Raw genomic sequence first — 57,671 nt, forward strand, 5'->3', positions numbered from 1 at the left:
CTCTTAATGATCTTCTTGATGACTCGTCATCATCAAGCTAGGTCGGCTATGTTACTCTAATTTCAATCAAAGTCAACAGGTTTTGTTAATTATTTTTAAACCCCTTCAAGACTTCCAGATTCTACCGCTTGGGCTAAATCCTTGTTTCTCAACAAGTTTTAATCAACATCACCGCCGATGGATGTGCATTCTACAGCATTCCCAACACGTTGCAATACCTTTTCTAAATAAATATTTTCGCATGTTTATTTTTCAAACTCATAAAAACATAAGAGATTGTTATTTATAATAAATTTATTTTTTAAATTTTATCTATTTTTTAAGATCACATAAATTTAAACCGAAAATTGCATATTTAATAAATACAAGTATTTGTTTTTATTAATATAATTATATTTTTCTTGCTATTGCTTCACTTGATTTGCTGTTTCTTTCTACACTTTATGGTGAATATCCATACATATTGCTATTTTTCAGACCATTTTCATCTTAAAAATAAAAACAGCCATTCTATTTCTAGAATGGCTGTTCCCGATAATCACAATATATTTAGAATTTCATACTAATACGCGCCCAATAATTGCGACCCGTATTGTTAAATTGTTCAGTGCCAACTTGACCATCTACGCCAACACCCAACTTATTTAGGTGTTCGGTATAGGTTTTATTCAGAACATTGTCTATACCAACCGCTAGATCAACATCATTCATCACTTTATAGGTTGCATTCAATGCAAGTGTGCTAAAACCTTTGCTCTCACCAATGTCATAGCCGACAATATTACCTTTATTCAGGTTAATACGATCCTGTTTTGCCACTGCACGCCATAACAAGCCTAAAGAATACTGATCTTGCACATATCTTAAATTGAAACGACCTTCCAAAGGTGCAATCTGAGGAAGTGGATCATTATTATCGGTGATTTCACCCCATGCATACATGGTACTAATATCGGCTTGAATCGCATCTGTAAACTGGTAACCAACGCCCGCTTCTGCACCTGCAATCACAGCATCGACATTTTTAGCCCCCGCACTAAAAGACGAGCCATGACCATGGTCTGTGGCATGGTTGTGATAACTCAGTAGAATAAAGTCATTCACTAAACCTGCATACGCAGAGGTCCATAGACTGAATGCACCATGCTCTTGCTGATAGCCCATATCAAGCTGTAAGGTTTTTTCAGTGTCAAGGTCGTTAAATGTCGGCTTTGACATACCTGTGTTGCCATGTGCTGTACTGAATAATTCCCAATAATCCGGAACGCGCTCTACATAGCCCAGTCCGATATACGATTTGGCATTATGTTCGGAATACTGATTTTCTAAGCGAATAAAGCCACTTGGTAAAGTTTCTTTACGTTCATCATTCAGTTTTAGTGCATCAATTTCGACCTGATCAATACGTGCGCCCGTCACCAATTTATAAGTATCATTTAATTGGTAGCTAAGCTCCCCAAAAGCCCCATAGGAATAAAACTTCATATTGGTACTGAGCGGCATATTCATCATCATGGATTTCATACTGCCAGCATGATGATTTTGCTGAGAATCAACCCCTGTGATGAGGCTTAATTTATCCCATTCACTGGTCATGGCTAAACGTGAATTTAAAGTACGGCGTGTGACTTGCATTTCTGATGGATTTGGCATTTCCATCATCATTCCACCATGGTTCATTTCTACCGTTGGCGGCGTGCGTAAACGAAAGTTGTCCATGACATGGTCGTTATAGCTATAGTTCACCTGCCCTTCGACTTTCTTAATCACCTCTGTCAGGTTTTTCTTTTCAAAACGCAAACCGAGACTTTCGCGTGCAAACTGCGAACCGTCCATGCTACGACCTGCATACTCAGCCTCACCATCGGCTTTTCCACCTGTGAGTTCGATCCACGTGTCATCATTTGGCGTCCATCCAAATGCTAAATCAGTATTCCAACGTTCCCAAGCGGAAGGAACGCTATTGCCCTCACCATCTTGATAACTGTCAGCAACTGAACGATTAGCATTCAAGCGAATATATTTTTTCTCATCACCCACTGCTGCTTCAACATTGTGATCTAGGCGACCAAACGAACCGATTAAAACACTGGCTTGTCCAAGATAGTTTTTATCTTGAGATAATTGTGGTTTTTGTCGCTCGAAAATGACCGTTGCAGCGGAACCCGTATTGGCATATTGAACCGTTTGAGGGCCTTTTATCACGGTAATACGATCATAACTTTCAGGTTGAATATAAGACGTTGGCGCATCCATACGTGCAGGACACGCACCTAAGTTTTCACTGCCGTCCGATAAGATTTTAATCCGTGAACCAAACATGCCACGAAAAGTCACATCCCCATTGGTTCCACCACTTTTAATTGAACTAAAACCAGGAATACTTTGTAAATAATCAGCACCGTCTGTTGCAGGAACAGGTTGTATCGGTTGTTTGGGGTCTGCGTGAATGATCAAACCATTTGCATCATGATTTAGTTGGGCAGTCACCACGATTGGCGCTAACTGAGTGGTATTTTGCGCTTGCTGTGCAGCAACACTGCTTGAAGAATAACAAGCGATACAAATTGCAGCCGATAAAGGCTGTAACAAGAATTTTGGTTGAACCATCTCGATCTCTCTAAAACATAAATAACACTGTGCCTAAGTCATTTTGACCCAAGCGGAATAAAGCGGATTTATGCCCAGAGCGGTGGTGCCCGTCCTTGTGGGATAAGAAATAGTTGCTGTAGAACAAACCAAACATGTGCAAAGGCTTTTTGAAAAGCGATTAAACGTACTTGAATACGATCGAGTATTTGCTTTATGTCAAGTTCAGGTGGCAAGACTAAATTGCCATATACGGTACAGTACTGACATTGATGATTGGCATCATGGTGATCATGAATATGTTGCTGTTTTTGTTCTACTTGATGATGTAAATGTTGCGTATGCTGCATAACAGCAGTATGCACGGCATTTACGGTTTGAGAAGGGAGTAAAAGTGCACGCGTAATGGTTTCACAGACCGGGGCAACTTGATATTGCTTCGGCAACAAAGGCTGTAAAAAAACAGCAATCTGTAAAAAAACTGCGAGACATGCCAGCAGCAAACCACCACGGAAAAGCAAAAATAATCATCCTGCAATTTGTGCGGTGCCAGTATAACAAAACCCAATCGGAATTGGGTTCATACTTAAAGATGATTTTGAGTGAGAAATTATCCGCGCTTGACTGCAACTTTCTCTTTTTGGCGCTGACGGGTCAATTTTTCCACTTTTTCCCGCGCACGCTGACGCTTTAATGGCGATAAATAGTCGACAAATAATTTGCCATTTAAGTGATCCATTTCATGCTGAATACAAACAGCGAGAAGTTCGTCTGCTTCTATTGTAAAGGATTGACCTTCAAGGTTAATTGCCTCTATTTTTACACGTGACGGACGCTCAACTTTGTCGTATATTTGAGGCACTGATAAACAGCCTTCTTCATAGGGCTGGGTTTCTTCAGTCAATGGGGTAATTTTGGGGTTAATGAACACCATGGGCTGATCTTTATGTTCAGATAGATCCATAACAATCAACTGAATATGACGGTCGACTTGGGTAGCGGCTAAACCAATGCCTGGCGCTTCATACATAGTTTCAAACATATCTGCAGCTAACTGACGAATTTCATCAGTAACTTCTTCGACTGGTTGTGCAATGGTACGAAGACGGGGATCGGGGAAACTTAAAATAGGTAATAAGGCCATAAACGTCCTCACTTATGCCATTGATCAAAAAACCAAATGAAGGAATGCTTCATCAAAAAAATGTGTGTAATATCGCTATTATAACGTAAATTACGTACATAATTTTAGGAATTATGATAATGAAAAAGGTTTTGAAGGGCATGCCATCTTTTAGTGCCTTGGGGTTTAAACAGCAATTGTTGGCACTGACCGTCGGTTTGGCGATCAGTGTTGGTTCTATCGCAGTGGTTGAAGCTGCACCTACTCGTAACGTCAATCCACCTGCCCTCAAAGCAGGTGCACCACAGGTCTATGTGGTGAAAAAAGGCGATACCCTATGGGATATTTCAGGAAAGTTTTTAGATAAGCCTTGGCGCTGGCCTGAAATTTGGGCGAGTAACCGTCACGTGAAAAATCCTCACTGGATTTTCCCTGGCGATAAACTTTTACTCTGTAGCTATCAGGGCAAACCACTGATTGGCAAAGATGAAGGTGATGGCTGTGATGGCATTATTCGTCGTTATGCAGGGGGAACGAAGTTACAACCCCAAGTGCGAATTGAATCCTTAAATAATGCTATTCCTGTGATTCCATTAGAAAATATTAAGCAATGGTTAGAACATTCAACCATTGTGGCTCCTGAGTCGGTTGACAATACCCCTTATGTACTGGGTACCGCCGATCAACGCGTATTGGCAGCCAAAGGTCAAACTATCTATGTGCGTGGCAATGGCTTAGAAGTGGGTCAGCAATATGCGGTTTATCGCGAAGGCGACCCGTACACCCTCAACAATGAAAAAGGCAAAAAGTACAATGCTGGGCTTGAGCTGAATCAGGTGGCGACGGGCGTAGCTGTTGCAAGTGAGAATGACATCACAACACTGGAATTAACGGATAGCTTTAATGCCGAAGTGCGTCGTGGTGACCGTGTACTGCCTGTTTATGACCCAATGTTACCCACCCTGTTCTATCCGACCATGGCGGAAGATGTAACTGCTGGTGGTCAGATTATTCGGGTGATGGGCTCTATTGGCACTGCCGCTCAACACAGCGTCGTGACCATAGACCGCGGTAGTTTCGAAGGGGTTCAAGTCGGGCATGTATTTAGCATCAACCAAAAAGGTGAACAGGTTCGAGACCCGAAAACCAAAGAAATGGTGCAATTGCCTGGACAGAAAATTGGCAACTTAATGGTCTTCAAAACTTTTGATCACTTCAGCTATGGTTATGTGCTCGACAGTTCCTTACCAATCAAAATCGGTGCTTACATTCAACCACCTTTAATGGACGATTAATTCGGAGTTCCTATGCTGAAACCATTATCACAAGTGCAAATGGACACCATTACCTTGTGGTATTTGGTTCAGCACTCGCTCAGCAGTTTTTACAAACTAGAACAACACTTTGGTACAGCCCACAATGCGATACAGCCGCACAATTTGCAGAGTTGGTCAAAATTAGGTTTACATAAAAATCATATTCAACGCGCACAACAGTTTTACACAGCGCCTGAACAAAATAAGTTTCAGCACCTCATTCAGGAAATTCAGCAACATAGTGATTTTGTACTGACTTATCACGATCCCGAATATCCACAACAACTACTACCCTATAGTGATAAACCCCCGATTCTGTTTGGACAAGGGCAACTTTCGCTCTTGATGCAACCACAAATTGCCATTGTCGGCAGTCGCAAACCCAGTCCGCATGGCCGACAAATTGCCTATGATTTTTCGTACTATCTGAGTGAAAAAGGTTTTGTCATTAGCAGCGGCTTGGCACAAGGCATAGATGAGGCTGCACATCAAGGCGCTTTATCCCATCAACGTACACTGGCAGTGATGGGTACAGGACTTGATCAAACTTACCCTTCGCAGCATCAGCAACTTCGCCAGCAAATTTTGCAGCAGTCGGGTGCCATCATCAGTGAGTTTTTACCCCATACTCCACCCCTGCAACATCATTTCCCGCGCCGCAATCGAATTGTCAGCGCACTTTCTTTAGGCGTGATTGTTGCTGAAGCCAGTTTAAAAAGTGGTTCGATTATTACCGCTAAACTCGCAGCAGAACAAGGCAAATTGGTGTTTGCGATTCCTGGGCATATTTATAGTGAATTCCATCAAGGTTGCCATCAATTGATTCGTGAGGGTGCAATTCTGGTGGATCATCCTGAACAAGTCTTAGAAGACCTTGCCTTACCGACTCAATGGCAAGCACAGCAGCAATCTCAGGGTGACTCAACCACACAACCAATCCTCGCAAAGCCCGAGATTCCTGAGCATTTAATGTCACTTTATAATCAACTGAACTGGACGGGCTATCCTCTGGATCATTTGGCCATCCATCTGAAGCAAGATACCGCCTCACTGACCGCCCAATTGATGGAACTAGAGCTTTTAGGCTTATGTATGCAACAATCTGGGGTTTATTTGCGTTGTCGTCCTAGTCAATAAGGTTCAGAATAAACCTTTGCTTAAATTAGGACACGAAAATGATTACCACCTCTGTTGCTGAAGCTGCCGATAGTTTAAAACGCGGACAGGTCTTGGCATACCCAACAGAGGCAGTGTGGGGATTAGGCTGTGATCCCTATAACGAAGCTGCATTTAATGAGATTTTAAAGTTAAAACAGCGCCCAATTGAAAAAGGTGTCATCTTATTGGCTGGGCATATTTCCCAAGTCGAACATTTACTGGTAGGACTCACCCCAGACATGCGTGACACCGTCATCGCCTCTTGGAGCCACTGCAACCCGACTGAACGTGCCACCACTTGGTTACTACCTGCGAGTGAGGACATTCCAATCTGGATCAAAGGCAATCATCCCAAGGTCGCGATTCGCGTGACCACTCACCCTTTATGTGTGGCACTTTGCAATGCATTTCATGGTTTTATCGTATCAACCAGCGCTAACCCTGCAGGGCTTGAACCCGCACGTTCGCTACAAGAAGCCAATAAATACTTTAACCATCATTTAAATTATCTAAACGGTGATTTAGGCTTAAGTCAGGAACCGAGTCGTATTTTAGATGCAGAAACAGGGCAAATTATTCGCGCCTAAACTCATCCAATGATGTGTGCTAAAGAAAATTTGGGCAAAAAAAAAGCTCAATCAAATAGGTTGATTGAGCATAAAAAGGATGTGTGTTAATCACATCCAGAGGGTTCGGAAATCTTGCTGAATGGCAGATTTTAAAGTATTGTTAAGAAATACTAAACTGTTCATTCTTGATGTGAATATTATCTAACATTTCAAATCAAAATACAAATCCATTATCCCAGCTTAACTTTTGATTAAATACATGATTAAAATGTTAAATTTTCTCAAAAAGTCAAACTATCCTTCTATTTTTAAAATATTTTTAAATAAATATTCATTTGACAGCATGCAAATTTACACTTATAACTGGTAGTTTAGTCCAAAAAAAATAAATCAATAAAATTTACTGTTTGGTTATTTATTCATCATGCTTATTGACTCTGCTGCTTCAGATTGCGCCTGCCGTGATTTTATTTGTGCCATAATAATCCCCGTAATAATAATGATCCCACCAATGCTATGATGTATCGTCCATGCTTCATGTAACCAGAAATAAGCCAATATCGCTGTAAAAATGGGCATCAGATTCATAAAAATACTGGTTTGATTGGGTCCCAAACGCTGTACAGCAAGCATCCACACCCAAGGGGCAATCAGGGATGCAAATAAGCCCGCATATAAAACACTCGCCGTATTCTGCATATCTAAACGATCGATGCCCAACCATAGTACAAAGGGCAAATGATAAATCAGAGAAAATCCAATTTGTACGTACAAACTAATCATGAGTGGGACTTTCAGTTGCCATTTCTTTAAAAATACCCCGTAAAAAGCATAGAAGAACACGGCAATCACCATCAGTAGATCTCCCCAATGCCCGCCTAAATGCAGCAGAGTCTGTAACTGCCCTTGTGCAATCACATAGAGTAAACCCAGAAATGACACCAAACTCCCCATGATGGCAAAACGATTGGGGACTTCTTTAAGAACAATGATGGAAACAAAAATGGTAAAAATGGGAATAAAAGCATTAATAATCCCCATATTGGTCGCAGTGGTATAATGCGCAGCGCTATACGCCAGACCTTGATAGAGCAACATACCAAAGGCACTGAGTATTGCAAATTGCTTCCAATGTAATGCAACTAACTGACGCTGCTGCCACACTTTAGGCAACATTACTGGTGTGAGGACAATAAAAGCCACCAACCAACGATAAAAACTAATACTCACTGGTGAAATATAATCCGCGACATAACGCGTCACTGCAATATTCAGCGACCAGATAAAAACTGCAATCAAGGGCAGCATCACTGCCAATTTTGCCCATTTTTTTTGCTGCATTTGTCCACTCAGTTACAAGGTCTTAAATGACTATTGTCCTAAAAGTCTGAAATAATAAACATACGGTTTTTCAGACATTCATATGGCAGATTAATCCGCTTGCGATAACACGCCTTCGCCATATCAATATGGGAATCCTTTATGAACAGCTATTCATACTCCGATTTATGTCAATTGATGGAAGTACATGAATATTTTTATGCACAAAATGACGAAATTGCAGCACATTCTTGCATCTGGGGCGATTTTAATTTCAGTTTAAATGGTATTTTGGATTACGAAATTGAAGGGATACACCATTTATCTCCGCCCAATTACGGGCTTTGGATTCCTGCCCATACGGCACATGCCTGCATTGCACGTGAAATTCAACCAACCCATTATATTTGTATCCACCTTCATCCCGAGCTTTGCAAATACTTTCCCAAGACCACCAAAGCCGTAGAAATCAGCCCTTTTCTTCGTCATTTAATTAAAGAAGTTCTACGTCACAAGAGCCTGCCGAGTTCTCTTGAATACGAACATTTACTTCATGTTCTACTCGATCAACTGCGTACAGCACCTGCTTATGAGCACTACCTACCGCAAACACAACATCGCGTGTTAAAGCCAATTTTACAACAATTGGCCAATCCTCAACGCTTTGCCAAAAGCCTGCAACAAGTCTTAAGTGAAATTCAGTTCACCGAAAGACATTTACTGCGTTTAAGCCAACAAGAACTGCAACTCAGTCTCGCAGAATGGCGCAATCGGGCGAAAATTCTGTATGCGATTGATCAACTGCATGCGGGATCTACAGTTAAAAAATTGGCTTATGATTTAGGTTATCAACATAGTTCCAGTTTTATTGAGTTCTTTAAGCGCTATACTGGACAAACACCTGCACAATTACGCGAATAAACAAACAGCCCTATCCTCTTTTTACTTCACTTGCAGGATTCAACTTGAAGTTCACGCGAATTCTCGTTACAACATCAACACCCGATAAAAATCAATGGATCTGTATATGAGCCAGTCTGTTTATGACATTCCTGTAAAAACCATTCAGGGACAAGACATCACCTTGAATCAATATCAAGGCAAAGTACTTTTAATTGTCAATGTCGCATCAAAATGTGGTTTAACTCCGCAATATGAAGGTTTAGAAAAACTGTATCAGCAACAAAAAGATCAGGGTTTAGAAATTTTAGGCTTCCCTGCCAACAACTTCTTGGCGCAAGAACCAGGTAGTGATAGCGAAATTCAAGAATTTTGCTCGGTCAACTATCAGATTGATTTTCCTTTATTTTCAAAAATTTCTGTCGCAGGTGAAGATAAACACCCACTCTATGAGACTTTAATCCATGCCATTCCTGAACGTATTGGTGAAGGACCTTGGTGGAAAGATTTAGTCGATTATGGTCTCACCCCAAATGAACCACCTGAAGTCCTCTGGAATTTTGAGAAGTTCCTGGTCAATAAACAAGGACAAGTCGTAGCACGTTTTGCACCTGACATTACCGCAGATGACCCACGGATTGTGGATGCTATTCAAGCTGAATTGCAAAAATAGCAGGCCATTCGGAACATCGGCAGTCACTGATTGGCTGCTGATGTTCTTATCAATTCTCCTTAATTTCTTCATTATTTTAATATTTATACAACATTAAATTCAAATTAACTCAATCACTTACTGCTTTAATAGACAGATCAAAACAAGATAGAAAGTCGAAGGTAGATAATGAATCGTTTAGTACAAGCTGTTGTTTTCTCTTTATCCACTGCGTTAGTGGCGGCTCCTGCTTTTGCTGCTCCACAAAATGCGCAAGATCACAAACAACATGCAACTCAGAATCACAATGATGCAAATCATCAGGGCATGCATCATGATTCTTCAAGCCATCATGCACAAGATCAACATAAATCAGCAAGCAATAATAAAGCTGGGAATAAACAAATGACTCGCCCATCGGCGACATGGAAACCAGGCAATCCTGTTCCAACGCAATACCGTGGTCAGAGTTACAAAGTTGACCACAGCAAATACAAAAAATTAAATAAGCCAGGCAAAAATGAGCAATGGATCAAAGTGAATGGTGATTATGTTTTAACCAATGTGTTAAATCACAACATTATTAAAATCGTACCAGGAATGTAAGATCCCCAAATATCCAAAGAGTGCGACCAGCACTCTTTTTTATAGCTCCGCCTTTTTGTTGTTGCTTTGCAGCCTTACTTTGGAAAGTGAAGTTGTCGTTTTATAATTTCTTTAAAGCGATACAATGTTAAATTGAGACCATTCAAGATCATGAAAAAACTTCTGCAAGGTGCCTTACTTCCTTTTGGTATTTTTGTTGCTGCAATCAGCTTATTCGGTTGTAATCAGGCGACAGAACAGGATACTCAAACAGCAAATTCCACTGAAGTAGAACAACATAGCTCAGCCAATCACGATGCTGAGACCGAATTAAAAAACGGTAACATGATCTATATGCTGCGTGATGTTGCCGACATGCAATTAAAAGCCGGCGACTACGTACAGCAACTGAAACAAACTCAGACTGACTTAGAGCAGGCTTTGGCTGATAAAAATCAGCAAGCGCTACAAACATCAGTCAATGCTTTGCATCAGCAACTCACAGACTTCAACCGCGCTTTAAGTAGCTTGGACTTGAAAAGTCAGGAAATTGAATCCATTCGACAAAACATCATGTCTACCAACCAACAAGTCCTCGATTTACCTTATTTAAATGGCAAAGTTGAACTCGGATCGATCGATTTACACAAAATTGAACAACAAATGACTTCGGTACAAACTGAAATGCTCAAATTGGCCAAGATGTTACTGTTACAGCCCACATCAAGTGAAAAATCATAGTGAAATAATAATCAGAGGATTCATCTTACACTTTGAATGCGATGAATCCTCCATATCTATTTAAAGATTAAAATCAATCACGATTCGCCCATCAATTTTGCCCTGCTCCATCCGCTCAAAAATATCATTGATATTTTCTAAAGGCTCTACGTGAATATGGGCTTTTACTTTGCCACGTGCTGCAATATCTAAGGCTTCTTTCAGGTCTAAGCGTGTCCCGACAATTGAACCTCGAACGGTAATACCATCCAGAACCATGTCAAAAATAGAGAGATCGAACTTTCCAGGTGGCAAACCATTCAGCACCATGGTTCCACCGCGACGCACAATTGAAACAGCCTGTTCAAACGCTTTGGGCGATACCGCAGTCACCAGTACCCCATGACAGCCCTCACCTGTCGCTTTAAGAACTTCCTCTTTTACATTAACTTTCAGTGCATTTATGCCAACATCTGCACCTAACTGTTTTGCCAACTCTAGCTTAGTATCATCGACATCAATCGCCACCACATTAAAGCCCATGGTTTTGGCATACTGAATAGCCACATGACCCAATCCTCCAATTCCAGAAATGGCAACCCAATCCCCAGTTTTGGCTTCAGTCATTTTTAAACCTTTATAGACCGTAACACCTGCGCATAGAATCGGGGCTATTTCCAGTAGATTCACACCTTCAGGAATCACCCCGACATAATCACCATCTGCCAAACAATATTCAGCAAAACTTCCGTTGACGGAATAACCTGAATTTTGCTGTTTCTTACATAAGGTTTCCCAGCCGGCATAACAATGATCGCAATGACCACAGGCTGAATAAAGCCATGGAACCCCTACAATATCACCAACTTTTAAATGCTCAATCCCTTCACCTAGCTCAATGACTTCCCCCACACCTTCATGTCCTGGAATAAAAGGCAAATGTGGTTGAATAGGCCAGTCCCCATGCATCGCATGTAGATCGGTATGACAAACACCTGTTGCAATCATCTTGACCAGTACTTTTCCTGGACTGATTTTAGGAATTTCTACCTCTTGTATTTGTAGTGGTTGATTGAATGCAGTGACGACTGCGGCTTTCATTGTATTTGCCATTTTCATTCTCCAAGTACTCATGTTTGAGTACAATTCTTATGTAGCAACCTCATTCATAATTAACATAAAAACTGGAAATGAAAGGTAAGCGTTTGGTGTGTTTTTTGATCAAAATTGCAGCTACCCACCTAACTAGCACAAAAACTGCATCGTTAGAAACAATGAATGTAGAGCATTCTTGCGTTTAATGGATGTACATCACTATCAATAGCACTTATGTAAAACTAATTTTAACCCGCTCGCCATTGTTGAAAGGCCATTTGCATCGCCTGTGTTTGCTCGGATGAAACTTGATGTTGATGTAAATAGCTAAAATCACCGCGGTAAACAGCATCCACAATAGTTTTGGCTAAAACTACAATACTTTCTCTACCTTGCAGTCGATAGGCGTGAATCTGTTCAGGAGTTAGAAAAATATCCCAACAAGAAACCACCGAACTCATGTCCACTGCAATTCCCAAATAGTATTGATGATTATCTTGATAAAGTTCCCAAAAGTGAGGTTCTTGTTCTATCAGTTGCATGCTCTTATTCACTAAAAAATACTACATCAACATACAACCACTATTGCACAAAATATATATAACTTTAGATATACCATTACATAGTTAATAAAATTTTGGTGTATAACTTGTAGATTAATATTCATCCAAATAGTATGTGGTTTAATTACGATTAAATTACTTAATTACATGAAAACAAATATTTTTGAGTTTTATGACTCTGCAAATCAGGTTTGGAACAAGTTTTCTGATAATAAAATTAGTCTAGAAGAAGGTGAGCTTCCACTGCCTCCACCACCAGTTCCCACTACATTTGATGAGATCGAAGCGGAAAAAAAGAAAATTGAACTTCAAAAACAAACTTCAGAAAGTCTTTCTCAAAAACTTAAAGCAGCGATTCAAATGCCTAATATCATGGTATTGGCAGGAAGTGGTACTTCTTTAGGCCCTGTAGTTGGAGGACCTTCAATGTGGAATTTATGGGAACTATGTACTACTAATGAAATGGAAGCACTGTCTAACACTACTTTTGTAGAAAATGGATACGACCTACGCCTATCTGACAAAGAATATAAAAATATAGAATTATGCCTTTCTCATTGTGAAGCCCATCTTCAAATTTCCCCTGAGCATAAGAGTATTAAAACAAAAGATTTCGTACTCAAATGTAAAGACATTATCTTAAATGCTTGTAATTTTATAAAAGATGATCAAGTACAATTGGTTAACCATAAGGAATTTATTAGAAAATTATCCAAAAGAAAATCTAAAGATCCACGCATCAAACTATTCACTACAAACTATGATACCTGTTTTGAAGACGCTGCCAGTAAATTAGGTATTACTGTTATTGATGGCTTTTCTTTCTCATTTCCAAGAATTTATGATCCTAAGTTTTTTGACTTAGATATCGTTAAACGCAGTCAAAATATAAACTCTAATAATATCCACTATCTTGAGGGTGTATTTCAGCTTTATAAATTGCATGGCTCTGTAAATTGGAAAAGAGAAAACATATTTTCTATTCAACAAGGAAATGATGTGACTGCTCAAAATAGTTGCATGATTTTTCCTGCAAAAGGTAAATATCAACAATCTTATGTCCAACCGCACTTAGAACTCATTTCTAGATTTACACAAGGTTTACGGGAACCAAATACATGTCTTCTTATCGCTGGATTTGGTTTTAATGATGATCATCTATCAGAACCAATTTTGTCTGCAATTTATTCGAATCCACATTTAAAAGTAATTATTTCTACACCAAGTCTAAAAGCTGATTTTGAGAAAACGTCATTAAATCCTTCGCCTTATTGGGATAAGTTTAAACATGTAGCAGACACCAGAAAAAATGACGAAATAATATTTATAAATTGTGACTTTGGAAAATTATCAGAGTTAATTCCAGACCTAACTGCCTTATCACCAGCAGAAAACCTGTATGAAAGCTTACGTTCAGCATTTGGAGCTACTCATGACTAAGAGCACCATTAACCCTGAACTTTTATTTGGTAAAGTTAATTCCATCAATGCAAATAGTGTGCATTTTGAATATATAAATAATCAACATGAACCGACCTATTTCAGAGGGAATCGCTATGGAAAAGGTGAAGTTGGTGAATTTGTCATCATTGAAAGTCAGGTGAATTTAGTATTAGGTCGTATTATAGAAATAAAAAAAGATGATTTAGCTAAATCAAATTTAGAAATTGTAGGAAAGATTCATCTTTTAGGAACTATCCAAATGGATACTTTAAGAGTATCGGCAGGAGTAGACTACTACCCAAGTATCAATGACTTAATTTATTCAGCACCACATGAATTTATTGCATCAATTCCTGAAAAAATGCAAAAAGATGAAGCTAAAATTGTTTTAGAAATTGGTGCAATTGATCTCGATCAAAGCTGTGGTATTTCTATTACACCTGAAAAACTATTTGGTCGACATCTAGGAATTCTTGGAGCAACTGGTGGAGGAAAAAGTTATACAACAGCTCGTGTTTTAGAGGAGTGCTTAAAACATAATTCCAAAGTTATCCTTCTTGATTCAACAGGAGAATATAGAGATTTTAACTCTAATGACGTCTTCCATATTCATTTAGGGCAACCGTTATATGAAGTAACGAGCTCTAAGGAGTGTTATCTCCCCCCAGAATCTTTTATTGAAACGGATTTTTTAGCTTTATTTGAACCATCTGGCAAAGTTCAAGGTCCAAAATTTAAAGAAGCTATTCGAAGTCTTAAAATCGCAAATTTAAAGCCTGATGTATTTACCAATGGGTTTATTCCTAAAATAAATTCCTTTAAAAAAGATTACTTAGATGCAATAAACGATCCAAATCTTAACCTTAATTCGCCTTTAATATTTTCAACCTTAATATTCAAATTGAACATGAATGTGTATTCCCTGAATTCAGCACATCTTTTAATAGTCCAAAGGATCCAGCTCGTTGGGGTAATTCTGATGGAGCTTCTTATACAAGTTGTTTACCTTTGATAAGTAGGATAACAAGTATAGTTCACTCTCCTCCCTTTAATAACTTATTCATATCTTCAACTACAAAGCTTTCACTCACAGACGTAATTAAACGTTTTGCAGCCTCAAAAGAAACTGATAAAAAATTACTAAGAGTCGACTTAAGTGGCATTTCCTTCGAATATAAAGCACGTGAAATTATTGCAAATTGTATAGGTAGAGCATTACTAAACGAATCAAGAAAAGGAACTTTTTCGAGTAGACCTATCGTTGTATTTTTAGATGAAGCACATAACTTCATAGGTAAAACTATTGGTAATGAAGATACTTTAGCAAAATTAGATGCTTTTGAACTTATTGCTAAAGAAGGTCGTAAATTTGGATTAAATATTTGTTTAGCAACACAAAGGCCCCGTGATATCACCGAAGGAGTTCTCAGCCAACTTGGTACATTAATCGTTCATAGATTAACTAATGATCGAGACCGAGAAATTGTAGAGCGTGCTTGTGGTGAAATTGATAAAGCTGCATCCGACTTCCTTCCAAGCCTACAACCAGGTGAAGCCGTCATTATTGGTAATGACTTCCCTATTCCCTTAACTATTAATATTAAAACACCAACAATTAAACCCAATTCAGAAGGTGCAAATTTCCAAGAAAATTGGGCATAAAAAAAGCCACCTTTCGGTGGCTTTTTTTAATCTCAAACCATCTCTTATTGAGCGCGGTTTTTGATTTTGCGGATGGTTTCCAACTGAGCAGCAGTTTCTGCAAGAGCAGCCAAAGCAGCAGCCGAGTCCAAGTCGCTCTTTTGATTGGCAAGCAATTGTTCAGCGTGTTTACGCGCTTCAAGAATTGCCGCTTCATCTAAGTTTTCTGCACGGACTGCAGTATCTGCAAGAACCGTAACAACATGCGGTTGAACTTCGAGTACACCACCAGATACATAGATTAACTCTTCTGTACCATTTTCAAGTAGAACGCGGATTGCGCCCGGCTTGAGTAAAGTTACTAGTGGTGCGTGACCAGGCATAATACCCAACTCACCACCAGCACCTTTAGCAATTAGCATCGTTACAGTGCCAGAGTACAAAGACTCTGCAACACTTACAACATCACACTGCATAGTCGCCATGAGAATCTCCTAAATTAGGTAACTAATTAAAGTTTCTCAGCTTTAGCAATTACTTCGTCAATACCACCAACCATGTAGAACGCTTGTTCTGGGATGTGATCGTATTCACCAGCTAAAAGACCTTTAAAGCCACGAATCGTTTCTTTAAGCGGTACAAGTTTACCAGGAGCACCAGTAAACACTTCAGCTACGTGGAACGGTTGAGAGAAGAAACGTTGGATTTTACGCGCACGGTAAACAGTCAACTTATCTTCTTCTGCAAGTTCGTCCATACCAAGAATCGCGATGATGTCTTTCAATTCTTTATAACGTTGAAGAACGTTTTGAACTGAACGAGCAATCTCGTAATGCTCAGTACCCACTACAAGTGGATCTAACTGACGTGAAGTTGAGTCAAGTGGATCGATCGCTGGGTAAATACCAGAAGATGCGATGTCACGGCTCAATACTACAGTTGCGTCTAAGTGAGCAAACGTTGTAGCAGGCGATGGATCTGTTAAGTCATCGGCAGGTACGTATACCGCTTGGATTGACGTAATCGAACCAGACTTAGTCGATGTAATACGTTCTTGAAGAACACCCATCTCTTCTGCAAGTGTCGGTTGGTAACCTACTGCAGATGGCATACGACCTAGAAGTGCTGATACTTCAGTACCTGCTAGTGTATAACGGTAGATGTTGTCTACGAACAATAGTACGTCACGGCCTTTGCCGTTTTCGTCTTTCTCGTCACGGAAGTACTCAGCCATGGTCAAACCAGTCAACGCTACGCGTAAACGGTTACCTGGTGGCTCATTCATCTGACCGTAGACCATGGCTACTTTGTCAAGAACGTTTGAGTCTTTCATCTCATGATAGAAGTCGTTACCTTCACGAGTACGCTCACCAACACCAGCGAACACAGATAAACCTGAGTGCGCTTTAGCGATGTTGTTGATCAACTCCATCATGTTTACAGTTTTACCAACACCGGCACCACCGAACAGACCAACTTTACCACCTTTAGCGAACGGGCATAGTAAGTCGATGACTTTAATACCAGTTTCTAAAAGGTCAGTAGAAGCTGCTTGTTCAGCATAAGAAGGTGCTTGACGGTGAATCGGCAAACGCGCTTCAGTCGCAACTGGACCAGCTTCGTCGATTGGGCGACCAAGAACGTCCATGATACGACCCAAAGTCGCTGTACCCACTGGTACAGAAATTGGAGCGTTAGTATTCGTTACGTTCAAACCACGCTTAAGGCCTTCAGTAGAACCCATTGCAATAGTACGAACTACGCCATCACCAAGTTGTTGCTGAACTTCTAATGTAGTTTCAGTGCCATCAACGTGGAGAGCGTCATAGATCTTAGGAACGCTGTTACGTTCAAACTCGACGTCGATAACCGCGCCGATGATCTGAATGATACGACCGCTACTCATTGCTGTCTCCTCAATTCAAAATAATGTTAAACGGCAGCGGCACCACCAACGATCTCAGAAATTTCCTGAGTAATCGCGGCTTGACGCAGCTTGTTATAAATAAGTTGTAGGCTCTTGATCAAATCACCTGCGTTGTCGGTTGCAGCTTTCATTGCAACCATACGAGCTGACTGCTCACACGCGATGTTTTCGATCACGCCTTGATATACCACAGACTCGATATAACGAACCAATAAGCCATTTAAAAGCTGTTCAGCTTCAGGCTCATAGATATAATCCCAACCGTATTGACGGTTAAGGGTCTTGTTTTCTTCCGCAGTTGCTAAAGGAACAAGTTGTTCGATTTTTTGATTTTGAGTCATGGCATTGACAAAGCCGTTTGACACAAGATAAATACGATCTAACTCGCCTTTATCAAATGCGTCTAACATCACCTGTACAGAACCAGATAACTGTTCAAGGCTTGGTGTATCACCGACATTTGTCGTAGCACCCAGCACTTTACCGCCGTAGTTTTTAAAAAACGAAACCGCTTTTTGACCAATTAAAGCAAATTGAACTTCAATTGACTGCTCTTGTTGCTGTTGTACGTGTTTAACCACTTTTTTGAACAGGTTAATGTTCAAACCACCAGCAAGGCCACGATCTGAAGACACAATGATATAGCCAACGCGCTTCACAGGGCGTTCAACCATATAACGGTGTTTGTATTCAGGATTCGCTTGAACCAAGTGAGCAATTACACGGTGCATATTTTCGGCATACGGACGGCCTTGAGCCATGCGCTCTTGCGCACGACGCATCTTAGAAGCTGCTACCATCTGCATCGCGCGAGTAATTTTCTGCGTGCTTTTGATACTAGCTACTTTGGCGCGAATTTCTTTTAAATTTGCCATACGCTTAACCTAGTATTCGAAGGCCCTTTCGAGCCCTCGAAGGTTGATCCGTGAACCAAACCAAAACTAAATCCAACTGAAGTTGAAATTAGTAAGTTTGAGTCGCTTTAAAGCTTTCAATACCTGCTTTGATTGCAGCTTCGATGTCTTTGTTGTAATCACCAGTTTCATCGATGTTTTGCATTAACGCAGCATTTTCTGAACGGAAGTAAGAAATTAACGCAGCATCAAAGTCTACGATTTTCTTCACTTCAACGTCAGCCATGTAGCCTTCGTTAGATGCATAAATTGAAACAGCTTGGTCAGCAATTGAATATGGAGCATATTGTTTTTGCTTCATTAATTCAGTTACACGTTGACCATGTTCAAGTTGCTTACGAGTTGCTTCATCAAGGTCAGAAGCGAACTGAGCAAACGCTGCCAATTCACGGTATTGCGCCAAAGCAGTACGGATACCACCAGACAATTTTTTGATGATCTTAGTCTGCGCTGAACCACCAACACGAGATACAGAGATACCCGCGTTCACAGCAGGACGAATACCTGCGTTGAATAATGATGTTTCAAGGAAGATCTGACCGTCAGTGATCGAAATTACGTTCGTTGGTACGAATGCAGATACGTCACCCGCTTGAGTTTCAATGATTGGTAATGCAGTTAATGAACCAGTTTGGCCTTTAACTTCACCATTCGTGAATTTCTCAACGTAGTCAGCAGAAACGCGCGAAGCACGCTCAAGAAGACGTGAGTGAAGATAGAATACGTCACCTGGATACGCTTCACGACCTGGTGGACGACGTAACAATAATGAAATTTGACGGTAAGCAACAGCTTGCTTAGACAAATCATCATAAATGATTAGTGCATCTTCACCGCGGTCACGGAAGTATTCACCCATTGTACAGCCAGAATATGGAGCCAAGTACAACATTGCTGCTGGATCGGCTGCAGCTGCTGCTACAACAGTGGTATACGCCATAGCGCCAGTTTCTTCTAGCTTGCGCACAACGTTAGCAATAGTCGATTGTTTTTGACCAATAGCTACGTATACACATTTAATGCCAGAGTTTTTCTGAGCGATGATCGCATCAATCGCCATAGCTGTTTTACCAGTTTGACGGTCACCAATGATCAACTCACGCTGACCACGGCCTACAGGGATCATTGTATCTACTGATTTATAACCAGTTTGTACAGGTTGATCCACTGATTGACGCCAAATTACGCCTGGTGCTACTTTTTCAACAGCATCAGTGAGTTTTGCATCAATTGGGCCTTTACCATCAATTGGGTTACCCAAAGCATCTACGACACGGCCTAAAAGTTCTGGACCAACCGGAACTTCTAATACACGACCTGTGCAACGTGCTTTTTGACCTTCTTGAAGGCTTAAGTAGTTACCTAAAACAACGACGCCCACTGAATCCTGTTCTAGGTTCAGTGCCATACCGTATAAGCCGCCGTCGAATTCGATCATTTCACCGTACATTGCATCAGCAAGGCCGTGAATACGCACAATACCGTCGGAAACCATAACAATGGTTCCTTCGTTTTTAGCGGTCGCGCTGGTGTCCAGATCGCCGATACGCTGTTTAATGAGCGCACTGATCTCGGATGGATTCAGTTGTTGCATTGCGCTATACCTCAATCTTTATTAAGTTCAGTCTTCTAATACGCAGCTTTTTTCAAGCCTTATTACGCAAGAAGACGAGTCCGCATTTTTTCAAGCTTGTTAAGCGCAGAGTCATCTATCACTTGGTCGCCTGCACGAATAACAACACCAGCAATAAGCTCTGGTTTAACTTCTACAGTCACATTTACCGCAGCTTCGAATTTTTTCTCTAAAGCATGTGCAAGTAATTGTTCTTGTACAGAAGTCATAGGGAATGCAGATTCAATCACCACATCCACCGTATTGTTATTCTGTGATTTGAGCTGTTCATATTCCGCAGAAATTTCAGGAAGAAGTACCAAACGGTTATTTTCAGCAAGCAATGTCAAAAAGTTTGACACTGCTGCAGTTTGGTCTTCGCCTAATACCTTTGCAAAAAGACTTACCTGCTCAGCAGGAGTAAGCTCAGGGCGAGTTAAGAAAGCTGAAAATGCTTCGTCTTGCACCGCAGCACTGAGCAAGTTCAATGCAGATGACCAAGAGTCAGTTGCATTTTGCTCAGAAGCATAAGCAAATGCTGCCTTAGCGTATGGGCGTGCCAACGTCAAGAGTTCAGCCATAATCCGCCTCTCTTAAAGTTTAGCAGCCAGCTGAGTCAGCATGGCATTGTGAGCTTCTGCATCAACTTGCTGGCTCAGGATTTTCTCTGCACCAGTAACTGCCAAAGCAGCAACTTGTTGACGTAATTCTTCGCGAGCAGAATTGATTTCAGTATCAACAGCTTCTTTCGCTTGTTGACGAATACGCTCACCTTCAGCCGCAGCTTGAGTACGCGCTTCTTCTACCAATTGTGCACCACGACGGTTCGCTTGTTCGATCAATTGAGCCGCTTGTGCTTTCGCTGCGTCTAATTCAGCTTTCACTTGAGCTTGCGCATCCGCAAGATCAGCTTTTGCTTTTTCAGCAGCGTTTAAGCCATCAGCAATTTTACGCTGACGCTCACTAATCGCATTGATTAGTGGTGGCCATACGAATTTCATACAGAATGCGACAAACATCGCAAATGCAATCGCTTGACCAATCAATGTGAGGTTGATATTCATTTCGCTATTCCTCAATAGTTTAATTTAGGAATTAAGCTGATTAACCTACAAATGGATTAGCGAAGATGAAGAACAAGCCAATACCAACACCGATCATAGGCACAGCATCAAGAAGACCCGCGATTAAGAACATACGAGTTTGAAGTTGTGGAGCCAATTCTGGTTGACGAGCAACAGCTTCAAGGAAGCGACCGCCTAAAAGACCAAAACCAATCGCAGTACCTAAAGCACCGAAAGCGATCAAGATAGCAGATGCAATTGCAACTAGACCTAAAGTGAGTTCCATGATAATTCCTCAGAGGTTAGGTTTATACCAAATTAAAGTAAAAAAATTTTTAAGCCCAACCATCCGTTGATAGTTAGGCAGTACCATTAATGTTTTTCGCTTGCCATGCTCAAGTATACGATAGTCAGCATCATGAAAATGAATGCTTGTAACGTAATAACAAGAATGTGGAAGATCGCCCAAGGCACAGACAGAGCCCACTGGATCCAGAACGGTAATAATGCAATCAAGATGAAGATTAACTCACCTGCATACATGTTACCGAAAAGTCGTAGAGCCAATGAAACTGGACGTGCAAGGAATGTTACCAATTCAAGAATTAAGTTCACTGGAATCAGTAACGCTTTTGCAACTGGGTTACTTGGATTAAATGGGTTAAGTGCCAATTCGCCAACGAAACCACCAATCCCTTTTTCACGGATACTGTAGAACAAGATCAGTACGAATACAGATAAAGACATACCTAAGGTAATGTTTGGATCTGTAGAAGGTACAACCTTGAAGTAAACGTGATGAGGATCCATACCAAATACGTTAGAGCCAATAATTCCTGCAAGATGCGGAATGAAATCTACTGGAAGTAAATCCATCGCATTCATCAGGAAAATCCACACAAAAATCGTGAGGGCTAAAGGTGCAATCAAACGTGATTTGCCATGGAAAGTGTCGCGAACACTTGAGTCCACAAACTCAATGATCATTTCAATTGCAGACTGGAACTTGGTCGGAACACCAGAGTTTGCAGCTTTCGCCACACACCAGAATAACAAACAGAAAATCACACCAAGAGTGATAGACCAACCCATTGAATCCAAGTGAATAGCAGTGAACCCCATCTGTTGAGCTTCAGCACCAGTCTCGGCCAATTTCCATGTCCCGTCTGGCATTTTGCCATAGGTCATATTGGTCAAGTGATGCTTGATATACTCGGTCGAAGTAAGGGCATGTTCTTCAGCAGCCATAAATCACACCTGGTCAATGTCAAATACAAATAGAGTAAGCGAATATCGCATGCTGCGTGATATCTCGCTTATCTCCAAAAAAACTTTTCAATTTAGCTGCGCTTAAACTCGTTTTTGTAGACGTGACACCCAAAAAGGAGCGACCCACGACATGGTTTGAACGAGGATAAAACCACAAAACAACGCCCCCGGAGATAACGGTTGGACATTGCTTAAAATTAAAATAAATCCGACGATCACAATCGTAAACTTGCCCATCATCCCTCGGTACATATTTGCAAGTACCTGTTTGGATGCTCTCGCTCCTGCAGCTCGAAACGACTGCCATGAAAAATAACAACTTGCTAGCCAGCAAACACCCGCACCAAGTGCGGCACTTAAAGCTGCCGTTGTATCTTTCACAACCCACGCCAACAAGGCTGACACAGGAATCATAAATGCTTGCAAGATGACTAATGCTTTCGCTAATCGTCGATCAATCATGCGACTAGTTCGGCTCATTATTTATTCACTCACAGCATAAATGCTTGACAAGTTTAACTGATGATCGTTTTTAATCGCAGGCATTATAGAGTTACACCCCTGAACATGCAATCATTTCCCGACCTAAGTCGAGTTTTTTTCAATACGATAACGGTTCAGCGGTTGCTTAAATATTGATTATTTTCACTTCATTGGCGCGCAGTTAATACACAATTTTTGACTTGTTGCGCCAAGTCTGACCATGCAGAAATGAAGTTATTTTCCGCTGTTAAACTTTCGTCAACTGCCTGAAACACAATAGGCTGAAGTTTTTGATACTGATTGGCACTGGCATGGGCTTCTGCCAGTAAGCACATTTTCTTTTGCCCACGATGATCGTTCAAATATTTGATTTGTGCCAAGGTTGGCGCAATATGTGGATCATCAGTCATTGATCCCGCAAGCTTCAAATGTAATGGACGTTCCAAGTACTGATAAGCATCGTGATAAGCCCAATACGGTTGTGCTGCCCCTTGGTTTTGGAATTTCTGTGCTGTACTAAACATCTGCTTGGCAAATGCTTGTGCATTATGCCAATACTTATCACGGTATTGAGGTTGTTGCTGTGAACGCAAGGCTGCAATAAAGAAACCGATACGCACTGCATTGTTTGGATCTAACCACACATGGGTATCGACCGTATTGGCTAAAGGCGCCCCTCGAGTACTGCGTTGTGGCAACGTTTTGACCAAGCCAGAAGACAAGATAGAAGCCGCTTTAGGATTATTGTGTAGCAGTTTATCCAGTGGTGCTTCGTGGGCTTTACCGAGCCAAATCACCAATCCAGCGTCTTGTATCGCCTTTCGATGTGCGGGTGTTAAAGACACATCATGTCCAGTTTGATTTTCCAAAAGTAAAACTGGTTGTTCTATTCCCTTGGTGACTTCTTGTGCAATCAAATATAATGGATGCGTTGAAACAACAAGACTTTGAGTCCACCCCACAGTACTTAGAATGGACAGTAAACAAAAAGCAAATAGACGAGACATGATTACACAGCACTAAATTTTATCTAGTGTTATAATATAACAATTCAACAAAAATACCTACGTCTAATCGTAACTTAAAGCCGTTCATGTTAAAATTTAATGTCAATTCTTCTATTTCAAGCCCGAACTGAGGTTGCTATGAGCTTATGTTCGCATGAACACCACAATGCATTACATGGCGTACATGATCATCATAATGTCGCAACACGCCTTGCTGAAGCAGAAAGTCTCTGTGCAGCCACTGGAGCGCGCTTAACCCCACTTCGTAAAGAAGTGCTCGAACTGATTTTGACTGCGCATGGTCCAATGGGGGCTTATGATTTACTCGCCAAGATTAAAAGTGAATCAGATCGCCCTGCTGCACCACCGACCGTTTATCGTACGCTTGATTTCTTATTGGAAAAGGGACTCATTCATCGTCTAACTTCGATTAATGCCTATATTCCCTGCTGCCATCCTCGCGAAGGTCATCAAGCCGCATTTTTAATTTGCACAGAATGTCATATTGTGAAAGAAGCATCTTCCGAAGGTCTATTACAACAATTAGATGCGCTTGCCACTTCTGATCATTTCACTGCACAACACAGCATTATTGAGATTTCTGGAAAATGTCAGAATTGCAGCCAAGCGAATTAAGCACTCCGACACTGATTGCCTTAGAACAAATTAGTGTCCGTATCGATAACCGTGACATTCTGAAACAGATTGACTTTTCGATCCACGAACAAGAAATTGTTACCTTAATTGGCCCCAACGGCGCGGGGAAATCAACCCTAATCAAAGTACTACTAGGCATTTTAAAACCCAATGCTGGACAAGTATCGTCTACACGAAAACTCAAATTTTCTTATGTACCACAAAAGTTTAACCCATCGCACAGCCTACCCTTACGTGTGAAAGACTTACTTGATTTAGAGTCCTGCCCTGCTGCAATTAAACAAGAAATTATTCAAGATACAGGCATTGCCAAACTGCAAGATTCTAAAGTACAACAGCTGTCTGGTGGCGAACGACAACGCGTATTATTGGCGCGGGCCTTGCTGCGCCAGCCTGACCTTTTAGTCCTCGATGAACCCATGCAAGGGCTTGATATTCAGTCTGAAGCTGAACTATATGATTACGTACGCAGCCTGCCTGAAAAATATGATTGTGCGGTATTGATGGTTTCTCATGATTTACAATGGGTGATGCAAGGCACACAACGGGTGGTCTGCTTGAATAAACATATTTGTTGTAGCGGCTTACCTGAAAATATTCAACAGCATCCAGAATACCAAGCCATTTTTGGCACCAACCGTGTGTTCTATCAACATCATCATGATCATTGTGCTCACGGAGACAGTGCCACAGCCTGCCAACATGATCCTCGCCCTCATATTCACCCTGAACCGGAAGCCTAATAGATGTTGGAATGGTTAGATCTACTGCTGCCTGCTTGGACGATGGGGACATTATTGGTGTTCTTAACCGCACCTTTGGGCTGTTTGATGCTTTGGCGTCGTATGTCATTCTTTGCTGATACCATGGCGCATGGCACTTTATTGGGTGTTGCGATTGCAGGAGCACTCAGCCTACCGTTTTGGGTCGGCGTCACATTCTTGGCATTTATGTTGGTCGCTATTTTATGGGTACTGCATGATCCACGCTTACCCAATGATGCTTTGTTAGCCCTCTGTTCGGCCACTTTGCTGTGTGCAGGCTTAATGTTGATTCAACATTTACCGAGTTTAAGACCTGAATTACTCAGCTATTTATTTGGTGACTTGCTCACAATTGCTTGGTCTGATTTACCCATGTTTGCAATTGTGATTGCACTGGCACTTGCAGTACTGTTCAAATACTGGAAAGCCCAAATTCAAATTGCGATTGATCCCGACATTGCCATTAGTGAAGGCGTGAATGCGAAATGGCAACGTTTAGTATTTATGCTACTGCTTGCTGTATTTACCGTTTTGGCATTGCGCGCCGTGGGTTCACTCTTAATGGGAGCGCTTTTGGTGATTCCAGCACTTACTGCTCGTCTACTCGCACATTCCCCTAAACAAATGGTGATTTGGGCTTTTATTGCAGCTCAATTTGGCGTCAGTGTAGGTCTATGGTCAAGTGCCGCACTCAATACCCCAACCGGTCTCAGCATCGTGCTGTGTATGGCATTGGTTTTTGCGCTGATTTTTGCAGTTCAAAAAGTGAGAAAAATGGCTTAATCCATCATCTTTCATAAATAATCTTGATCGTTGTCTATTATTGATGTACCAAACTTAAAAGTCCCGCAGCACAACTAAATAGCACAGCAAAAGTACGATTCATGTATTTTTGCTGTTTTGGGGATTTCAACAGTTTCAACACCTTTGCCGCTAAACCTGTATAGCCCGCCATCACAATCAGGTCGATACTGATCATGGTCACGGCCATCATTACATACTGAATCCACTGTGGCTTAGACAAGTCTAAGAACTGGGGCAATACCGCCAATAAAAATACAATTGCCTTTGGGTTACTCATATTGACCAAAAAACCATAACTCACCAGTTTGGGAATCGATTTTATTGCTTGTTGTTCTTGCTCAATTTGAATGGACTGTACTGGTGCCTTCCACTGCAAGTAAGCCAAATACAATAAGTAGCCCACACCAAACCACTTCACCAGCAGAAAAGCCCAAGGCGTTGTGGCAAAAAGCACTCCGACCCCAGCGGCAACAATCCCAATTTGTACCAGCAATGCCAGTTGCAAACCAATCGCATTCCAGTAACCACGTCGAAATCCATAGTTTAAACCACTCGACATCGAGGCAATTGCCCCTGCTCCAGGTGAAACACTAATCACCCAGCATGCCAACATAAACGCCATCCAAACTTGAAAAGACATCGTCACACCACCTCAAAAAGACCGGTCATTATATGACTTTTCACACATTAAATGTGCTGCGAAGTTCTTACCCAAGAATAATACTGTTTAGGCTATTCAGCTATGCATGGATCAGGCACAATAAACCCAGCCACACATTGAATAAAAATCAAAGGAGCTATAAATGACCGCACAATCCGTAATTTTACCCTTACCTTCAGATCATGCCCGCTTTATCGTATTACGTTTAAAAGATTTAACGTTACCTGAACTGAAAGAAAAGATCGAAGATTTACTGGACACGCGAGATCGTTTAATTACCCAACATCCCAATGCAGAAATTAAGACTGCGATTGCCTTTGGCCCTGAACTTTGGGCAAAACTTTATGCGCAATCTCCTGAGGGATTCAAGCCACTTGACCCAATTCAGGGTGCTTTTGAAATGCCCGCTGTACCTGCAGATGTGCTGATTCACATTGCCTCGCAACGTAGCGACATCTGTTTTACTCTCAGCCAAGCCTTTTTCGATAGAATTCAAGATAAAGTCGAGGTTTTGGATGAACGTGTGTGTTTTCGCTATTTTGATGGGCGCGATTTAACAGGCTTTATTGATGGCACTGAAAACCCACAATTTCCTGATGATCGTGCAGAAACAGCTCTTTTAGCAGAAGATGCAGGCATTTTTGCAGATGGTTCTTTTGTATTTGCACAGCGCTATATACACGATTTAGATAAATGGAAACATCTAAAAGTCGATGCACAAGAAAATGTCATGGGTCGTTCGAAACTAGAAAGCATTGAAATGGATGATGATGTCAAACCAGAAAATGCTCATATTGCACGTGTCGTGATTGAAGATGATAAAGGTGAAGAAATGGAAATTTTGCGCCATTCTTTACCTTATGGTGACGGTAACGGTGAGCAAGGCCTGTTCTTTATTGCTTATACCAAAAACCTTGGCATCATTGATGACATGTTAGAGCACATGTTTGGCACAACGGGTGATGGCATTCATGACCGTTTACTGCATTTTGTGACCGCAGTAGATGGTGCTTACTTCTTTGCTCCAAGCGAGGAGTTATTGGAAGAGGTTTTGGAGAATTAACTAAAAAATTATGAATAAGCAGCTTATTTCTGCTGCTTATTCAAAAGCCAATATCATTTTTGATTATATTTTTCAATACAATAAGTAAATACCGATTTTAAAGTCAAAATTATTTACATTTAAATTATTAACTTAACCAGAAAAATTTATAACTAATAATAATCTCACATTATTATTAAAAAAGCTTCTGAGTCAATTGAATTCTTTAAAATAAACTTTCTTACCATCCGAACACACTCCATAAAAAATTCCATAAAAGTTATCTTTTACAGAAGAGTTATTCAAATAGCTATTGCATTCCAAAACTAAATCTCCAGCAACTTTCTTAAAAACTATTTTTTGCTTTTGATAATATGGAGCACCTTCATAATTATCATTCAAATAATAGAATCCTGATTTAAAATTCTTTGATTCAGCTTGTTTAGTTACATATCCATTCTTTATAAAATCAATCCCGCCTAAGGCTAAGTTAATTTTATCAATATTTAAATTCAACTCATTATTATTATTTTTATCCACTTTAGCTTCTGCCCATCCAACTTGAACATCTTCACTATAAACATTTTTATAATATAAAGTAAAATTACCATTATTATCTTTTATGTAAAATTCATCATATGCAGGATCAAGTCTTTTAAATAGATAATCATCTACTTTTTTTGTAGGTGTAAAATTCTTACATTTTCCTGACTTTTCACAGATTCGATATGAAAAATAAAGTTTTGTACTACTTGACTTATATTGAACCGCCTCTGTTGTACATGCATACATCAAACTAATTACAAATAAAAGAAATAATCTATTCATCATTGCATAATCTCTATGTGCATGGCACCTTCACCTGGTACATCTGCTGAAATAAAACCTGAAATAATTCCATCTTTTAAAGCTTTCTGACAAACTGCTTTAAATTTTTTTCCTACACTATTCAAAGTATTTCCTGCCCCAAAACCATTACTGTTCGTACCTAAATCAATGATATTATTTTTCTATATTGCTCTTCTGAAACGCAATGTTTATAAATTTTTATCCCTTTATTTTTAAAATCAAAAGTCTTCACTTAATTTATTATCTATAGTTTTGTTTAGTTATAAATTTTAAATATAGTTAACAATAATCGATTGCCATTTAGTACCTGACCTTATCGATCATATAAGATCAGGCATCAACACTATTACTCACAATCAGATAAATCAAATCCTCTTTTTCCTGCATGCATTCCCTGAATTTCTCCATGCACAACATCAAAAAATAAAATATTATTTTTCTGAAAATTATCAGTAACTGTGTAGGTATAATCATCTTGAGAATCCCCAGCACCCTCACTTTTCATTTTTTTAATTTTATATCCTTCATAACTCTCATATATCTCTTCCATATTCATACCATTACGAATTTTTTTGGACGTATATATACTTTTATTTTCATTTTTAATTAATATTTCAACTAGCTCCTGTTTATTAAAATTATATGAAATACCATTATCAAAATCCAAAAAAGCTGTACAGCTTCCTATTTCACTTTTTTCAATACCTTTTGATGAAAAATTTAAATCTGAATATTCATTACCAAGAATATAAGACTTTCCTTCAAAATTTATTGAGTTAAAATCCAAGTAATTTTTTTTGTCAGAAATAGCTTTAGAATAGCCACACGCACTCAAAGCTATTGAAAATAAAATAAATATAAATCTCATATCATTCATTCTTATTAAATGTTAATGATAAACCTTGTAAATAAAGATGATTATTATGTCTTGGGTTAGTCCATTCACTACACCTAGGGAGTATAATGCTACCAAAGTTAAGCATAGCGATAACAAAAAAATCACTCATAATACACATTTCAAAAAAATTGATATTTAAAAAGATGTTCTCATGAACATCCCTCTTGATATTTCAATTTATCAAGTGTTCCATATGTAACCTCTGCTACCCTATTCTCAACAATATAAAATTTAACACCATTATTATTGTCAAATTGGTGCTGCAAATAGTACGTATTATCATCATATGCACTTTTCACCAAAATCAAGTCTTTAACCTTAGATTTTAAATCTTCAACAGAAAGTCCCTTAAATGTAGATTTTTGATATGAAGCAGTAGAAAGCTTATTATCAAAGACCAAATAGCTAATATTTTCATCCTTATTTTCTGCGTACAAACAATTATCAATAATCTCTGTATCATCCACTTGCTTTACAAGGCCTTCTTTTTCCAACTTAATGTAATCTTCACCGATATCCATATTTTTAAATTCAGACAATAAACCATTTAATAAATAATTATTATCAACTATTTTTGTTTCTTCTTTGACATTACATGCTATCAAGATAAAAAATAAAGGAAAAATACATAGTTTATACATTATTAAATATCCTCAATTTTAGGCAAGCATGCGCCAATATGTAAATGGTGGTAATGATTATTTGCATAGCTTGTGCCTGATATTTTGGGTTTCTTGCTATAACCATCCTGAGTATAAAACACTGTAAAACCAAACTTTCTTAACTCACGAACTAGAGTAATATTCCGTTGTTCATCATAATCATTATTTTGTGTCCAAATTGCGTTAGTTCTATGTGCATTCTTTTTTCCTATGTATCTAAAATCACATGCTTCACCATTACGATGTGTAACACTTGGTGCCTGTGAACTACCATCAATAAGGCTTCCTCCTGAACTTGGGTATTCCTCATAACCGAGACTCATGAATGTACCAAGAACTCCTGACATGGTAATACCATTTAAATAAAATCTAATATTCCCTCCTGTCATAAACCATTTATATCCAATATTTCCACTCTTATAAGAGCCATGTTCTGTAAAATCAATGAGATAACAACTTCCATAGATAACCTCATTTCCTGCTTTACGCATAGGCGCTTTAACAAATTTAGATTTCCCTAAATTATGAGTCTTACCATTCTGGTCATAATAAATGAACTCAGCAAAACCAGTTGCAGCTTTATTCTCTCTTTTGATTTTTCCATCATGATAAATATGATATCGAGTCGTATCACTTGTTGGCGGTGATTGATTACTTACCGTTGTTAATGGCTTTCCTCCACTTTCAGTATACGTATTATTTTGCTTCGTTTGATTCTTCTTATCTGCCTCAGTTTTTGCTTTTTCTGCTTCTTCTTTTGCTTTCTTTTCCTGCACTTCTTTCTGCTGTTGTTGCTTTTTTAGATCTTCGGCCTGCTTACGCTTTGCATCTGCAACTTCATATAGTTTCGATGCCTGAACAGCGCTACCATTTACGGTAAAGGGCGTAGTTGAGCTTGATTTTTCAACACGACTTAAAACTAAACTTTTTCCTTTTATGCCAAAGCCAAAAACAAAACCCGTTAACATTCGCACATTTATTACACCGCGATTATTTGTTCTTTTCGGTATTTCTCGGCCTCGATAAAAGAGACTAAACAATGTATTTGGGACAATTTCATCATCTTGAGTTACTGAAATATTAAAAGAATGTACAGGAAGCTTCACTTTAACTGTTTTATTTTTCAATGCGGCGCTAACTTGAAAATGATGAATTACCTGTTTCTGTCCATCACCTTCTACTGAAACCTCAATATCTTGCCCTTCCTCCGCATTAATCCCTTGCTTAATCCCACGACTATCAGCTGTATGCTTTTTAATATTACCTTTATAGGTAAGAAAAAAATTCATATTAGAGATTGCCTTACCAGAATCGCCTTCGACTATTTCAATATTAAAGTTTACATCTTTAGATGCAGGAGTTACATTTGCCTCTTGAGATGTCGAAGATTGTCCTTGTTCATTTCTTACTTCTTGAGGTGTTTTATTAACCTGAGGTCTCGGTTGAGGCGTACTATCTGTCTCTAAAGTTGCTGAATGGCTTGTAACTTTAAAATCACTTAAAGTTGCTTTTTGTTTTTCATTTGCTTTTTGAATAATACTATTCGACTCTTTTCCATCAGCAACAATTTTTATTTCTGTATTTGGGTTTCTAACAATAACAGGAAGGTTACCATTCTCATCACTCTTAACCTTAACTCTTGTTTCTCCTGAAATATATTTACCATTGTTTTTGGAAATAATTGTTACTTCTTTATTTTTTAATTCTAAGCCTGAACTATCTTTTAGAGTAATATAAATTTTTCTTTTGCAACAGCTTTCTAAATCAAAACCACTGAACATTGATAAGTATGAAGAAATATGTGTTCCATTATCATCAGATACAGCTGATTTTGTTTTAAATATAGGTGAGCCAAGAAAAGTTGCTAGTCCTCCTTCACCCATTAAATGAGCACCAGCTATTGCTCCCGATTCAGTTACCTCAACCCCGTTAATAATTTTTCCATAATATTGATTGAAATTTAATATCTGCATACGTTTACATAAAAAATTTATCCAATCACTCACTGCCATTAATTGTAATTCAGGCTTTGTAAGAAAATCATTGAAAGAATGAATTCCATTCTTACCTGACCATTCCCCTTTCCAGTCATTTTTATCAAAAGTTGTCCTAATCGTATTTATTCTTTGCTTCTCTTTCTCTGGGTTTAGCTTTCTAAAATCTACACCTAAATCTCCTAAATAATATCCAGTTTCAAATAACGCAGACTCTCCCATTTGAAAAAAACCACGATATCCTCCTGAGCTTTTTTTAGCTGCTGCTATTATATTGGATTTGTGGTTTAAGCTTAGTTTCAAATCAGCACTTGATTCTTTATAGCTAACAGCTTGTATAAATCCATTTCTATTTAATTCAAAATCTTGTACTGATCCATCTTGAAATTTTATAGTCTTTTTCATTATTTAAACCTGTCATGAATCTTATATTTAGAAATATTACTAATAGATGTTTCTCTGAATAAATACCCATTTAAAGCTGATACAATATTTGCATCTTCTCCAACTTTACTACAAGATAAATTCACATCTACGGAATCTTCTTTTCTAAACCCACCTTTAATTTTTTTTCGATCTATTTCTCTTGAATATGCGAATGAATTAATATCATTATAAATCATGATAAGATCAGTTTTATTATGTTTCATTTCCGCCCAATAAATATAATAATTTTTATTTTTATACTGAACATGGTTACATGTTCCTGTAGATGTCCAATTTTTATCTTTTAAATCAAAGCCAATTTTTTTTGCTATTTTTTTGTTTTCTTTATTAAAGTTATCTTCCCATATATCAGGACACTGAACATCTTCTAATACAATTACTTGTACTGCTGGCTCGCTCCAATATTTCATACATTCTTTAGCACTTCCTGCATGTAAATTTATACTATTTAGCAAAATACATGCACCAATCATTATCTTTACAGTTTTCATTATTAAATTAATCCTTAAGTCCAAAACTTTCAAAATCTGCTTTTAAATCTGTATCTTCAATATGCTCATCACTATCGTGCTCATGGTTATGACCATCATCACCACCGCAACAAGCCTCATCTGAACCATGACCTTGCCCTTCCGTGATCACTTCTTCAACCAGTTGTAGCTTATCTGAACTGTCATCATTCTTACCAAGTAAAAGAATTTCGACGCTATCTGGGTTATCACTAAAGATCCGCCCCGTCCTTGCGAACTGATCAAGAAAACCGATGTATTCTGTTTTCTTAGCATGATTAACAACTTTATATTTAAATCCATCTTTCAATAAATCAGCATTAACCAACTCGCTAAAATCAAACCGACGACTAAAGACTCCGCTCTCAGGCATTTTTGGCAACTCAGCATTGACTGTTGCCCCACCCGTAAATACATGCTGCCCAGCCTTACTCTCAAACTTACCACCCGTCGTTGAAAATACGCCGTCAGCATTAATCTTGATTTGAGAACCACCTGCAGTAAGTAGAATTTCTTTAGCGCTGGTGATTTCAATCTTATCTTCGGTAGAGATCAGTTTAATGACCTTCTTGGCGATTGCTTCAATCGCATCATCCTGTGCTTGTAACTCCAATTTTCCTTTTGCTGCATAAGCTCTAAAGCCCTTTTGTGCAGCAAACAAACTAATCTTGTCCTGTGCATGCCCAATAATATTTTTCTGCGCACTCAGGTTAATTGACCCACTAGCACTTTGCGCAATGTCCTGCGAAGCTTGCAAAATAATGTTTTCAGGTGTTGTCAAAGCAATCCCATTAGGCGATGCCAACAACATCAATGCCTGTCTAAAAATCTTGCCTTGTTCTTGCTGCTTTGCATCAGAACTACTTTCTAGACCTTGGGTATATCCCTCCATAAAGCCTTGTAAAGAATCCAATGCTTTGGATGGTGTAACTTCTAATTTATTTCCTTTATGAAAAGTTCCACACGCACTCATCAAGTCAAAATCTTGAATATCAACATTGGCTAAAACTTTTCCAACTTCCTGAATACTCTCAAAAGGGTTTTGCTGAATTCGATCCTTGATACTCGCCAATTTACCTTTAACCAGATCAGCGCCATGTTCTTCAACATTTTCAATAAATGCTTTTAAATTTTCAGCAGCATCTTTGGCATCACTAAAGAATGCATTGAACTCCTCTACAACGGTTTTGGTATCGCCCCCTAATGCGCCGATGTCTGCAATAAAACCGCCGCAATCTTTTAATGCATGAATTGGATCTTTATTCATACTTTCTTTGAACAGATTTAATGTGCTTTCTAGCGCTTGCCCTGTGGTTTTTAACTCGAGTGATTGAATAAACTTCGGCAACCGATGAAGCACATTCAAGGCATCCGTTTGCTGTTTCACCGCAATTTCGCTCAGTACATTCATACTGTCATAGCCCTGTGAAAGCAAAGACTGCGCTTGGGCTGCTTCTAAGTGGTCAGCAATCGCTTGCTCTTGTGCATAAGTACTAATCAGCATACCTTTGCCAGCACGCAGCGCTCCCCAAGCATCAGTTCTGAGTTCAAACCCCTCCCCACGACCACTGCTTTGCTCAGTTTCTTTAGGATGGCTAAGATTACCCAAATTCAATTGGGTTGCAGCATGGCTACTTTGCAACTGGGCACTGATCTGACCCGTCGTATCATCAAAACGCAACTGATTAAAACCACCTCCATCCACTTCTTGAGAACGTATTCCACTCAATTTCTTAGTCGAAGGTAATTGTCCTTTCACATCAAAACGCGTTGGATAACGCTCAGCTTCATGAATACGCCCAGTGATAAAAGGTCGGTCAACGCTGCCATCAAAGAAATCAATCACCACCAATTCACCGACACGTGGCAGAAAACGGACACCATAGCCTTCACCTGCCCACGGCGTTAAAACATCCACCCATGCTGAATCCGTGTCATTTTGATTGCTACCTGCACCGTCGTCATGCTGATGATCGGAAGATTGGGTAAAGAGAAAACGAACTTTAATTCTGCCCCACTCGTCCACATAAATTTTCTCGCCTTCTGGTCCAACTACACGAGCATGCTGCGGGTAGGCAATGGGGCGATGTTTTAGGGGATGATATTCAGGTAAAATTCTTATTTGTCGACGAACTAGCGTAAGTTCATTGGCTTGACGCTCTTCAGATGATCTACGAGAAAAATGACTAGATTCCAACAAATGACGCACTTGATTTTGTAATTCAACCGGCAAATTGTTTTGGTTATAAAACTGCTTTTCGTAAATCAAAAACTGCTTATCGGCACCTGTGTGTTGGTCAATTTCGGGATGTCCTTGCAATTCAAACCAATACCCCACTTGCGCATCACGCACACTAGTCTGCGCTTTAAAGTATTTGGCACAAGCAGCTTGATACTGCCCCAAATTCGCATTGAGTTTTTCTAATTGTTGTGTGCCTGATGCTGTGGTCTGATCGGCGCCCGTTAGGTCTGAAATCCAAGCAGGCGTAATTGACCACGCCTGTTCCAAGCTGAGGCTTTCATTGGCATAACTTTCACTCTGCTGATGGCTACTCAACAACGAGCCACTCCCATCGTCCTGATGCAAAGTATCTGCTTGCCAACGTTGAACCGAACTGGCAGTCGACTGTAATTGTCGATGGGCTACCAAACTGGTCATACTATCAAAATGCTCGGTAGCATGACTGCGATGAAAACGGATAATGCCTCGATTCAAAGTGCTAAATTGCAACTGATCATCTATCAATCTTAATTTTTGTGGCTGAATCGCTTGCAAAGCATGGCTGACTATCAGATGGGTTTCATCAACCAGCCAATTGATGCCTTCGCTACGCCATAGACGGGTTAAAAACTCATAATCGGTTTCGTTCGCCTGCATCACAAATGGACGAACATCATAATTTTGAGTTAACCCTGAAAGATCTAGACTAAGGCTAGCATTAAACAACGCGCTTTTTTCCTGCCATTCCTTAAATAGAATTTCACTAATTTCAGGCACGCTTTTATTCATAAATACGCGACTGTTACGTCGTTTATGCCAAAGCGCCGTTGCATCTTGCAACACCAACCGATAAACCGTAAAAGCGCCATCGCTTTGTAATTGGCTGGCTTGGGTAATGATGCCTGTAATGCGTGCCAATTGCCCCATATCGGTCACTTGATCGACCGCCACTTGGCAACCCATAAATTGCTTTAAGGCCAGATGAGCATTGGTTGATAAACAGGTTAATTCGAGTTCTAAGCCAACATTGAGCGCATGTTTCCCCTCAATACGCTGTAGAAAGACCTGCGTATTCAGCTCCGCATTGGAAAATTGGACGTGAATAGCCCTTTTCAGTGTCGTTAGACCAAATTGATCTAAAACACGATGAATATGATTCAACATAGTTGTAATTCGTTATTAAAAGTTATACGTATATTAAGCGCGACATTCTAATGAACCGCTCAAATCCACGTCTAGCTCTTTTTGTAGTATTTTTATTCGATGTCTATACATACTGTCGAAAAATGTTTTAGGCTCAACACTTGTCCATAAAAAAAGAGACTTACGCCTCTTTTTTATAAAAATCTTTTGATTGGATTAAAAGGTAATCCGACGATATTGACGGTATTCTGGTTTCCAGAAATTCGCTTCAATTGCTTCATGCAATAATTCATCGCTGACCATCGGTGCAACACCTGCGTCCATGGCTGTTTTCGCCACTTTAAACGCAATGATTTTAGAAACCTTTTGAATATCATTGATATCTGGTAGTAAATCTGCATCGGGATTACTGAGTTTAGGTGAGCAATCGGCCAAGGCATTGCTTGATGCCATGAGCATACTGTCCGTTACACGAGTTGCGCCTGAAGCTACCACGCCCAAACCAATCCCCGGGAAGATATACGAGTTATTGCATTGTGAAATATTATAAATTTTACCTTGATAATTTACAGGCGCAAACGGACTGCCTGTGGCAATTAATGCACGCCCTTCAGTCCACTGTACAATATCCGCAGGTACCGCTTCCACACGCGAAGTTGGATTCGATAATGGCAATATAATCGGAGATTCGCAATTACTTGCCAAGGTCTTAATCACTTCTTCAGTAAATAGCCCTGGTTGACCCGAAACGCCAATCAACACCGTTGGTTTGGCCTGCTTGACCACATCCAATAAAGAAATATGTTCTTCGGCATTACCCCAAGCAGCAACAACTTCAGGTTTTTGTGCCAATTTACGTTGAAAATCAAGTAAATTAGGCTGATTTTCAGTAATCAAACCAAAGCGATCCACCATAAAGACACGTGCACGTGCTTCAGCTTCAGTTAAACCTTCTGCCACCATTTGCGCAACGATTTGCTCTGCAATACCACAGCCCGCAGAACCTGCACCCAAGAAACTAATAATTTGGTCTTTGAGTTGCTTGCCTGCCGCACGTGATGCCGCAATCAAACTCCCTACCGAAACCGCGGCGGTTCCTTGAATATCATCATTAAAACAGCAGACTTGATCACGGTATTTGTTTAATAATGGCATCGCATTATTTTGCGCGAAATCTTCAAACTGAATCAGTGCTTTCGGCCAACGACGTTTAATCGCTGCCATCACCTCATCCACAAAGTTGTAGTACTCTTCACCACTGATTCGTGGCTGACTCCAGCCCATATAGATAGGATCATTCAGCAATTGCTGATTGTTGGTGCCCACGTCAAGGGTAATTGGCAAAGTATAAGCTGGGCTAATTCCACCACATGCGGTATAGAGGGAAAGTTTCCCAATCGGAATACCCATTCCGCCAATCCCTTGGTCACCCAGACCTAAAATTCGTTCACCATCAGTGATTACAATCACTTTGACATTCTTTTTATTTACATTATGCAAAATGTCATCGATATGCGCGCGGTCAGGGTATGAAATAAAAATCCCACGATGACGGCGATAGATATCTGAAAAACGCTGACATGCCTCACCCACCGTTGGCGTGTAAATGATTGGCATCATTTCACTCAGATGATTTTCAATCAGGTGATAAAACAAAGTTTCATTGGTGTCTTGAATATTGCGCAGGTAAATATGCTTATTTATCTCATCATTGAAAGCGCAGTATTGTTGGTATGAGCGTTGACTTTGCTCTTCAATCGACTCAATCACATGCGGAACCAAACCATGTAAATTAAAGCGCGTGCGTTCTTCTTCTGTAAAAGCAGAGCCTTTATTTAATAACGGGAGTTCTAACAGGGTGTTTCCAGCGTACGGGATGTATAAAGGGTATTTCGTCTTCAATTGTGCAGTTGTCATAACCAGTCTCAGTGCGCGCAATCCTCTCAGCAGGATTACTTTATGTCATCAAATTTCCTTCGATTCGGCGTATAGCTTAGCCCTATTTTTTTAGTAACGTATATTTAGATACGTGATAATGGTATTAAAATAATTTCGCTATTAAATGAAGCTTGATTGATTGTTTTTTTATATTTATAAATTAAATCAATCTCAAAAATATTGCTGACATATTCACAAAATAAAGACATTTAAGCAAGTTAACCAGCAAAATCAGAAATATAAATCATCGTTATTTTCTATAATAGTGTTTTAAACAATTAATTCCATTCAGTTCACTAAGTATTTTTTCAAGTGATATTAAAAACCCAAAAAATATCAATAAATAAATATAAAACATATACTTAGTAAAAATTAAGACTTTTGGCTAATTTCTTTGATAATTTTTCATCTTACTTAGGTGGCTGATTAGGCGGCATCTCTACAAGTAGTCCTGTCAATTTACGCACCAATGGTAGCATTGCCAAAACCACGGGATAGGCAATTGCCCATGACATCATCCATGCGGAAAACCAAACTGATAAAAACGTATCACTCCACCCCAAATTACGTAACATATTAATAAAGGAAATAATGCCACTCATTAAGCAGGAAAGAAAAAAAGGCATCACCCAACCCACGAACCTAGTCGGCAATTTCGGAATATTTCCAATAATTTTAGGACGTTCTGTGGTCATCTATTGACTCCAAGATTATGTATTTATTCACTATGCCATAGTTTCTCAAGCAAGATGTGATGCGTCTCATAAAAACCGAGCTGAAAATTTAAAGACGAATAAAAAACATTCTATAGAAAGGACTCACCTTATTAGTCCGAAATTTGCTATATTTGCTGTTTTCTGCGACATTTATTTTCGACTTTATGAACATGGCAATACAAGCAGCGCTCGATCATGCAGTGCAATCCCTTCAAGCGGAAGGCGTACTCCCATCTGACTGGAACAACAACAGTACTTTGACGCGTACCAAAGACCGAAGCCATGGGGATTTCGCATCAAATATCGCCATGATTGGTGCAAAAGCTGCGGGTATAAAACCACGTGATTTGGCCGAAAAAATTCTCGCAGCACTGCCTGAAGTCGCTGACATCAGCAAAGCAGAAATTGCAGGTCCAGGCTTCATTAACTTTTTCTTAAATGCCGATCAGCGTTTTACTGTCCTCGATCAAATTCAAGCACAAAATACACAATTTGGTCGTACCCAAGTTAATGCAGAGAAACGCATCCAAGTTGAGTTTGTTTCGGCCAATCCAACGTCTAGCCTACATGTGGGTCATGGTCGTGGTGCAGCTTACGGCATGACGGTTGCCAACCTGCTTGAAGCCACAGGCGCAAAAGTTGATCGTGAATATTATGTGAATGACGCGGGTCGTCAGATGGACATTTTGGCAACATCAACTTATTTACGTTATTTAGAGCTGACTGGTCAGGAACTGGTGTTCCCTAAAAATGCCTATCAAGGTGACTACGTTAAGGAAATTGCGCAAAGCATTATTGATAAAGACGGCAATGCCTATGTTCACCCTGTAGCAGATGTCTACAAAGACGTGCCTGAAGATGTACAATATGCTGAAGAACTCGATGCGGAAGGCAACAAAGTTGTGCTTTCTGGCGACAAAGAAAAACATATCGATGGTTTAATTTTTAATTCACAACAATTAACGGGTAAAGGTTATCGCGTTTTCCATCAAGCAGCCCTCAAAGCCATTTTAGATGATATTAAAGATGACTTGGGTGAATTTGGTGTGACCTTTAATCACTGGTTCAGCGAAGCCTCTTTAACTGAAAAGATTGATGAAGCACTGCAAACCCTTGATCAACGTGGTTTCCTCTATGAAAAAGAAGGCAATATCTGGTTTAAATCAACCGAATTTGGCGATGAAAAAGACCGCGTCGTGAAGCGCCGTAATGGTCAAACCACGTATTTTGCATCGGACATTGCTTACCACCTCAACAAATTACAACGCGGTTATACTGACCTACTGGATATTTGGGGTTCAGACCACCACGGTTATATTTCGCGTGTGAAAGCTGCCATTGATGCCATGGGTTATGACTCGAAAAAACTGACCGTTTTACTGGTGCAGTTCGTCAGCTTATGGCGCAGCGGTGAAATGGTGCAAATGTCTTCTCGTTCAGGTCAGTTCGTGACTTTACGTGACCTGCGCAAAGAAGTGGGCAATGATGCTGCACGCTTTTACTATGTCATGCGTAAATCGGAACAACACATTGATTTTGACTTGGATCTTGCCGTTTCACAAAGCAAAGACAATGCGGTGTACTACATTCAATATGCTCATGCCCGTATCTGCCGTATGCGTGAAAAAGCTGCTGCAACAGGTATCAATTTCAATACTGAAACTGCGCGTCAATTTGCCAATAAGTTGGACTTGGATGCAGAAACCGAAATTCTTGCCAAGCTTGCTGCTTATCCAGAAGTGGTTGCGCGTGCTGCCAATGCTTATGAACCGCATCAGGTGGGGAACTACCTGAAAGAATTGGCTGCTTTATTCCATGGTTGGTACAATGAGTATAAAGTACTGAATGAGGATGCTGAACTTACACAAGCGCGTCTATTACTTTCAGTAAACGTACAACAAGTATTACGCAATGGTTTAGAATTATTAGGTGTATCTGCGCCTGAGACAATGTAATTAACAAAGCCATGCTTTGTATATTGTCGCAACCGAAAGCTACGCTTAGGGCAACCATGTAAACACTGATGTATTTCTCGCTTTGTGAAACTTAAGTTTTGCAAAGCGATTCGTTATTTTGATACAACGCCTCTTTCAATCCCTTGAGGCCAAACATTAAAATAAAGAAAAAGAATGGATCAGTCCCTCGTATTGATTAGAAGAAAAGAGGTTTCCACGTGTTTGGAAAAACGCAACGCGGTGTTTCAGAACGACCCAATAAACCGAAGAAACCGCTGATCCCAGCGTGGTTAGGTACGCTTGTGGTTATTCTCATCGTACTCAGTTTTGCAGTTGCTTTAATGCTGTGGAAACCGTGGGCACCTGTGCAACCCAAGAACCAAGTCACATCTGAACACTATCAGGAAGACACCAACAAGGATTATCGTTTTTACGATTTGTTGCCACAACAACAAGTCACCCCGATTCCTGAACAGGCTATTCCTGAAAATAAAGATTCAGGCGCCGTAGTGATTGTGGAAGCCCCTCAAGCAGAACAAGCGGCCAGTAGCACCGCCACTGATTCTGATGAAGCTCAAATCAATGCCACACCTGTGGAACGTACACCCAGCTATATTTTACAGGTGCGTAGCTACCCAGATCCTGACAGTGCTGATGCGCGTCGAGCTGAAATCATCTTGAATGGATTATCCGCCGATGTAGTGAAAACTGTTGAAGGGGGTAAGACTTGGTATCGTGTTGTATCTGGACCTTATGACTCACAAGAAGCAGCTGTCATTGCACAACAAACTTTGCAACATAGCGGTATCGACTCGATTGTAGTCAAACGCTAAGTAACATAAAAAAAGATGCTGTTGTAGCATCTTTTTTATGTGCTCAATTCTTATAAAGCTTGCTCCTTGCTTTGTGCGCGGAGATAGGCTGGACGCTCAGCAATACGCTGGATAAAGGCCTGAATATGAGGATATTTCCCCTGAGTTCTCGACACTAATGCCTGTAAAGGAAAGCTCATCTGAATATCGGCAAAAGAGAACGTCCCCGCAAAATAATCATGGGTGGCCAAATAGCTTTCTAAAAACTGCACATGATCTTTTAAACGCGGTTGAATAAACCCCGCTTTCACCCCTGCGGTAATTTTTTTCGCAACAGGCTTAATCAAAAAAGGAACATGCTGCGGTACATTCGTCATCACCAACTGCATCACCAACAGCGGCATTAATGAGCCTTCTGCATAATGCATCCAATAACGGTATTGTTGTTTATTGGCATGGTCCTGCGGTTTGAACTGTTGCTGTGTATCATATTGTTCTTGCAAATACTCTAAAATCACAGCCGATTCAGCAATGCTTTGCTCCCCGTCCGTCAAAACAGGGGCCTTACCCAAAGGATGTACCAATTTCAGTTCAGGAGGTGCAGCCAACGTTGCTAAACGTCGATAAAACTGAATCTGATAATTCAGATTTAACTCCTCCAAAGCCCATAAAATGCGAAAAGAACGGGATTGCTCCAAATGATGTAAGGTAATCATGCCCTAACCTCAATTTACCAATATCGAAATTGCTTAACCCCAGCAATTCTCCTGAATATAAACAGCCTGATTACATCAAGCGAGTGTGGATTTCTAAACTACGTAATAAAGTTTTGGTGACAGGGGTCTTTTCGCTAATCTCAAGGACTTTCTGTTGTAATACTTCTGATAAAGGCTGCTGAAAGGATAATCGACGCTCAATCCATTCCTGCCCATCCTTATTAGCATGAAACTCCACCGCTACACTAAACTCACCCAAATCAATTTGCTTATGCTGTGCGTACATCCGTAGCGTGATCATGGTACACGACACCAAACCTGAACAAATAAAATCATAGGGTGCTGGTCCCGAATCTTGCCCACCAAATGAAGCCGGTTTATCCGTAAGAAAATGATGGGTACCACTCGAAACCTCTCCTAACCAAGGCTCTACCCGCGTGCGAACGTGTGCTTGCGCAATAATGCTCATCTTACTGCTCCTTTCTTATTTTGATGCTTTCATTTTGTCTGGGAAAACAGGAGCTTCCAAACGCGGTCCGTCATAATCAGGAATATTTCCAAAGCGCTCTTCTTGATTGACCCACTGTTCGCGTGCTAACTGCAACTCTTCTTGGGTACGCCCTACAAAGTTCCACCACAGTAAAATCGCAGATTCAAAGGGTTCTCCGCCAAGCAACAGAATACGCGCCCCCTCATGCAATTCCACTGTAATTTCTGTTACACCGGGTTCTAGTGCCAACATATTGTCATCATTTAATTCATGACCATTGATAACCGCTGCGCCTTCCAATGCCAAAAAGCCATATTCAAACTTTGGATTAAGTCGCAACCGTGTTGTGGTCGACGCTGAGGCTTTCATATCGACACCCAACAGCTCCGTATGTACTTTGACAGGGGAAACCACATTTAAGAACTCACCCACCAGCACCGTAAACTCAACTTGGTCCTGTTCTAAAGTGGGTAATTCTGGATAATGATCGAAACGCGGTGCCATATTCTGCTTGTCATCAGGTAAAGCAATCCAGAGTTGTGCCGCATGCATATGGGTTTCTGTCGCAGGAGCAACTTCAGTATGCGAAATACCATATCCAGCGGTCATCAAATTCACTTGTTTGGGGCGAATTAACTGTTTCGACCCCAAACTATCCGTATGAATCATCGTGCCTTCAATCATCCACGTGAAAGTTTGCAAACCAATATGTGGATGTGGCCCGACATCTAAACCATCCCCTTGCGAAAAGCTAACCGGACCCGCATGGTCTAAGAAGCACCATGCTCCGATCATGCGTTTATGTCGACTGGGCAAGGCACGTTTAATGATGGTCCCTTGACCGATTTCTGCTGAACGTAGAGGAAACTCTTGAATAAATTGGTTAATATATTTTTCGCAGTCGTCTGAATCGGAGAGTTCAATATAGTTACTATTGGTCATGTTGTTATCCTAAATTATGTTTTTCCAATGCCATCAGCATAGCGATAACATCTACAAACGACCAGTTCAATTTAAAATTTGCATGCAAATCTTTATCTGAAAGATAAAAATCCCATACAATAAAATACGGTTGTCTATATAATGCATCGCATTTATCTAATAAAATGAAAAAATATGAACAAGAACAAAGAATTTGGCTTTACATACCTATTTCAACAAAAAGTGTGCATTTCGTATACAAAACTGTGATAAATGTTTATTATTTCATAAGAATGCATTGTAAATACAATGGAGCAGTAGCCTATGATTAAAGGAGGATATGGACAGACTGAATTGGGTCATAAGCACAGTATTGAATTAGAAAACCGCAATAAAATTCAGCCTCCCCCTGAAAGTAATTACATTTTACCCTCCCAATTATGCGAACCTGAAAATCGTGCGGCAATCGTGAGTGCATTACAAGACCACAATGCTCCCATTCCTCCACAGTTTGAGGAGTGTTATTACAGTTATCAGAACGTGCATCAACGACACCATTTAAGACAAATTAATTTTTTAGCACAGCTGTCCTTTCTTTGTTATTTTTTTGCAGATTGGTTTTTATTACCCGATATTGTCTATATTTCAGGCATAGCACGGACAAGTGCAGTGTCAAGCTTTATGCTGCTGAATTGGGCGATGTTTAAATACTGTAAAAATATTCTAACTTTAGACTTATTACTGCCGATCTCAAGTGCTTTCGCTGCTACAGTGTGGTTCTGGATGCTCCTTCAATCCGAAAACTCGAGTGTCTATTTTTATCAATATGCTTCGGTCATTTTTATCTTATTGGGCTGTTTATCTATTCAAGTCCGCTTTCGACCTTCAGTGTTAACGGCATTACTCATCAGTGCTGTCATTATTTCTGGAGTCATACATCTTCATAATACTCTGCAACAAACGATTATCTTTTTACTGGTCTATATTCCAATTCTCATCTTTAGCTTATATATTAGCTGGAATAACACCTTAAATGCACGCCGTACCTTTCTACGCTCCATGCTCGAAGAATGGGATCGCCATATGTTGCGTGAACTGGCACATACCGATGAGCTGACTCAATTAAATAACCGTCGCCAATTCGAATTGATTGCCGATCAAAAAATCCATCAATGGCCGCAATATCAATCTATTTGTTTACTGATGTTTGATGTCGACTTTTTTAAACGCATCAATGACAGCCATGGTCATGACATTGGTGATCAAGTTCTACAAAATATTGCAGAAATCGCGCGCAAAGAAATGCGTCGCGAAGATGTCTTGGCTCGTTTTGGCGGTGAAGAATTTGTTGCACTTCTTCCTGAAACTACACTGGAAGATGCCATGATGATTGCCAATCGATTAAGACAAAAAATTGAATCTTCTACGATATCTATTAGTAATAATATTCAACTTAATTTCACCATTTCGATTGGTGTATCACGGCTTGATCCTAAAGATGTCGATTTGCATCTGTTGATTAAAGAGGCCGATGTCGCCCTTTATCGCGCCAAACAAAATGGTCGTAATCAAGTGGTCTGTTTTGATCCTTTACCCAATGAGGTCTAAGGCAATCCTCTGGAAATCAGGACTCATTTCTTTCTTGCACTGTGTTCTGTTGTGCCAAGGTCTGTTTAAGATGTTTCATAAATTGCCCGAACTGCGGCAATAACTGCTCGAACAGTGGATGTTGTCGATTCTCCAACAGGGTTTCACCAAATAACTTTAAACCAACAGCAAATGCAGCGGTCGCTTCTGCATCAAATAATTCTGCCTGTTGCATACGTTCAACAATGGCTAAAATATCATCGTGATTGCCGACATTAAAAGCCAATTTTTCGGTATAGGTTGAAGGTTGCCCTTTGGCGTCACAAAGATGTTGTACCGTAATATGATATTGGTGCTGTTTCATTTTATTTTCCTCTAGATATATTCGATTCATATTCTGATTTGGGTTGCACATGCAAGGTGAGTTCAACTTTCACCAACTGCTGCTGCATAGCATCGACCAACTGCTCTAGATATTTAGATAAATTGTCATGCTCAAAAGCTTTTATTTGCCCAGTTTGCAAATCTAAAATTTGAAACTGAGTTTGTTGCTGACGAATTACAAAACTGGCTTTGGTACGCTGATGGTATTGTCGTTCAATCAATTGCGCCTGCTCCAAATCAGTCAGTACACGATAGATTGTGGCCAAACTCAAACCGCTTTGTTGCTGTTGTAACTGCAAATACAGTTGCTCTGCACTACACGCCGTTGTAGCATCCAATAACTGCTGCAAAACCAAAGTTCTAGCTAAAGAGACTTTTAAATGTGCCTGTTTCAGTAATTCCTGACTCTGCATGTGGCATCTCTCGTTAACCATTAAAGTCGACTAATTGCTACGGCAGCCGCATCAATTTGTGCCGCAATTTGATGCACCGATTCAGCATCCACTGATTTTGCATTCAACTTTAAACGAAGAGCAGTTTTTAAATTCTCCATCGCACGATGAATATCCATCAATTCATCTTTACTTTGTATGTCACGCTTGGTTTCCAGCTTTTCTAATAGCTGTTGAATCACCGTTTGCTGTTCTTTTAAATACGCTTGTCCAACATCAGTAATATAAAACTGCTTACGTTCACCTTCTGTAAGTTGTACCTGCACAAAGCCCATATCTTCCAAATAAGTTAAAGTCGGATAGATGGTGCCCGCACTTGGACTATATCCTCCGCCCACCAACTCACTGATGTCTTTAATCAATTCATAACCATGCTTTGGCGTTTGAGCAATCAGGTACAACACCAGCAGTTTCATACGACCAGCTTCAAATAAACGACCACGACGTCCACCATGCTGGCGTTCTGAATGATGGGCATAAGACTCATAGTCTGGATGAGAACCATGTTTCATGATGATTATTCGCTTTATAGATGAATTTATATTTATTAAGATATATCTTTATATATCTTAAATCAAGAACTGTGATTACTTATAAACTGAACATCATGGTTTTATGTGAATTATTTTTTGTTAAATATGGATCTGAATCTCAAGCAATAAAAAAGGACGCTTACGCGTCCTTTTTTTAAATCATTCTATTCTGCCGCGAGCACAACTCTTGGCGTAATTCAGGCAAGAAGCTTCGCTTCTTGAAATCCCTAAATTACTCCCACTCAATTGTTGCTGGTGGCTTAGATGACACGTCGTAAACAACACGCGATACATCTTTAATTTCATTCATAATACGCGTCGAGATTTTGTCGACCAATTCATATGGTAAGTGTGCGAAACGAGCCGTCATGAAGTCCACAGTTTCAACCGCACGCAGTGCAATGACCCATGCATAACGACGACCATCACCGACAACACCAACAGACTTCACCGGTTGGAATACTGCAAATGCTTGCGCAGTCTTGTCATACCAACCGCTATCACGAAGTTCTTGCATGAAGATGTCGTCCGCAAGACGAAGAATATCCGCATATTCTTTTTTCACTTCACCCAAAATACGCACCCCCAAACCTGGACCTGGGAATGGATGACGGTAAATCATGCTGTGTGGCAAGCCTAAAGTTGTACCTAATTTACGCACTTCATCTTTAAACAAGTCACGTAATGGCTCAACCAATTCAAACTCTAAATCGTCTGGTAAGCCACCCACATTGTGGTGTGATTTAATCACATGTGCTTTACCTTGCTTGCTTGCAGCAGATTCAATCACGTCTGGGTAAATAGTCCCTTGCGCCAAGAATTTTACGCCATCAAGTTTACGTGCTTCTTCAGCAAAGACTGCAATGAACTCACGACCAATGATTTTACGTTTTTTCTCAGGATCAACCTCACCCGCCAACGCAGTCAAGAAACGCTCTTCAGCATCGGCACGGATCACACGAATACCCATGTTTTCAGCAAACATTTGCATGACTTGATCGCCTTCGTTTAAACGAAGTAAACCATTGTCGACAAATACACAGGTCAACTGATCGCCAATTGCTTTGTGCAATAACGCTGCAACAACAGATGAATCGACGCCACCAGATAAACCAAGGAGAACTTTTTCATCACCAATTTGTTGACGTAATTGCTCTACACGAAGATCGATAATGTGTTCTGGGGTCCATAAACCGCCACAACCACAAATTTTGTGTACAAAGTTAGCCAATAACTCTGCACCTTTTGCAGTGTGCGTTACTTCTGGATGGAACTGTACGCCATAGAAGCGACGGCTTTCATCAGATGCCGCAGCAAATGGGCAGCTCGGTGTGCTGGCTGTGGTTACAAAACCTTCTGGTAGACGGCTGACTTTATCGCCATGGCTCATCCACACATGTAATTGGTTTTCGCGGTCTTGAAGTTGACCAATGAGATGGTCACGCTGTTGAATATCAACTTCAGCATAGCCAAATTCGTGTACTGTACCCGCTTCAACCTTACCACCGAGTTGTTCAGACATGGTTTGGAAACCGTAGCAGATTCCCAATACAGGCACACCTAATTCAAACACCACTTGTGGTGCACGTGGACTGCCTTCTTCATGCACACTTTCTGGTCCACCCGATAAAATAATACCGTTTGGATTAAAGGCACGGATGTCTTCTTCAGACATATCGTAGGCATACATTTCAGAATAAACGCCCGCCTCGCGTACGCGACGTGCAATAAGTTGACTATATTGAGAGCCGAAATCCAAAATAAGGATACGATCTTCAGTAATTTGAGAATTGGTAGTCATGACAAACAACTATAATAGGCAAGCGAATATAAGCGCCATATTCTAACATTTTTCCCTATATTAAGCACACTATTTGGACAATCAATAAATATATTTACAAAACAGATGTTTAAATAAAAAGCACCGAACTTGTCGGTGCTATTGATGAAGATGGGATTCTGCAATCCCAGTGCTTCAGGGCTGTAGTACCTTATTTTTCAATTAAGGCATCTAGACTCAATTTACCTGCACCATGTAGCATTAAGAAAAACAAACCGCCCGCCATGGCAAAGTTTTTCATAAAGTTAATGGCATCTTCCGCACCGCCATGAAAAATGAAAGCAGTGATGATACTAAAAACACCTAAGCCTAAAGCAGCAAAGCGTGCTTGAAAACCAAAAAACAGCGCTAAACCACCACCAAACTCAACCAAAATGGTTAAGGGAAGTAGTGCACCAGGTACGCCCATCGCCTCCATATAACCTACCGTTGCGCTATAAGCAGTGAGTTTTCCCCAACCTGCAACCAAAAAGATATAAGCTAGCAGCATACGAGCGATTAAACTCACGATGCTATCCAGCGTAGGCTGAGTCACGATATTTTTCACAACAACATTGGGATTAAACATAATTGAACCTTTTCTTAATTTTGTGGATAGGCACAGCTTAGTTTTTGTTGATAATAGAATAAATATGCATTTTTAAGACCTATCGTTTTATATTTGAAACGATAGATAAGTAAAATTAATTACCTTTTTATACTGACTTTCCGTATATGGGCTGCTAGGATTTGGCTACATTTTCGCGATGTTTTACCCCATGGAACTCCTTGATTTTATTTTACACGTAGATGACCATTTACTCGAATTTATTACAAATTATGGGGTATGGATTTACGCTATTTTATTTTTAATTATTTTTGTCGAAACGGGTTTGGTGGTCATGCCATTTTTACCGGGTGACAGCTTGTTATTTGCTGCGGGTGCACTAGCAGCTTCTACAGGAGCCATGGATCCTTGGGTATTGGGCATTTTGCTGTTCATTGCGGCTGTACTGGGCGATACCCTGAACTACCATATTGGCAAATATATTGGGCCACGGGTATTTGAACTTGATTCACGTTTTATTAATAAACAACACCTAATTAATACTCAAAAATTCTTTGAAAAGCACGGTGGTAAAACCATTATTTTTGCACGCTTTGTACCTTTCGCACGAACCTTCGCGCCCTTTGTCGCGGGTGCTGGACAAATGAATTATAAATTCTTTTTAACCTATAATTTGATTGGCGCTTTTTGCTGGATTGCCTCGTTTATTACACTCGGTTATTTGTTTGGCAACATGCCTATTGTGAAAGATAATTTCACTCACCTCATCTTCGGGATTATTATAATTAGTGTTTTGCCGGGTATTATTGGTTTTATTCGCCAAAAATTAGCAACAAAGCAGGCTTAAAAGAAGCGCATTACCACAGGTAACATACAAATAAGCAATAACATGGCCGACCCTTTATATAAATGATCGGCTTTTATTGGCTTTAAATTCCCTGCCAAAATCGCCTTACCAAAGACCATCCAGAACAATGCAACAGGAACCAAAATTAAAGAAAAGACCAAAAACACCAGTCCTGCACTCAAACTACTGTTCCACATTTCTAACGGTAAAATTCCCGCGGCAAAAAGCAGTGCTTTGGGGTTTTTCAGCGTGGAAAAAAACAATTGATGTGGTCGAATATGAGGATATTTTTGATGGTGTGATTGCAGATGTGTCGACTTCCATAAATGGAATGCGATCCAGAGCACATACAATGCACTCAACACATGCAGCAAGGTAATCAGATGCGGCCAGACAGGGTGGGTCAAATGGATAAACAGCGACCACAAGCTAATTGCATAAATGTAGCCCAATAATTCGGCTGGAATAAGTAAACTGGTTTTAGGAATACCTTGTTGATGCGCAGAGCTTGCCAGTAATGCATTGGTCGGTCCTGGAATCAGGAACACCGCAATCATCGCAAATACAAATAGCCAACTCTCAATCATAAAAACCTATTACTCAAGCTTAAAGTGTTGCACACCTTATCTGAACCCCCCCCAAAGGACAAGCCAGACACGTTCTAAATTGAGCGCTGTTAAGTTGTATACAAATCAATGAATCATGTTAAGTATTTATTTATGTTATTTTTTATATTGAAATATTTTGAAAAAATTTCACCCTTTATCATTTCAGTGCCGTAATCACAAAGGGTGAAAATAGCTATTTTGCAGTTCTTGCCACCACTTTAATTGGACAGTTTTTGAACTGAGCTGCCTGAACAACAGCATCTTGCTGACCCATCAAACGGGAAATCTCGGTCTTTTTGGTATTTGAAGACTGTCCCATATTTAATGAAACACTTGGACCAAAGCCCCAGCCTCCACCATGGCTCCAACCACCACCTAATCCAACATCAACCCCCATTCCCGTACTTTTCGGTACTGAAACGCCTTGGTCTAAATAATGTTGAATACGGTCATACTCTGCCTGCAATTGTTGACAGTTCAATGACTGGTATTGTGTAGGCGAAACATAAGTCGGTTTAACTGTAGTTGCACACGCTGTCAGCAATAGACCACTTGCAGCAAGGATAGATAAAGCTATTTTTTTCATCTGTATTCTCAATCTTATTTTTGCTCAATTTCATTGAACAATGAAAGATAGGCCTGCGTCAATTTATGATCTTTGGCTAAATAGATTAATGGCTGGTTTTGATGATGGGATTCTTTCATCAGCACTGAAGGTGGCAACATATTTTCCAATACTGGCAAGCCTTCATCTTTGAGTTGCTGCACCACTTCACGCGGCAACTTGGCTTGTGCTTGGTACTGATTCACCACAATGCCTTCAATTTCCAATTGGTCATTATGATCATCTTGGGTTTCAATCACATTTTCAATTAAGCTTTGTAGGGCACGTTTTGAGAATACATCACAATCGAACGGAATCAGCACGCGATCTGCGGCAATTAATGCCGACAAAGTAAAAAAATTGAAGGCTGGTGGAGTATCAATATAAACACGGTCATATTTGCCTTCGAGTAACTTTAAGGCATCCCGTAATTTATAAATTTTATGCTTGGCTTCTAAAGCATATGCCAAAGCCCCTAAACTTGGACTGGCAGGAATCACATCGAGTTGCTTAAACGGGGTTTGATGCACATAACTTTCCAGACCTTTGGGGCGATTCTTTAATAAAGATCCAATCGCATTGCCTAATAGTCCAGCTTTACTTTGGCTTGTCCCCAAAACGTCATCGAAGTAGTTTTCAATATTCGGTTCTAATGCAGGTTTATCAGCCGAATAGGTCGCATCATCCCCCAATAAATACTGACTGGAGTTGGCTTGCGGATCCAAATCAATCACCAGTGTTTTTAAGCCCTGATATGCGCTAATCGCAGCCAGATTGACCGTAATACTCGATTTACCCACACCACCTTTCTGATTAAACACCACACGTGTCCGCATATTTCCCCCTCCCTCAATTTTTATCTGTGATCGTTCAGCAGTGTAATCGATCATTTTTTTATCGTTATCGAAAATGTCTGACAATCAACCAAAATTTGGCTGAATCATCACCAAGCCCAAAATTGCAACAAATGCCACCACGGCTAAAAATAATCCTGCACGGCGTTGCGCCAAAACAAGCTGATCCTGCTTTTTATAGGCCTTACTTAAAGAAGACAAAAGCACGAAAAACAGAATAATTTTGGCATAAAACCAAGACTGCACCTCAAAACCTTTCATCACCAACAAGGCAACACCTGTCAAAATCAACAAGGTCATAGCGCTGTGCTGCAAAGCCACAAAAAATTTACGGGCAGATGGATTTGGTAAATTGCCTTCGGTTCCCGAAAATAAACTTCGCGCGCGAATCACAATTGCCACACCTGCCAGTATCACAGCCAAACCATGCAGTATTAATAACATTTGAGCATTCATAACAAGCCAATATCCTTAATGCTTAGGTGCATGTGCACATTCGGGGCTTGAAGTGTCTTGTCCTTGCCATTCCGATTCTACGAAGGCATGAATTGCCAGGGCATGAATGCGACTCGGGGCCAATAAATCACCCACAGCGGCATACACTTTTTGATGACGTTGCACTAAACGCAGGCCATCAAAGGCTTCGCTGACAATCACCACTTTAAAATGCGACTCTTTGCCAGGAAAATAACCACCATGCCCCGAAGATTCATTCACAATTTCTAAATAAGTCGGTGCCAATTGCTGTAAGCGGTCACGCAGTTGTAATTCTAAGCTCATGAGAATCTGCCTTTATCTTATCGATTGTATACAGTATAGCTGTTCTACCCCTATGTTTTGTATTTACAGGTGACTTTTAAGGTTTCAAGCGCAATTTTTTAGAAAATCTGGCATAAAATGCTTGTATTTTATGCAATTGATACAAGTTTTTTCAGAAACATATTGACCATCATTTTTCATACTGTATTATACACGGCATGCGGGAATAGCTCAGTTGGTAGAGCACAACCTTGCCAAGGTTGGGGTCGCGAGTTCGAGTCTCGTTTCCCGCTCCAAATTTTTTAGTGTAAGTTTTAGAAAAAACTGCTCAATATGCGGGAATAGCTCAGTTGGTAGAGCACAACCTTGCCAAGGTTGGGGTCGCGAGTTCGAGTCTCGTTTCCCGCTCCAGATTCAAAAAAGCCCTAGTCGAATGATTAGGGCTTTTTTTATGGCTAAAATTTAAATCTGAATAGTCCATCCATTTTTGATTCAATCCATTAGCCCACCAAATTTTTACAGAATTGATCTGATTCACCAGCAATCTTCTAGAAAATTACCGACTCAAACATTTACACACTCCAATAGCCGTTGCCAGAGCTTTAAAATCATTTTTGCATCACGGCAACGCTCAGGGGTATACACGCCATAATGCGCACAAAAAATAATCATAATTTACCCCCTAAAGAACCACCCAGATGAATTAACAAGATTTAAAACGCTGTGGGGAAGCAGGTGGCGATGCTTAAGGTCTCGGTGTGGTGTGTGGTTGGATCGAACAAACCAGCGGTGATGAATGTCATCTGGCAGATCGACCGAACGGTTTTCAAAGTCGAGCTTTGGGCGCACGTCGTATTCTGACCTATGATAAAAAACTTAGCCAAAGTTCAGGACTTCCTGCATCACTCCGGAGCATAAATGAGTTTGATGTGAAAAGCCGCCCTCAAGGCGAGGCTTATCAACGATCCATACGAATACAGATGCTTTTCATTAAAATGTCTAATCCACACCCCATAAAATCCCCCCTACTGGATGTAGGGGGGAATGTATTAATTCAAGGTATTTTGACGAATTTATCGCACCACAATTTTAGGATTGGAATTGCCCCACATGGTGTAGACATCTGCAAGCAGCGCACCATTATATTCTTCTAAATCACTTTGCTTGACGCTTTGATTGCCTTGCTGACCAAACAACACCACTTCATCACTGGCACGAATATCTGGGAAATCAGTAACATCAACCATAGTGGTATTCATGGAGGTACGTCCAACCACAGGGACTTTATGTCCACGAATCAGGACATAGGCTTTATTACTAAAGACACGACGATAGCCATCTGAATAGCCCATTGGCAAGTTCGCCAACAATGAATCACGCTTTAAGGTATAGGTTTGGTCATAACCAACGGTTGTACCTTTTAAATAGGCATTGACTGTTGCCACTTGGGTTTTAAAAGTCATCAACTTCTTATATTCCACACGGTCAGGAATACTGTCGCCATAAATCACGCCACCGGCACGAACCATATCTAAATGCGACTCTGGCACTGTTAACGTCGCAAATGAATTGGCGGTATGTAAGGTTAGCTCTTCACGTTTGAGTTTGGCTTTTTTAATGAGCCAATTCGTTTGTTGGTTAAAGACCGCTAAACGTTCCCGCACATATTTTTCATCTTCTACTGCATAATGCGTCATGATACCAACCAACTTTAAGTTTGGCAGTTTGGTCATATGCAGTGCTTGCTGTTTGCCTTGCTCACTGTTCAGTTCTAAACCATTACGATCCATGCCACCTGCATTTAAACCCAAATGATAGGCAACTGTAATGCCCTGCTGTTTCGCCCAAGCCGAGATACGCTGCGCTTGCTCATAGTTTCCGAATAATTCTTCCATCTTAAGTGAAGCTGCATTTTGAATTTCTTGATCGGTGGCTGCACGCAATCTTAAGATACGACCTTGATAACCCGACTGGCGCACCATCGCTGCTTCGGCATTGCTGGTAATGCCCACACAAGGTACATTTAACTTGATAATGCTCGGCATCAACAACTGGATTCCATGCCCATAAGCATCAGCTTTCATCACGGCACAAATTTGGCTCTTATCCTGTAATTGTTGTTGTAAGGTTTGAATATTCTGCTCAAAGGTCTGCACATTAATTTCAACCCAAGCGTTGGCTTGAGGCGCCGCAGCCTGTGTCGCTGAAATCTGTGATGTCAACATCGGTGCTGCCATCGCACTGCTCATATTCAGCAGCCCTGCCCCCAACATACATGCCAATAATGTTACTTTTTTCAAGACAAATCCCTCTTCGTCGTTATAAAAAAGAGAGGGTAAATACCCTCTCTCACTCTTGATTAATTATTTTCAGATACTTCATCATGATCAAGGCGACGACCATGCTCTAAAATCCAAGTGCGCTGGCGGTCTTGACGTTTACGACGCTTGTAAGCAATCCATAAACCGATAAACCAAAGTGGTGAAACAAACAGTGAAATACGCGTATCATGATCGAGACATAAAATCGCAACCACAAACACCATAAATGCAATCCCAAACCAGCTCATAAAAATACCAGCGGGCATTTTATAAATAGATTGTGCGTGCAAATCAGGGCGCTTTTTACGGTAAGCCAAATACGATGCTAGGATCATACCAAAGGCAAATACAGTCAAAATTGAGGTCAATGCTGTCACAATATTAAATGCAGACATGACATTTGGCGTAACGAACAAAATCAGCGTGCCAATAAATACGCAAATCATCGAACACAACAGGGCTTGTACAGGCACTTTACCTTTAGATAAGGTTTTAAAGCGCTGCGGCGCATCTTTCTCAACCGCCAAGCCATACAACATACGACTGGTGGCGAAGATACCGCTGTTTGCAGAAGACATTGCCGAAGTCACGACCACAAAGTTCACCACAGCAGCAGCAGCTGTAAGCCCGACCAATTGGAACATGGCCACAAATGGACTTTTGCCTGGATCAACGTGCTGCCATGAGGTCACGGAAATGATGACCAACAAGGCACCCACATAAAACAACAGAATTCGCCAAGGAATTGAATTAATGGCTTTGGGTAATGATTTTTCTGGGTTTTTGGTTTCTGCAGCAGTTGTACCGACCAACTCAATACCCAAGAAAGCAAACACCGCCATTTGGAAACCCGCCAAGAAACCTGTCACACCATGCGGTAAAAATGCATCAGGATCAGTGATATGCGAGAACGATGCCTTGACTCCATTTGGCGACATGAAGCCCATAACCACCAAACTCACACCCAAGATTAAAAAGGCAACAATCGCCACAATCTTGATCATGGCAAACCAAAACTCGGTTTCACCAAACATTTTCACCGTAAGTAAGTTCAGTACAGTCAACACCGTGATCGTGGCCAAAGCAGGTAGCCATACGGGTAAATCGGGATACCAGAACTGCATATAACCACCAATCGCGATAATATCGGCAATCGCAGTAATGATCCAACTGAGCCAGTAGGTCCAACCCAAAAAGTAGCCTGCCCAAGGACCTAAATAATCCGTCGCAAAATCTACAAATGACTTATAGTTGGTGTTGGAAAGCAGTAACTCCCCCATGGCACGCATGACAAAAAACAAGACAAAGCCAACGATCATATAAGTCAAAATGACTGAGGTTCCAGAATTGGCAATGGTTTGCCCCGACCCCATAAATAGACCTGTTCCGATGGCTCCGCCAATCGCAATCATTTGAATATGGCGATTGCTGAGAGAACGATCGAGTTGTTCTTCTCCAGCTGAATCGTAATGATGTCCGCCCAGTAAATCACCCTCTAGGGTTTCTTCCGACTTATTGAACTTATTTCCATTCATCATGTTTATTACTCCAATTTACACCTCAAAGAGGTGCAAATACGGGACAGATATAAAATTTTTCCTTATTTAATATCTATCCAAAATTAAGCTAAATATTATCTTTCAATAATATTAATTTTATGATTTAACCGAATTTTTAAAATAAAAATATCGACCAAATAATCACAACACAGATTGCAAAACCTATACCAATTTTATTAATTTAACATTAAAAAATAATAGCTTAATAAAAACATGACGCGAGTTCATCCACTGATTACAAGCTAACCCATAATCACTGGACGTAAATATTGCATTAATATTTTTTACAATATCCATATATTCAATTCCATTGAAAATCAATTTAACGATTTAAGCTCTATAAATCACCATCATCATATTTAATAAATCGAGACGAACAATCACACACGAAGCTCAGTTAATATCAAGCCGGCTCTTAACCCTTTTTTCACTTGAGTATTTGGAAATAAAATCCAGACCTGTTCTGGTGCAATCACATAAGGTTTACCCTGTTGCAGGGCAATTACCGCATCTGATTGGAACATTGAGAAATTGGGAGCAGAATCGGCAAGATTGAGCTGAAAGTCATCTTCAGTTTTGATAATCGAATCGACAACACGAAAGTTTTTAATTGCTGACTTTTGGCGT

The 57,671-nt window shown here is 40.2% G+C and carries 58 protein-coding genes, 2 tRNA genes and 1 pseudogene (1 of these 61 running past the window's edge); 19 read left to right on the forward strand and 42 right to left on the reverse strand.

Features of this window, described 5'->3' with window-relative positions:
* Positions 1-549: 549 nt before the first annotated feature.
* The 3 genes from E0H94_RS16145 to def form a co-directional block, all read right to left on the reverse strand.
* Positions 550-2,610: a TonB-dependent copper receptor gene (locus tag E0H94_RS16145; protein ID WP_131327441.1), complete on the reverse strand. Its 2,061-nt coding sequence runs from the start codon at positions 2,608-2,610 to the stop codon at positions 550-552.
* Positions 2,611-2,678: 68 nt separating this feature from the next.
* Positions 2,679-3,110 (reverse strand): DUF2946 family protein, encoded by a 432-nt coding sequence (locus tag E0H94_RS16150; protein ID WP_131327442.1) that lies wholly within the window; start codon positions 3,108-3,110, stop codon positions 2,679-2,681.
* A gap of 89 nt (positions 3,111-3,199) precedes the next feature.
* Positions 3,200-3,733, reverse strand: coding sequence for a peptide deformylase (gene def / locus E0H94_RS16155; protein WP_131327443.1), 534 nt, complete (start codon positions 3,731-3,733; stop codon positions 3,200-3,202).
* A gap of 119 nt (positions 3,734-3,852) precedes the next feature.
* Here def and E0H94_RS16160 point away from each other — a divergent pair, with 119 nt between their 5' ends.
* From E0H94_RS16160 to E0H94_RS16170, 3 genes are read left to right on the forward strand one after another with little or no spacing between them, the layout of a single operon-like run.
* Positions 3,853-5,007, forward strand: coding sequence for a LysM peptidoglycan-binding domain-containing protein (locus E0H94_RS16160; protein ID WP_131327444.1), 1,155 nt, complete (start codon positions 3,853-3,855; stop codon positions 5,005-5,007).
* Between the two features lie 12 nt (positions 5,008-5,019).
* Positions 5,020-6,165: a DNA-processing protein DprA gene (gene dprA, locus E0H94_RS16165; RefSeq protein ID WP_131327445.1), complete on the forward strand. Its 1,146-nt coding sequence runs from the start codon at positions 5,020-5,022 to the stop codon at positions 6,163-6,165.
* A gap of 38 nt (positions 6,166-6,203) precedes the next feature.
* Positions 6,204-6,773 carry an L-threonylcarbamoyladenylate synthase gene (locus E0H94_RS16170; RefSeq protein WP_131327446.1) on the forward strand — a complete coding sequence of 190 codons (570 nt, stop codon included), beginning with the start codon at positions 6,204-6,206 and terminating at the stop codon, positions 6,771-6,773.
* A 393-nt stretch (positions 6,774-7,166) separates the two neighbouring features.
* On the opposite strand, the gene E0H94_RS16175 is transcribed toward E0H94_RS16170, so the two are convergent.
* Positions 7,167-8,096, reverse strand: a complete 930-nt coding sequence (locus E0H94_RS16175; RefSeq protein ID WP_131327447.1) for a DMT family transporter — start codon at positions 8,094-8,096, stop codon at positions 7,167-7,169.
* A gap of 141 nt (positions 8,097-8,237) precedes the next feature.
* Here E0H94_RS16175 and E0H94_RS16180 point away from each other — a divergent pair, with 141 nt between their 5' ends.
* From E0H94_RS16180 to E0H94_RS16195, 4 genes are all read left to right on the forward strand, one after another.
* A complete protein-coding gene (locus tag E0H94_RS16180; protein ID WP_131327448.1) occupies positions 8,238-8,996 on the forward strand; it encodes a helix-turn-helix domain-containing protein in 759 nt (252 codons plus the stop codon).
* A 106-nt stretch (positions 8,997-9,102) separates the two neighbouring features.
* Complete coding sequence (locus tag E0H94_RS16185) at positions 9,103-9,648, forward strand: glutathione peroxidase (protein WP_131327449.1); 546 nt, start codon at positions 9,103-9,105, stop codon at positions 9,646-9,648.
* Positions 9,649-9,816: 168 nt separating this feature from the next.
* Positions 9,817-10,233: an RcnB family protein gene (locus tag E0H94_RS16190; protein ID WP_131327450.1), complete on the forward strand. Its 417-nt coding sequence runs from the start codon at positions 9,817-9,819 to the stop codon at positions 10,231-10,233.
* 150 nt (positions 10,234-10,383) lie between these two features.
* Positions 10,384-10,953 (forward strand): hypothetical protein, encoded by a 570-nt coding sequence (locus E0H94_RS16195; RefSeq protein WP_131327451.1) that lies wholly within the window; start codon positions 10,384-10,386, stop codon positions 10,951-10,953.
* A gap of 60 nt (positions 10,954-11,013) precedes the next feature.
* Here E0H94_RS16195 and adhP read toward each other — a convergent pair whose 3' ends face one another.
* Both adhP and E0H94_RS16205 read right to left on the reverse strand, forming a co-directional pair.
* On the reverse strand, positions 11,014-12,045 hold the full coding sequence (gene adhP / locus E0H94_RS16200; protein ID WP_131327452.1) for an alcohol dehydrogenase AdhP: 1,032 nt from the start codon (positions 12,043-12,045) through the stop codon (positions 11,014-11,016).
* A gap of 230 nt (positions 12,046-12,275) precedes the next feature.
* Entirely contained in the window at positions 12,276-12,569 is a 294-nt protein-coding gene (locus E0H94_RS16205; protein ID WP_131327453.1) for a hypothetical protein, read from the reverse strand.
* 168 nt (positions 12,570-12,737) lie between these two features.
* Between E0H94_RS16205 and E0H94_RS16210 the strand changes: the two genes are divergently transcribed.
* Both E0H94_RS16210 and E0H94_RS16215 read left to right on the forward strand, forming a co-directional pair.
* The gene (locus E0H94_RS16210) at positions 12,738-14,030 is read left to right on the forward strand and encodes an SIR2 family protein (protein WP_131327454.1); all 1,293 of its coding nucleotides are present in this window, start codon (positions 12,738-12,740) and stop codon (positions 14,028-14,030) included.
* Positions 14,023-15,695 (forward strand): annotated as a pseudogene (locus E0H94_RS16215) (ATP-binding protein). The gene E0H94_RS16210 and the pseudogene E0H94_RS16215 overlap by 8 nt, the downstream one beginning before the upstream one ends.
* Before the next feature lie 44 nt (positions 15,696-15,739).
* Here the strand turns inward: E0H94_RS16215 and E0H94_RS16220 are convergent.
* The 10 genes from E0H94_RS16220 to E0H94_RS16265 all read right to left on the reverse strand — a co-directional run bounded on the left by E0H94_RS16220 (position 15,740) and on the right by E0H94_RS16265 (position 23,950).
* Entirely contained in the window at positions 15,740-16,159 is a 420-nt protein-coding gene (locus E0H94_RS16220) for a F0F1 ATP synthase subunit epsilon (RefSeq protein ID WP_131327455.1), read from the reverse strand.
* A gap of 26 nt (positions 16,160-16,185) precedes the next feature.
* Positions 16,186-17,580, reverse strand: a complete 1,395-nt coding sequence (gene atpD / locus E0H94_RS16225) for a F0F1 ATP synthase subunit beta (protein WP_104221778.1) — start codon at positions 17,578-17,580, stop codon at positions 16,186-16,188.
* Between the two features lie 26 nt (positions 17,581-17,606).
* A complete protein-coding gene (gene atpG / locus E0H94_RS16230; RefSeq protein ID WP_004684424.1) occupies positions 17,607-18,476 on the reverse strand; it encodes a F0F1 ATP synthase subunit gamma in 870 nt (289 codons plus the stop codon).
* 88 nt (positions 18,477-18,564) lie between these two features.
* On the reverse strand, positions 18,565-20,109 hold the full coding sequence (atpA, locus tag E0H94_RS16235) for a F0F1 ATP synthase subunit alpha (protein WP_004684423.1): 1,545 nt from the start codon (positions 20,107-20,109) through the stop codon (positions 18,565-18,567).
* A 62-nt stretch (positions 20,110-20,171) separates the two neighbouring features.
* Positions 20,172-20,708, reverse strand: coding sequence for a F0F1 ATP synthase subunit delta (locus E0H94_RS16240; protein ID WP_131265676.1), 537 nt, complete (start codon positions 20,706-20,708; stop codon positions 20,172-20,174).
* A gap of 12 nt (positions 20,709-20,720) precedes the next feature.
* A complete protein-coding gene (locus tag E0H94_RS16245; RefSeq protein WP_131327456.1) occupies positions 20,721-21,191 on the reverse strand; it encodes a F0F1 ATP synthase subunit B in 471 nt (156 codons plus the stop codon).
* A 40-nt stretch (positions 21,192-21,231) separates the two neighbouring features.
* Complete coding sequence (atpE, locus tag E0H94_RS16250; RefSeq protein ID WP_000424060.1) at positions 21,232-21,477, reverse strand: F0F1 ATP synthase subunit C; 246 nt, start codon at positions 21,475-21,477, stop codon at positions 21,232-21,234.
* Positions 21,478-21,563: 86 nt separating this feature from the next.
* Entirely contained in the window at positions 21,564-22,439 is an 876-nt protein-coding gene (atpB, locus tag E0H94_RS16255) for a F0F1 ATP synthase subunit A (protein WP_116763356.1), read from the reverse strand.
* Between the two features lie 102 nt (positions 22,440-22,541).
* Positions 22,542-22,940, reverse strand: a complete 399-nt coding sequence (locus E0H94_RS16260) for an ATP synthase subunit I (RefSeq protein ID WP_131327457.1) — start codon at positions 22,938-22,940, stop codon at positions 22,542-22,544.
* Positions 22,941-23,110: 170 nt separating this feature from the next.
* On the reverse strand, positions 23,111-23,950 hold the full coding sequence (locus E0H94_RS16265) for a metal ABC transporter solute-binding protein, Zn/Mn family (protein WP_131327458.1): 840 nt from the start codon (positions 23,948-23,950) through the stop codon (positions 23,111-23,113).
* 138 nt (positions 23,951-24,088) lie between these two features.
* Between E0H94_RS16265 and E0H94_RS16270 the strand changes: the two genes are divergently transcribed.
* The 3 genes from E0H94_RS16270 to znuB are packed head-to-tail and all read left to right on the forward strand — an operon-like array spanning position 24,089 to position 26,154.
* On the forward strand, positions 24,089-24,586 hold the full coding sequence (locus tag E0H94_RS16270; RefSeq protein ID WP_016165606.1) for a transcriptional repressor: 498 nt from the start codon (positions 24,089-24,091) through the stop codon (positions 24,584-24,586).
* Positions 24,559-25,350: a zinc ABC transporter ATP-binding protein ZnuC gene (znuC, locus tag E0H94_RS16275; RefSeq protein WP_131327459.1), complete on the forward strand. Its 792-nt coding sequence runs from the start codon at positions 24,559-24,561 to the stop codon at positions 25,348-25,350. Before E0H94_RS16270 ends, znuC begins: the two co-directional genes overlap by 28 nt.
* Before the next feature lie 3 nt (positions 25,351-25,353).
* A complete protein-coding gene (gene znuB / locus E0H94_RS16280; protein WP_131327460.1) occupies positions 25,354-26,154 on the forward strand; it encodes a zinc ABC transporter permease subunit ZnuB in 801 nt (266 codons plus the stop codon).
* A gap of 37 nt (positions 26,155-26,191) precedes the next feature.
* Here znuB and E0H94_RS16285 read toward each other — a convergent pair whose 3' ends face one another.
* Positions 26,192-26,815, reverse strand: coding sequence for a LysE family transporter (locus tag E0H94_RS16285; RefSeq protein ID WP_131327461.1), 624 nt, complete (start codon positions 26,813-26,815; stop codon positions 26,192-26,194).
* Between the two features lie 163 nt (positions 26,816-26,978).
* Here E0H94_RS16285 and E0H94_RS16290 point away from each other — a divergent pair, with 163 nt between their 5' ends.
* Entirely contained in the window at positions 26,979-27,899 is a 921-nt protein-coding gene (locus tag E0H94_RS16290; RefSeq protein ID WP_131327462.1) for a Dyp-type peroxidase, read from the forward strand.
* Between the two features lie 192 nt (positions 27,900-28,091).
* Here the strand turns inward: E0H94_RS16290 and E0H94_RS16295 are convergent, their stop codons facing one another.
* From E0H94_RS16295 to E0H94_RS16335, 9 genes are all read right to left on the reverse strand, one after another.
* A complete protein-coding gene (locus E0H94_RS16295) occupies positions 28,092-28,709 on the reverse strand; it encodes a hypothetical protein (RefSeq protein WP_171462086.1) in 618 nt (205 codons plus the stop codon).
* Complete coding sequence (locus E0H94_RS18940) at positions 28,706-28,831, reverse strand: hypothetical protein (RefSeq protein ID WP_264757565.1); 126 nt, start codon at positions 28,829-28,831, stop codon at positions 28,706-28,708. The genes E0H94_RS16295 and E0H94_RS18940 overlap by 4 nt, the downstream gene beginning before the upstream one ends.
* Before the next feature lie 242 nt (positions 28,832-29,073).
* Entirely contained in the window at positions 29,074-29,595 is a 522-nt protein-coding gene (locus tag E0H94_RS16305; RefSeq protein ID WP_131327463.1) for a hypothetical protein, read from the reverse strand.
* A gap of 179 nt (positions 29,596-29,774) precedes the next feature.
* Positions 29,775-30,266 carry a hypothetical protein gene (locus E0H94_RS16310; protein ID WP_131327464.1) on the reverse strand — a complete coding sequence of 164 codons (492 nt, stop codon included), beginning with the start codon at positions 30,264-30,266 and terminating at the stop codon, positions 29,775-29,777.
* Between the two features lie 2 nt (positions 30,267-30,268).
* The gene (locus E0H94_RS16315) at positions 30,269-32,686 is read right to left on the reverse strand and encodes a hypothetical protein (RefSeq protein ID WP_131327465.1); all 2,418 of its coding nucleotides are present in this window, start codon (positions 32,684-32,686) and stop codon (positions 30,269-30,271) included.
* On the reverse strand, positions 32,686-33,219 hold the full coding sequence (locus tag E0H94_RS16320) for a hypothetical protein (protein ID WP_131327466.1): 534 nt from the start codon (positions 33,217-33,219) through the stop codon (positions 32,686-32,688). Before E0H94_RS16320 ends, E0H94_RS16315 begins: the two co-directional genes overlap by 1 nt.
* A 7-nt stretch (positions 33,220-33,226) precedes the next feature.
* A complete protein-coding gene (locus tag E0H94_RS16325; protein ID WP_131327467.1) occupies positions 33,227-36,622 on the reverse strand; it encodes a type VI secretion system Vgr family protein in 3,396 nt (1,131 codons plus the stop codon).
* 195 nt (positions 36,623-36,817) lie between these two features.
* Complete coding sequence (locus E0H94_RS16330; protein WP_131327468.1) at positions 36,818-38,518, reverse strand: NAD-dependent malic enzyme; 1,701 nt, start codon at positions 38,516-38,518, stop codon at positions 36,818-36,820.
* A gap of 431 nt (positions 38,519-38,949) precedes the next feature.
* Positions 38,950-39,234 carry a DUF2798 domain-containing protein gene (locus E0H94_RS16335; RefSeq protein WP_131327469.1) on the reverse strand — a complete coding sequence of 95 codons (285 nt, stop codon included), beginning with the start codon at positions 39,232-39,234 and terminating at the stop codon, positions 38,950-38,952.
* Positions 39,235-39,419: 185 nt separating this feature from the next.
* Between E0H94_RS16335 and argS the strand changes: the two genes are divergently transcribed.
* Complete coding sequence (argS, locus tag E0H94_RS16340; protein ID WP_131327470.1) at positions 39,420-41,210, forward strand: arginine--tRNA ligase; 1,791 nt, start codon at positions 39,420-39,422, stop codon at positions 41,208-41,210.
* A 218-nt stretch (positions 41,211-41,428) separates the two neighbouring features.
* Positions 41,429-42,043: an SPOR domain-containing protein gene (locus tag E0H94_RS16345; RefSeq protein WP_131327471.1), complete on the forward strand. Its 615-nt coding sequence runs from the start codon at positions 41,429-41,431 to the stop codon at positions 42,041-42,043.
* A gap of 50 nt (positions 42,044-42,093) precedes the next feature.
* On the opposite strand, the gene E0H94_RS16350 is transcribed toward E0H94_RS16345, so the two are convergent.
* The 3 genes from E0H94_RS16350 to E0H94_RS16360 form a co-directional block, all read right to left on the reverse strand.
* Positions 42,094-42,738: a glutathione S-transferase gene (locus E0H94_RS16350; RefSeq protein WP_131327472.1), complete on the reverse strand. Its 645-nt coding sequence runs from the start codon at positions 42,736-42,738 to the stop codon at positions 42,094-42,096.
* 70 nt (positions 42,739-42,808) lie between these two features.
* The gene (locus E0H94_RS16355) at positions 42,809-43,207 is read right to left on the reverse strand and encodes an OsmC family protein (protein ID WP_131327473.1); all 399 of its coding nucleotides are present in this window, start codon (positions 43,205-43,207) and stop codon (positions 42,809-42,811) included.
* 15 nt (positions 43,208-43,222) lie between these two features.
* Positions 43,223-44,170 carry a pirin family protein gene (locus E0H94_RS16360; RefSeq protein ID WP_131327474.1) on the reverse strand — a complete coding sequence of 316 codons (948 nt, stop codon included), beginning with the start codon at positions 44,168-44,170 and terminating at the stop codon, positions 43,223-43,225.
* Positions 44,171-44,473: 303 nt separating this feature from the next.
* On the opposite strand from E0H94_RS16360, the gene E0H94_RS16365 reads away from it, so the two are divergent.
* Positions 44,474-45,757: a GGDEF domain-containing protein gene (locus tag E0H94_RS16365; protein ID WP_131327475.1), complete on the forward strand. Its 1,284-nt coding sequence runs from the start codon at positions 44,474-44,476 to the stop codon at positions 45,755-45,757.
* Positions 45,758-45,773: 16 nt separating this feature from the next.
* Here the strand turns inward: E0H94_RS16365 and E0H94_RS16370 are convergent, their stop codons facing one another.
* The 5 genes from E0H94_RS16370 to E0H94_RS16390 form a co-directional block, all read right to left on the reverse strand.
* Positions 45,774-46,100, reverse strand: coding sequence for a DUF3861 domain-containing protein (locus E0H94_RS16370; RefSeq protein ID WP_131327476.1), 327 nt, complete (start codon positions 46,098-46,100; stop codon positions 45,774-45,776).
* 1 nt (position 46,101) lies between these two features.
* Positions 46,102-46,533 (reverse strand): transcriptional repressor, encoded by a 432-nt coding sequence (locus E0H94_RS16375; protein WP_165495626.1) that lies wholly within the window; start codon positions 46,531-46,533, stop codon positions 46,102-46,104.
* A 20-nt stretch (positions 46,534-46,553) separates the two neighbouring features.
* On the reverse strand, positions 46,554-47,084 hold the full coding sequence (locus E0H94_RS16380) for a PadR family transcriptional regulator (protein WP_131327478.1): 531 nt from the start codon (positions 47,082-47,084) through the stop codon (positions 46,554-46,556).
* A 253-nt stretch (positions 47,085-47,337) separates the two neighbouring features.
* Entirely contained in the window at positions 47,338-48,906 is a 1,569-nt protein-coding gene (gene guaA, locus E0H94_RS16385) for a glutamine-hydrolyzing GMP synthase (RefSeq protein WP_131262710.1), read from the reverse strand.
* Between the two features lie 190 nt (positions 48,907-49,096).
* Positions 49,097-49,513 carry a DoxX family protein gene (locus E0H94_RS16390; protein WP_131327479.1) on the reverse strand — a complete coding sequence of 139 codons (417 nt, stop codon included), beginning with the start codon at positions 49,511-49,513 and terminating at the stop codon, positions 49,097-49,099.
* A gap of 190 nt (positions 49,514-49,703) precedes the next feature.
* On the opposite strand from E0H94_RS16390, the gene E0H94_RS16395 reads away from it, so the two are divergent.
* Entirely contained in the window at positions 49,704-50,339 is a 636-nt protein-coding gene (locus tag E0H94_RS16395; protein ID WP_131327480.1) for a DedA family protein, read from the forward strand.
* Here the strand turns inward: E0H94_RS16395 and E0H94_RS16400 are convergent.
* From E0H94_RS16400 to E0H94_RS16420, 5 genes are all read right to left on the reverse strand, one after another.
* Positions 50,336-50,926: a LysE family translocator gene (locus E0H94_RS16400; RefSeq protein WP_131327481.1), complete on the reverse strand. Its 591-nt coding sequence runs from the start codon at positions 50,924-50,926 to the stop codon at positions 50,336-50,338. The two genes, E0H94_RS16395 and E0H94_RS16400, sit on opposite strands and share 4 nt — an antisense overlap.
* 214 nt (positions 50,927-51,140) lie before the next feature.
* Positions 51,141-51,533 carry a hypothetical protein gene (locus E0H94_RS16405; RefSeq protein ID WP_131327482.1) on the reverse strand — a complete coding sequence of 131 codons (393 nt, stop codon included), beginning with the start codon at positions 51,531-51,533 and terminating at the stop codon, positions 51,141-51,143.
* Positions 51,534-51,547: 14 nt separating this feature from the next.
* A complete protein-coding gene (locus tag E0H94_RS16410) occupies positions 51,548-52,387 on the reverse strand; it encodes a ParA family protein (RefSeq protein WP_131327483.1) in 840 nt (279 codons plus the stop codon).
* Between the two features lie 84 nt (positions 52,388-52,471).
* A complete protein-coding gene (locus E0H94_RS16415) occupies positions 52,472-52,861 on the reverse strand; it encodes a SirB2 family protein (protein ID WP_131327484.1) in 390 nt (129 codons plus the stop codon).
* Between the two features lie 15 nt (positions 52,862-52,876).
* Entirely contained in the window at positions 52,877-53,185 is a 309-nt protein-coding gene (locus E0H94_RS16420) for a BolA family protein (protein ID WP_016165636.1), read from the reverse strand.
* Positions 53,186-53,384: 199 nt separating this feature from the next.
* Here E0H94_RS16420 and E0H94_RS16425 point away from each other — a divergent pair.
* Together E0H94_RS16425 and E0H94_RS16430 are read left to right on the forward strand one after the other, a co-directional pair.
* Positions 53,385-53,460 (forward strand) — tRNA-Gly (locus E0H94_RS16425).
* Between the two features lie 39 nt (positions 53,461-53,499).
* A tRNA-Gly gene (locus tag E0H94_RS16430) sits at positions 53,500-53,575 on the forward strand.
* A 662-nt stretch (positions 53,576-54,237) separates the two neighbouring features.
* Here E0H94_RS16430 and alr read toward each other — a convergent pair.
* From alr to astE, 3 genes are all read right to left on the reverse strand, one after another.
* On the reverse strand, positions 54,238-55,464 hold the full coding sequence (gene alr, locus E0H94_RS16435) for an alanine racemase (protein ID WP_131327485.1): 1,227 nt from the start codon (positions 55,462-55,464) through the stop codon (positions 54,238-54,240).
* 59 nt (positions 55,465-55,523) lie between these two features.
* The gene (locus E0H94_RS16440; RefSeq protein ID WP_165495627.1) at positions 55,524-57,023 is read right to left on the reverse strand and encodes an amino acid permease; all 1,500 of its coding nucleotides are present in this window, start codon (positions 57,021-57,023) and stop codon (positions 55,524-55,526) included.
* Between the two features lie 401 nt (positions 57,024-57,424).
* Positions 57,425-57,671, reverse strand: the 3' end of a protein-coding gene (gene astE / locus E0H94_RS16445; protein WP_131327486.1) for a succinylglutamate desuccinylase. The gene runs 728 nt beyond the window's last position; the window shows 247 of its 975 coding nt (coding positions 729-975); its start codon lies beyond the right edge, outside the window; it ends in the stop codon at positions 57,425-57,427.

This window comes from Acinetobacter sp. ANC 4173 (assembly GCF_004331255.1).
Classification (GTDB): domain Bacteria; phylum Pseudomonadota; class Gammaproteobacteria; order Pseudomonadales; family Moraxellaceae; genus Acinetobacter.

What these genes read in the sequence shown, in the direction of transcription:
- E0H94_RS16145 (WP_131327441.1), bottom strand. Translation starts at nt 2,610, where the DNA reads ATGGTTCAACCAAAATTCTTGTTACAGCCTTTATCGGCTGCAATTTGT.
- def (WP_131327443.1), bottom strand. Translation starts at nt 3,733, where the DNA reads ATGGCCTTATTACCTATTTTAAGTTTCCCCGATCCCCGTCTTCGTACC.
- E0H94_RS16160 (WP_131327444.1), top strand. Translation starts at nt 3,853, where the DNA reads ATGAAAAAGGTTTTGAAGGGCATGCCATCTTTTAGTGCCTTGGGGTTT.
- dprA (WP_131327445.1), top strand. Translation starts at nt 5,020, where the DNA reads ATGCTGAAACCATTATCACAAGTGCAAATGGACACCATTACCTTGTGG.
- E0H94_RS16170 (WP_131327446.1), top strand. Translation starts at nt 6,204, where the DNA reads ATGATTACCACCTCTGTTGCTGAAGCTGCCGATAGTTTAAAACGCGGA.
- E0H94_RS16175 (WP_131327447.1), bottom strand. Translation starts at nt 8,096, where the DNA reads ATGCAGCAAAAAAAATGGGCAAAATTGGCAGTGATGCTGCCCTTGATT.
- E0H94_RS16180 (WP_131327448.1), top strand. Translation starts at nt 8,238, where the DNA reads ATGAACAGCTATTCATACTCCGATTTATGTCAATTGATGGAAGTACAT.
- E0H94_RS16185 (WP_131327449.1), top strand. Translation starts at nt 9,103, where the DNA reads ATGAGCCAGTCTGTTTATGACATTCCTGTAAAAACCATTCAGGGACAA.
- E0H94_RS16190 (WP_131327450.1), top strand. Translation starts at nt 9,817, where the DNA reads ATGAATCGTTTAGTACAAGCTGTTGTTTTCTCTTTATCCACTGCGTTA.
- E0H94_RS16195 (WP_131327451.1), top strand. Translation starts at nt 10,384, where the DNA reads ATGAAAAAACTTCTGCAAGGTGCCTTACTTCCTTTTGGTATTTTTGTT.
- adhP (WP_131327452.1), bottom strand. Translation starts at nt 12,045, where the DNA reads ATGGCAAATACAATGAAAGCCGCAGTCGTCACTGCATTCAATCAACCA.
- E0H94_RS16205 (WP_131327453.1), bottom strand. Translation starts at nt 12,569, where the DNA reads ATGCAACTGATAGAACAAGAACCTCACTTTTGGGAACTTTATCAAGAT.
- E0H94_RS16210 (WP_131327454.1), top strand. Translation starts at nt 12,738, where the DNA reads ATGAAAACAAATATTTTTGAGTTTTATGACTCTGCAAATCAGGTTTGG.
- E0H94_RS16220 (WP_131327455.1), bottom strand. Translation starts at nt 16,159, where the DNA reads ATGGCGACTATGCAGTGTGATGTTGTAAGTGTTGCAGAGTCTTTGTAC.
- atpD (WP_104221778.1), bottom strand. Translation starts at nt 17,580, where the DNA reads ATGAGTAGCGGTCGTATCATTCAGATCATCGGCGCGGTTATCGACGTC.
- atpG (WP_004684424.1), bottom strand. Translation starts at nt 18,476, where the DNA reads ATGGCAAATTTAAAAGAAATTCGCGCCAAAGTAGCTAGTATCAAAAGC.
- atpA (WP_004684423.1), bottom strand. Translation starts at nt 20,109, where the DNA reads ATGCAACAACTGAATCCATCCGAGATCAGTGCGCTCATTAAACAGCGT.
- E0H94_RS16240 (WP_131265676.1), bottom strand. Translation starts at nt 20,708, where the DNA reads ATGGCTGAACTCTTGACGTTGGCACGCCCATACGCTAAGGCAGCATTT.
- E0H94_RS16245 (WP_131327456.1), bottom strand. Translation starts at nt 21,191, where the DNA reads ATGAATATCAACCTCACATTGATTGGTCAAGCGATTGCATTTGCGATG.
- atpE (WP_000424060.1), bottom strand. Translation starts at nt 21,477, where the DNA reads ATGGAACTCACTTTAGGTCTAGTTGCAATTGCATCTGCTATCTTGATC.
- atpB (WP_116763356.1), bottom strand. Translation starts at nt 22,439, where the DNA reads ATGGCTGCTGAAGAACATGCCCTTACTTCGACCGAGTATATCAAGCAT.
- E0H94_RS16260 (WP_131327457.1), bottom strand. Translation starts at nt 22,940, where the DNA reads ATGAGCCGAACTAGTCGCATGATTGATCGACGATTAGCGAAAGCATTA.
- E0H94_RS16265 (WP_131327458.1), bottom strand. Translation starts at nt 23,950, where the DNA reads ATGTCTCGTCTATTTGCTTTTTGTTTACTGTCCATTCTAAGTACTGTG.
- E0H94_RS16270 (WP_016165606.1), top strand. Translation starts at nt 24,089, where the DNA reads ATGAGCTTATGTTCGCATGAACACCACAATGCATTACATGGCGTACAT.
- znuC (WP_131327459.1), top strand. Translation starts at nt 24,559, where the DNA reads ATGTCAGAATTGCAGCCAAGCGAATTAAGCACTCCGACACTGATTGCC.
- znuB (WP_131327460.1), top strand. Translation starts at nt 25,354, where the DNA reads ATGTTGGAATGGTTAGATCTACTGCTGCCTGCTTGGACGATGGGGACA.
- E0H94_RS16285 (WP_131327461.1), bottom strand. Translation starts at nt 26,815, where the DNA reads ATGTCTTTTCAAGTTTGGATGGCGTTTATGTTGGCATGCTGGGTGATT.
- E0H94_RS16290 (WP_131327462.1), top strand. Translation starts at nt 26,979, where the DNA reads ATGACCGCACAATCCGTAATTTTACCCTTACCTTCAGATCATGCCCGC.
- E0H94_RS16295 (WP_171462086.1), bottom strand. Translation starts at nt 28,709, where the DNA reads ATGATGAATAGATTATTTCTTTTATTTGTAATTAGTTTGATGTATGCA.
- E0H94_RS16305 (WP_131327463.1), bottom strand. Translation starts at nt 29,595, where the DNA reads ATGAGATTTATATTTATTTTATTTTCAATAGCTTTGAGTGCGTGTGGC.
- E0H94_RS16310 (WP_131327464.1), bottom strand. Translation starts at nt 30,266, where the DNA reads ATGTATAAACTATGTATTTTTCCTTTATTTTTTATCTTGATAGCATGT.
- E0H94_RS16315 (WP_131327465.1), bottom strand. Translation starts at nt 32,686, where the DNA reads ATGAAAAAGACTATAAAATTTCAAGATGGATCAGTACAAGATTTTGAA.
- E0H94_RS16320 (WP_131327466.1), bottom strand. Translation starts at nt 33,219, where the DNA reads ATGAAAACTGTAAAGATAATGATTGGTGCATGTATTTTGCTAAATAGT.
- E0H94_RS16325 (WP_131327467.1), bottom strand. Translation starts at nt 36,622, where the DNA reads ATGTTGAATCATATTCATCGTGTTTTAGATCAATTTGGTCTAACGACA.
- E0H94_RS16330 (WP_131327468.1), bottom strand. Translation starts at nt 38,518, where the DNA reads ATGACAACTGCACAATTGAAGACGAAATACCCTTTATACATCCCGTAC.
- E0H94_RS16335 (WP_131327469.1), bottom strand. Translation starts at nt 39,234, where the DNA reads ATGACCACAGAACGTCCTAAAATTATTGGAAATATTCCGAAATTGCCG.
- argS (WP_131327470.1), top strand. Translation starts at nt 39,420, where the DNA reads ATGAACATGGCAATACAAGCAGCGCTCGATCATGCAGTGCAATCCCTT.
- E0H94_RS16350 (WP_131327472.1), bottom strand. Translation starts at nt 42,738, where the DNA reads ATGATTACCTTACATCATTTGGAGCAATCCCGTTCTTTTCGCATTTTA.
- E0H94_RS16355 (WP_131327473.1), bottom strand. Translation starts at nt 43,207, where the DNA reads ATGAGCATTATTGCGCAAGCACACGTTCGCACGCGGGTAGAGCCTTGG.
- E0H94_RS16360 (WP_131327474.1), bottom strand. Translation starts at nt 44,170, where the DNA reads ATGACCAATAGTAACTATATTGAACTCTCCGATTCAGACGACTGCGAA.
- E0H94_RS16365 (WP_131327475.1), top strand. Translation starts at nt 44,474, where the DNA reads ATGATTAAAGGAGGATATGGACAGACTGAATTGGGTCATAAGCACAGT.
- E0H94_RS16370 (WP_131327476.1), bottom strand. Translation starts at nt 46,100, where the DNA reads ATGAAACAGCACCAATATCATATTACGGTACAACATCTTTGTGACGCC.
- E0H94_RS16375 (WP_165495626.1), bottom strand. Translation starts at nt 46,533, where the DNA reads ATGCAGAGTCAGGAATTACTGAAACAGGCACATTTAAAAGTCTCTTTA.
- E0H94_RS16380 (WP_131327478.1), bottom strand. Translation starts at nt 47,084, where the DNA reads ATGAAACATGGTTCTCATCCAGACTATGAGTCTTATGCCCATCATTCA.
- guaA (WP_131262710.1), bottom strand. Translation starts at nt 48,906, where the DNA reads ATGACTACCAATTCTCAAATTACTGAAGATCGTATCCTTATTTTGGAT.
- E0H94_RS16390 (WP_131327479.1), bottom strand. Translation starts at nt 49,513, where the DNA reads ATGTTTAATCCCAATGTTGTTGTGAAAAATATCGTGACTCAGCCTACG.
- E0H94_RS16395 (WP_131327480.1), top strand. Translation starts at nt 49,704, where the DNA reads ATGGAACTCCTTGATTTTATTTTACACGTAGATGACCATTTACTCGAA.
- E0H94_RS16400 (WP_131327481.1), bottom strand. Translation starts at nt 50,926, where the DNA reads ATGATTGAGAGTTGGCTATTTGTATTTGCGATGATTGCGGTGTTCCTG.
- E0H94_RS16405 (WP_131327482.1), bottom strand. Translation starts at nt 51,533, where the DNA reads ATGAAAAAAATAGCTTTATCTATCCTTGCTGCAAGTGGTCTATTGCTG.
- E0H94_RS16410 (WP_131327483.1), bottom strand. Translation starts at nt 52,387, where the DNA reads ATGCGGACACGTGTGGTGTTTAATCAGAAAGGTGGTGTGGGTAAATCG.
- E0H94_RS16415 (WP_131327484.1), bottom strand. Translation starts at nt 52,861, where the DNA reads ATGAATGCTCAAATGTTATTAATACTGCATGGTTTGGCTGTGATACTG.
- E0H94_RS16420 (WP_016165636.1), bottom strand. Translation starts at nt 53,185, where the DNA reads ATGAGCTTAGAATTACAACTGCGTGACCGCTTACAGCAATTGGCACCG.
- E0H94_RS16440 (WP_165495627.1), bottom strand. Translation starts at nt 57,023, where the DNA reads ATGATGAATGGAAATAAGTTCAATAAGTCGGAAGAAACCCTAGAGGGT.